This window comes from Lentimicrobium sp. L6, assembly GCF_013166655.1.
Lineage (GTDB): Bacteria > Bacteroidota > Bacteroidia > Bacteroidales > UBA12170 > UBA12170.
The window spans coordinates 1-50,940 of sequence record NZ_JABKCA010000037.1 but is presented as its reverse complement, the minus strand read 5'-3'; the positions used below and the strand labels follow the sequence as shown (position 1 = coordinate 50,940).

Genomic DNA, 50,940 nt, shown 5'->3' with positions numbered 1-50,940 from the left:
CATTTGAGTAATATATTTATTAATAATAGCTTCCTAAATTAACAAGAGAAAAAAAATGACTAGATTGTCCATCCCCCAGAAAAACACGTTGATCCATGTTTTGCCTGTTTAATAAAAAGACGATTGCCCAAAAATGATTAAACTTGTTTTAAGCATATTTTGGACAACAGTTGTAATTACTTCTTTTCTTTTTTCTCTTTCTTAATCACCTCTGGCCTTTTTCGGTCTTTAATGGTGATCTTCCAAGTTTCTTCTATATTCCAACCGGATTTTGCAGAAAGTGGAAGTGGGAAGTAATAAACAGGTTCTGATAAAAGGTTTAGTCCGTAATTTCCTGTATTCCATCTTCCGTTTCCATTAAAGTCTTCCAAGGCTTTCAAGTAATAGTCTCCTTCTACAACATAGGGTAGTACCAAGAGAGAGTCACCATAGATTACATGTTTCTGAATCACTATTTCTTTATCAGCTTCTCCTTTAACCAAGGTGATAACCACAGGAGATACACAGTTTGAATCAACTTGAATACTGACATTAATATTTGAATAATCATCAATTGTTGAAGTGGTCATGCTTAAATTGATACTGTCGTTTTCTAATCCGAAAATATCTACCAAGGCTTCTTGTGGAATACTTATTTTATAATTAGTTTCTTCTTTCCAAGGATATTCAATTCTTAGTTTTCTTTTTAGACTATCTAGGAAATAGGCTTCTACATTTATTTCCATTGTATCTTCTAAAGCTACTAAGTTTTTAAGATTAGCATAGGCCAATGGAGTTTCAAATTCTAATAGCACAGATTTGTAAAAAGGAAAGGGTTTCTTTACATTATTGCTAAACTTTAATACCTTTTTATCTTCCTTTTTCTTTGTACTCTTGTCTTCTTTTTTCTTTCTTCGGCGTTTGGGTTTATCTACTTCCTTTTTAGCTGTTCTTACTACAAAGTCCATAGTGTCGATAGCCAATGTGTCTACCTGCATACTTAAGAAAAGCGTATCGTATTTTAAGTCTGGGAGCCAAAGTGTTAAGGTGTCTCTATACTTAGAGAATTCTTCAATATACCAGTTTTCATCAGTACTGTCATTAAATAGATTAAAGTGAATACTATCTTGTATAGGGAATTTAAAAAAGAAATCAATTTTCTGATTAAGCTCTACTGCTGTTTCGGCTAATCGAGGTATGGAATCATGCTGAGTGAACAAATATAAATCAACTGGATTCTGAACCATAGAATAGGAATGATATTCCCAAATACTGTCCATTAGAGCAGTATCGTTGAGGTTGATAGGAATAGAATCCGGAATAAAATCGAAGACATCCTCAGGAAATATTAAAGAATCTAGAAATGAAATTTCTTCATTGGGCATATCGAAATAATAATTGCTATTCACATCTTTTATGGCAAACATCAAGTAATCATCAAGTCTGAGGTTGTTGAGTTTGTATTCACCCAGTTCATTTGTTCTGGATACATAATAAGGTCTTACAAAATAGGGGAGGCTATCAAATGGAATGGTATCGTTCATTCCTTTTTTATACAAACAAACATAAACAGACTCCTCAGGAGTGAGATATTCTGATTGTAAAATTTTTCCTCTAATGCTTAAGCTATCCAATGATGGACCTGTACTAAAAACATATTCAAAATTTTCAATGGGATTGTCCTCGTGCAAATCGCATATGGCATCACCAAAATAATAGGTATAGGTAGTGTTTTCTCCAAGGATAAGGTCTTTATCATTTTTGATGACCACTTTTTTCCCTTTCAGTTTTATATCAGGATCTTCATTTAAAGGAGGTGAAATAATCAAATTTTGTTGTAGATCCTTTAAAACTAAAAACTCGTCGAACTGCAATTGGATTTTTCGCGGGCGGGTATTGCGACTATATTTTACGGGATCGCTACCTAAAAACACAGGTGGCTCTTCATCTTTTGGCCCTCCTCCAAGGGGGCCTGGAGAAGCACAATATTGCAGGCTCATTGCGAGAAGCAAGAAGACCAGTAGCTGGTATTTTTTTAGAAATCTCAAATCAAATCATTTTTTTCTGAAGCAAAAATAAACATCATTTCTTATGAAGTCCTTATTTTAATCATTTTTTAGTTTTCAAAAGCGGTGTTAGCGAACAAAATTCATATCCTAATTTGGTGAAATGGGCCAAATATTGAGGTAAAACATCTAAAACTTTCTCTCTCGATTTCTCATTATCATGAAAAACGACAATGTCACCAGCTTTGCTTTGTAGTACATTAAATAAGCATTGCTCATTACTCAGTTGCTTGTCGAAATCTCCACTTAGAATATTCCACATGATGATTCGGTAATCATCTTTTAAATGTTTGATTTGTTGATAATTGATTTGTCCATAGGGTGGGCGAAATAAATAGGAATCAATATATTCTGAAGCTTTTTTTACATTGTTAATATAATCCTTCGCTGGGGTTTTCCACCCGCTGAGATGATTATGAGAATGATTACCTATTAAATGGCCATCTTTTTGTATTCTATGTATTAATTCTGGATAATTCTTGGCATTTTCACCCACACAAAAGAAAGTGGCTTTGGCTTGGTAATCCGCGAGAATTGCTAAAATTTCCATGGTGAGATTTGGGATGGGCCCATCATCAAAAGTTAAATAGATTTTTTTTTCATTTGTAGGAATCTTCCATATCAATGATTTACTCATTAATTTGGAGATGAGAATAGGAGTTTTAACTAAATACATAAAAGCAAAAGTAAAGTATTTTTGTATTTTAGCCCGTACAAATTATTGGCATGGAGCAAAAGCGCTGGGTAATACCCGATATACATGGTTATGTAAAGACTTTGAAGTCCTTACTGGCTCAAATTCGTCCTTCTAAAGAAGACCATTTAATCTTTTTAGGTGATTATATTGATCGTGGCCCCGATTCAAAAGGGGTGATTGACGAGATTTTAAACCTTCAGAATAATGGTTACCATGTGACTCCCTTGATGGGAAATCATGAGGAGTATTTTCTTAGAAATTACGATTATGCTTTGGAGAATAGTGGGTTTTTGCAAAAACTAAAGCCTAATAAAATAAAAAAGGAGTGGTACGAGTTTGGCGGTAAGGACACCATGAAATCATTTGCAACCCGTTCTATTATTAATATCCCCCAGAAATATATTGAATGGATGCGTAATTTGAAATATTATTTGGAAATGAATGATTGTGTTATTGTTCATGCTGGATTGAATTTTAATCTTCAAAATGTATTTCAAGATAAACATGCCATGTTATGGCTTAAAGAATTCAATATTGATTCTTCAAAAATTGGAAATAGACAGTTGATTCATGGACATACTCCGGTGGATTTGGAATACATTCATCATTGTATCAATCAAGAAAAACAAGAATTTATAGATTTGGATAATGGAGTTTTTTTGAGTCAAAAACCCGGATTTGGTAATTTGGTGGCTTTTGAAATAAATAAAAGACTTCTCATCACTCAGCACAACGAAGACGAATAATGAGGCTAAAATATTATTTCAGTTTACTGCTGATATTTTATACAATATCACTTATTGCACAGCAAGATACCAGCTTTTTACCTATGCCTTCTGGACCTTATCAAGTAGGAACAACAGAATGGTTTATAACCGATAGTTCAAGGCAAGATCCCTTTAAAAAGCGTGACAAGAGGAGACTGTATATAAAAATATGGTATCCAGCTCAAATTAAGAGTACAGAAAAGCCAGAATTGTATTTAGAAAGTTATCCCACAGACCTTATCTATAATGCCTTTAAAATCAAGAAATTCTCAAAGGAATGGATAGCCTCAATTCAAGAATATCCTACGCATTCTTATCCAGAGGCAGAATTGATTGCTCAGAAAAATGGTTTTCCAGTGATATTGTTTAATCCTGGCTTCTATTTTGGAATGGCCGATTTGTATACAGGAATGATGGAAGCGCTGGCTAGTCAAGGATATATAGTATGTAGTATAAACCATCCTTATGAGCAGCCTTACATAAAATTCCCCGATGGTGAAGAAATCTATTTAAAAAAGAAAAGGGCCCAATGGTCCTATATGCAATTGGTTTTTGCCAACTGGTTTCAATGGAAGAAAAAAGACAGCCCAGAGAAAAATATTGAAATCACTCGATATTATCATAAGATGTTGAGGAGGTTTAAAAAGATTGTGAATTTTTGGGTAGAAGACACTCGTTTCTTTATAGATTATCTGGAGGAAGAACAAGATAGACAAGTTGAACATGCCTTATTGCAAGCCATGGATTTAAACGCCATTGGCGCTTTTGGACAGTCGGTTGGTGGTTCAGTAATCGGAGAATTATGTGTTCAGGATGATAGAGTAAAGGCCGGAATTAATCTAGATTGTTTTCAATTTGGGAATGCTATAGACCAGCCCCTTAAACAGCCATTTATGCTGATTGAAAGTGATTATAACGCCGATTGGAACCTTGGGAACACCGTTAACTTTAGTCATACAGATGGTGATTTTGCCTTTTTACGCTTTCCAAAGTCCAGCCATTTTGTTTTTAGTGATGGGGCAGTATTACCCTATCCCGACAGAGATAATGAAGTGAGAATGATAGGTGATATTGATGGGGCTTTGGTTTTTAATAGTTTAAATCTATACATATCCGAGTTTTTTAATCAATATCTAAAATTTCAGCATTCCTCTGTTATTCAGAGTAATATGTCTAATTTGTATTTGGATTATTTCCTTAGAAAAGCTCCTCTGAAAATTGAAAAGGAATAGGCTTTAGAATTTAATTCAAGTATTAAGCTTTAAGTCAAATACCTTAGTCAAAAAAAATACAATGGTTTAAGAATTGTATTTTTTCATTGGAAATGATTAAGAGAAAATAAATGTTGATTTTATTGGTTTTTATTCATTTTAAAATTTCCTATATTTGCTCTCTAACATTAATAAAATCACATACTATGAAAAAAATTCTACTTTTTGCAATGCTTTTCAGTTTTTCATTGGCTTCTATGGCGCAATATGAAACTGTAAACATTAAAAATTTAAAAAAATCAAAAGACATTGAGGTTTCTCAAAAGAATAACCTTCCTGCCCCAGTAATTAATGCAGATAAAGCAGTAGCAGAAGATATCAACCGTATTTATGTCGGAAAGGCTAAAGATTTTCGTACGGTTCGTAAAGAAGATACACGAGCTATATCTTATAACCCTGAATTAGACATTATTTCTATTGTTTATGTTTTAGATCCTGCTACCTACGGAACCAATGGAACAGATATGGGTATGGTTTATTCTACTGATAGAGGAGCAACTTGGTCTGAGCCATTAGTAATATTTGACAATGGTAATTCTTATACAAATGATTATCCTTCTGGAATCGTTTTTAATCCCGATGGTAATACCGCTGTTGAGGATGCTTATGGAGTTATGCAAAACATTTCTCATGTTGGAGGTGACTGGGGTTATAAAATGTGGGGAAGTATGACTTTAGGTGGTGAAAACCATGCTATTGAAATTAGTCATAACCCAGATAATATTGAAGATGGATATTGGAACCAATACGGTTTAACACAAATTGAAGATCAAGTTCGTTGTTTAAATATGTTACCTCAAGGTGATTGGGGAAATTATCAATCTGCTGAATTACAGCCTATATTTGGTGATTTTGAAGGAACTGATTTTTTGTGGGATGAATCTATGTTAATTGAAATGGATTTATCTCAAAGTTCTGAAGATGGTCAAATGGCTTGGATTGGTTCTTATCAAGCTCACGATGGTGGTATTGATATGGCATGGTCCGAAGATGGACAAATTGGTTATATGTATATGGTAGGAGCTACTAATGATTTTCCTTCAGGATATCAACCTATCGTTTATAGAACAGAAGATGCTGGTGATAACTGGGACCTTATTGAATTAGATTTCACTACTGACGAGATGCAAGCTTTATTGGAGCCATTTATTATTGAAAACTGGAAAGGTGATATGATTCCTTCTGTTTTTGAATCTGCTAGTGTTGTTGATATGCATGGAGATCTTCAAATATTTGCTGCAACAGGTTCGCATTCTGCTGATATTTATAATTATCCGGATTCTTTAGGTTGGGGTTGGACTTATCCTGGTGATTTAATGAATTTGGTGGTTAATGATAATGGTTTAACAGATATCATTTGGATTGATTCTTTATTTACTTCAAATTTAGGTGATGACGACGAAGGAAACTATGCTGGTAATGGATGGAACCACAGATTAAGTGCTGCAAGAAATGAAAATGGAAGTCAAATTTTCTTGACATGGACTGATACAAGAGACGTTGCAAATGAATTAAATGTAGAGCCAGATGTTTTTGGCTGGACTAGAGATTTAGTATATTACGAATCTATTGACCCAATATGTTTAACAGAAGGAACATTATATGAAAAATTCTATTATTTTACTTATGGTTCTGAGATAGCCTATTTAAATGAAGAAGGTAGCTATACCATTCCTTATATGCAATGTGTAACACCTGGTGAATTTGCATCTAATGGTGGTACAGATCCTATAACTGTTAATTATATTACAGGAATTAATTTGGTAAATTTAATTGTTGATGGTGTTAGTGATATGCAAAATCAAGCAAGCTTCAAAATTTCTCAAAACCAACCTAATCCATTCACAGGTTCTACTATAATAGAAATTACTACTCAAACTGTTAGTCCAGCTTCTATTGAAGTAACTAGCCTTTTAGGACAAACTGTTTATAGCATGAATGCTGGTATCATTAATGGTAGTCAGAATGTTGAAATTAATGCTGAGAACTTAGAGTCTGGTGTTTATTTTTACACGGTTACTATTGGTAACGAAAGCATAACAAAGAAAATGATTATCGAATAGTCAATTTCTTTACTCTTATAAAATCGGATTTCATATTTATGGAATCCGATTTTTTTTGTGCTTTTTAAATATTTGTATTTTTTCTCCATCCATTGCTTTGCCAATAAGGATAAAGTTCAATTCATAGCGCATCATATGGGTCACATTGAAAATTATTGGGAGTATACAAAGGCTTACTCAGAAAACTGCTCAGCAAGTCTAATCCACAAAGGACTTTCCACTTTTCTAAATGATTATGATATACCAAAGGATTTGTGCACGAAGGAGGAATAAGAGTTCCATTAATAGTTTCTTGGCCTGATGAATTGGATTCTGCTTCTGTTTCTGAATATATTTCTTCATTTAGTGATATGATGCCCACCTTCTGTGATATTGCACAAATAGATATTCCTGAGGAGTCTGATGGAATAAGTTTTTTGCCGACTATTTTAAATCTGCAGCATCAAGTAAATCATGAGTATTTGTATTGGGAGTTTCCTGAGTATAATGGTCAACAAGCCATTCGGTTTGGAGATTGGAAGGCGATTCGAAAAAATATTCAGAATGGAAACTTAGAGCTTGAGTTATATCATTTACTCAGCGATCCACAAGAACAGAATAATGTAGCTGAGCTTCACCCTGAAATCATAAAAACAATAAACATATTCATGAAAGAATCTCATGTGAAATCAAGTATTACACCATTTCAGTTATATAATATAGACTAGTTTGCTTTTGAAAATAAAAGCACGTTAGCTGCTTTGTTTGTTGATATTTAGTATTTTATGGGAATGTTAATTTTGTGGTTTAATCCGGAATTATCATTACATTTGGGATTATATAGCATCGCATCAGTCATTTCTCTTTCTCTGCATTCTGTTTTCGGATTTAATTATTAGATAGAACCAAATAAACGAATATTCTATATGGGCAAGGGAAGACATACCGAAGATGAGCTTTATCATTTTTTATTCAATACGTCTTCAGATATTTTAGCGATTCAAAATTTCCATCATGAAATTTTGGATGTAAACGAGGAAGGTTTAAAAAAGATAGGATATCAAGCCAGTGAGGTATTGGGACAACCTATTTCAAAAATTCAAAAAAAGTATTCCTTAGAAGAATTAGAAGGCATCACCCAAAAACTGATGGAAAAAGGTGAAGCAAAATTCGAAAGCCTATTTCTTTGTAAAGATGGAAGTGAATTGCCAGTAGAGGTTATTGCAAAAGTGATAGCTTATAAAGGGGCTAAAGCTGTTTATACTCAATCTAGGGATGTTAGTGAACTTAAAGAATCCCAGCAGAAATTAGCTTTACAACAACAGGCCTCATTAAAAATATTCAGTGCTTTAGATGGAATAGTCTATGTAAGCGACCCATTCAGTTTCGAAATACTATTTGCCAATCAAGAGCTTATAGATTCTTTGGGTGTTGAACAAAGTATTATCGGAAAGAAGTGTTATCAAGTTATGCAAGGTTTAGATAGTCCTTGTTCATTTTGTACTAATCCTATTATATTCAATAATAAAAAAAATGATTCTTATGTTTGGGAATTTCAAAACAAGCAGAATAATCATTGGTATCGTTGTTATGACAGAGTAATAGAGTGGTTCAATGGCAAAAATGTAAGGTTAGAATTAGCTGTTGATATTACTGAGGAAAAGGAGAGACGTTTGCAAATTGAAGATCTAAACCTTCATTTAAAATCCATTGTAGACAGTCCAAAAGATTATGCACTTTTTAGATTAAAGATAGACCTTCAGACTAATAATGCTGAGGTTCTAATGATTAGTGATTCTATTATTCATTTATTTGGAATTTCACCTCAGGAGAAAAATACTTTTGCCAGCTGGTTTGAAAATGTTCATCCTAAAGATATTAAAACAGTATTTAGAGAAATATATAGGAATTTAAAGCCTCCTTTTAAACATCAAATGAAGTTTAGAATAGTACATCCTGAAAGAGGAATACGATATTTTAAACTAGAAGCCACAGGAATCGCATATCGGCAAGAAGCTGAATTGTTAGAGTATTCAAATGGATTTATTATTGATATTACAGATTCGGTTTTAGCTACCCAGGCATTAAAAGAAAGTGAGGAAAGATATCAATTGGCAACTGCTGCTTCCGAAAGTGGTATTTGGGATTGGAAATTAAAAGACAACTCTGTTTTTTATAGTGATCAATGGAAAGGACTTTTAGGTTATCAAGCTCACGAATTGGGCAATGAGTTTTCTACTTGGGAGGATTTACTTCATCCTGATGATAAGGAAAGAATGATAAATACAGTGCAAGCCTTTTTAGAGAAGCCTAAAAACTTCTTTATTGAGGAATTTAGAATGAAGCATAAGGATGAGACTTATAGATGGATTCATAATAAAGCAGCAGCTGTTTTAGATAAAAATGCTAATGTCATTAGGATGTTTGGTGCACATACGGATATCACCAAAGAAAAGAAGACCATAGATCACCTCATCAAATCAAAAGAGGATTATAAACAATTATTTGAACAAGCCCATGATGCTATCCTTATTTTTAATCCTGAAGATGGAGTGATACTGGAGGCCAATAAAGCGGCTTGTGAAGTTTATGGATATTCTTATCAAGAATTTGTAGGAAGTTCTATCACTAATTTTTCAAAGAATCCAAAAAAAGGGAAATTAAGGATAGAGCAAACCCTAAAAGATGGAGTTTATACCAATTTCGAAACCACACAATATAATAAAGAGGGCAGGGAATTGCATTTTGAGATTAATGCTTCCTTAATAAACTATCAGGGAAATAAGGCCATTTTAAGTATCAATAGAAACATCACTGAAAGAAAAAAAGTAGAGTTGGCTCTAATTGATAGTGAAGCCAATTTAATGTCTGTTTTAGAGAGTTCTCAAGATGCCATTTGGTCGGTTGATAGGGAATACAAACTACTGACGATCAATTCAAAGTTTAGAAATGAATTTCATTATAATTATGGTGTTAAACTCAATAAAGGGAATTGTATTTTGGATTTTGTATCCAAAGAGACTGCAGATTTATGGAAATCTCGATATTTAAGGGTTTTTTCAGGCGAGTCTGTTGTAGAAATTGATCAATTCGAGATAGATCATAAACCCTATTATTTTGAAATTACCATTAATCCTATTGTTTATGGGCAGCATATCTCTGGAGCATCTGTGGTTTCTAAAGATGTTTCAGAACGAGAAAGAACACAGCAATTATTATTGATAGCGAAAAATCAGGCAGAAGAGAATAATAGAATGAAATCTTATTTTTTAGCAAACATGAGTCACGAGATTCGAACTCCTATGAATGGAATTATGGGTTTTGCAGATTTATTAAAAGAAGAAGATTTATCAGAAAAAGAAAAGGGTTTGTATATTAGTGTTATTGAACGAAGTGGTGGTAAGATGTTACGTTTAATTAATAATATCATTGATATTTCCAGAATAGAATCGGGGCAAATGAATGTAGATTATAGCGAAGTAAACGTGAATGAATTATTGTATTTTCAATATGCTTTTTTTTCACCCGAGGCAGAAAGAAATGGTTTAGAATTAAAGCTTGAAACACCCAATATTGGCGAATTAAATATTTGGTCTGATTCCACAAAAATTGCTGATATTTTTACCAACCTAATCAAGAATTCTATTAAATACACCAAAGAAGGACAAATATCTTTTGGATATTCAATTCTTGGTAAAACCATCAAGTTCTTTGTGAAAGATACGGGAATTGGAATTTCTGAGCCTAAGCAAAAACTCATCTTTGAACGTTTTGTACAGGCAGAGAAGGTGGATAATAAAGTTACCGAAGGCGCTGGTTTGGGTTTGTCTATTACCAAAGCTTATGTAGAACTTTTAGGAGGAAGTATAGAACTTAAATCGTGCAAGCATAAAGGTACAGAGTTTATTTTTACACTTCCTATAAAAGGAAAACTAAAAAACTAAAGCTTTCCCCCTTAAATATTTACAAAAAAAAGTACAGATTGATTCTGTGTTCTATACCATTGTATTATTTTTATTCTGTATTTTTGAGCAAACGAAATGAGCTGGTATTTCTATAGATGCTAGCGATTTTCTTCTTTATTCATTTCCTAACCTAAAACTCATTTATGAAAGCATTAAAATTTACTTCCTTTGTTTCAGTCTTTTTAATCCTATTGATTCTTGGAATCTCTAATGAAAGCAAATCCCAAACTGTTGTGCAATGGTATACCTCTATGGGCGATTTTAGAGCCGAATTGCGCGAGGATCTTGTGCCTGAAACAGGTCAGAACTTTATCAACCTTTGTAACGATCATTTTTATACTGATTTAATTTTCCATAGAGTCATTAGTGGATTTATGATTCAAGATGGTTGTCCTTATGGTACTGGTACCGGTGGACCAGGGTATTCTTTTGATGATGAGTTTCATCCTGATTTACGTCATGATGAGCCTGGTATACTTTCTATGGCTAATTCAGGACCAAATACCAATGGTTCACAGTATTTTATAACTGTGGCTCCAACAGAATGGCTCGATGATGCTCATGCTGTATTTGGAAAAATTATAGATGGAATGGATGTGGTTTATGCCATAAGTGAAGTGGAAACCAATGCCAATGACAAGCCATTAATTGATGTAGTGATTGATAGCATTAGAGTGGTTACTGGAGACAGAACAATAGAACTAACAGCACCCGTTTCTAATGGAAAATGGAATGCCGCTGGAACAAGCATCATTACTTGGAATAGTGCTTTTATTGCAGATGTGAAATTGGAGTTTTCATCGGATAATGGAACTACTTGGGAAACCATAGAGGAGTCTATTTCTGCCAATACTCGTGCTTACGAGTGGGACGCCCCAAATGTAACATCAGATGCCTGTTTTGTAAGAATTTCTGATGTAGCTTATCCAGATATCATGAGTATGAATGAGGAGGCTTTCACCTTTGCATCTCTCGAGTTATTAGAACCTAATGGCTTCGTTACTTACCAAGTGGGAAGAGAATATGAGGTGACATGGTCAGGTGAGTTGATAGGTGATTTGAGTTTATACTATCAAGCTTCCGATGGAGGTGATTGGGTATTTGTAGCCGATGGTATTGATGCAGCAAGCGGTTCCTATATGTGGACTCCAGAAACAGCCACAGATTGGTGTAAAGTAAAACTAGAAGAAACTGCTTTCCCAGATTTGAATGATGAGTCTGATTTTAGGTTCTTTGTTTATTTATTGGATGTTTTAACGCCTATGGATGGTGAGTTATTGATGCCAGAATATGAGTATGATATTACATGGAATAGTGAGGTGATTTCAAATGTTAAAATAGAGTTTTCATCGGATAATGGTGATAATTGGTCAGTGTTGGAAACTAGCTTACCAGCAGATAATCAGGTGTATAGCTGGTTGGTCCCTGATGCTAATTCACAAGACTGCTATCTTAGATTATCATATCCTAGTAATTCTGATATTTACTCAATTAGTGAGAAATTTGGAATAGATATATTATGGACTGTTGATGAACTAAATGAACAAGCATTTACAATATCTCCAAATCCAGTAAACGATTATATCCATATTGATTTGAAAAATGTGATTTCTGGAAAAGAGAAAGCCACCATCAAAATCTATAATTCTAATGGTCAGGTTGTATTAGAACAAGAAATGAAAACTGAGGAAATACAAAATAATCAAACAATTTTAGATGCTCAAAAACTTCCTCAGGGCATTTATTTCATCAATGTAAAAACTGATAAAAAGGAGAGTAGTTTGAAGTTTATAAAGATGTAAATTGACATAGAACAGAAAGATTTAGAAAACCATGAGCAGTTTTATTGTTCATGGTTTTTCTTTGAAAGACTTTGCAATATAGCTGATAAAATTGAGGCACAAAGTGAATAACAGGCTCTGGCTTCTGTTACTTTTATCTCTATTTATATTTGAAGTTGAGTTTCGTTATCATTTATTAGTTGTTGTGCTAAACATACTACCTTAGGACGTCAATATGTTTGTCCAGTTCAAACTATATAATTCATTCGTAGAGAAGAATAGTAAATACTATTTTAAAGCAGTGAATATTTATTGTTTCCAAAATATTTTGATAGCTATAAACTTTGAGTATTTTTGCTAGATATGAGCAAAACTGCCAATATATTAAATCCTGAGAAATGGGTGCAAAACCATTCCGACTACCTTTATAATTACGCTGTATATAAAGTTAGTGATGATGTGATTGCTCAAGATTTGGTTCAAGACACTTTTATTGCTGGCCTTAAGGGTAAAGATTCTTTTAAGGGAAATAGCACGGAGCGCACCTGGTTGGTATCTATTTTGAAGCGAAAAGTTATCGATCATTATCGCAAATCTTCAGTTAGGAAAAACACAACAAATACAGATTTCAGTCTTCCTTTTAATGCCGATGGAGCTTTTAAGAACCATTGGAGTGATGATGGTGAACCTGGACAATGGAATATTGATCAATCAAATGATCTGGAAAAAGATGAATTTCAAAAAGCTTTAGACTTATGCTTGAGTCTTCTACCTCCTCAATGGCGTGAGGTTTTTCATATGAAGATGATGGAGGAGTGTAGTGGAGAAGAAATTTGTAAGGACTTAAATATTACTTCGTCTAATTTGTGGGTGATTATGCATCGAGCAAAGTTGAAGATGAGAGCTTGTATTGAAAAAAATTGGTTAGAAGTATGATGAAGAAAATGATGATAAGAGGGATGGATGCCATCATGTTGAGTTGCGAAGAAGCTACATACTTAATTACCAAGTCGGAGATGACTAAGGTGGGCTGCATCAAGCGAGTGCAATTAAAAATGCATTTGGCAGGATGTGAATTATGTCGTCGTTTTAAAATTCAGAGCGATTTTATTGATAAAAATTTAGTCAATCTTGAAAAATTAAAGCTTAATAATACCTCTCCAAACATAGAGCTCCCACAAGAGAAGAAAGAAGAGTTACAAAAATTATGTGAGCAGACTTAATGATTCTCATTTGAGCTTTTTCTTTAGATTTCTATGGTTAAGTTGAATCTCCTATTTATCCTATTGCCTTAATTAAATCTCCTATATTAGATTTATATTACCTTTGGTATAAACATTTAAATAAGTCTATTTTTTCATATGAAAGCACTAAGGAACTATAACCATCAAATCGAACTATTTCCCCAAAGTCCAAAGATTTTAGTTTTTTCAAAGTTGATTATTCTATTGAGTTTTTTACTTTTTATAAATTCCTGTACTCAAAGAAAAGTCAAGCAAGGCTTTATTAAAATAGACTATTCCTTAAACCAAAATTGGGCTTGTTATCCGGTTTCTAATCAGGATGATATGGATATATTCTTTATTGCTCCAACTGTATATAGTGGCGACAGTGTGAGTTTTAATCTTTCGCTTGAGAATGAGGATCTAAAAGGGAACTTTATAGGTGCCATAAATATGGAAAAAGGTATTTATGATGCTGAAGCTAATTTTTATGCGCCTTATTATCGTCAAGCTAGTTTAACAGCTTATATGAGCAGAGGATATGCAGAGGAATCTGAAAATCCTTCAGTAAATATGGCTTTTAAATTGGCATATTCTGATGTGGAGGAGGCTTTTGATTATTATCTTTCTCAAAGTGATAAGCCTTTTATTTTAGCAGGGTTTAGTCAAGGGAGTGAGATGATAATGAAGCTGTTAAAGCATCGTTTTCAAAATGAGGGATTGCAAAACCGATTAATCGCCGCCTATGCTATTGGTTGGCGTTTAGAGGAAGAGGAGGTCATGGAATATCCTCATTTAAAACCTGCTCAAAACGATAGGGATTTAGGAGTGATTATCTGTTATAGCAGTGAATCAGAGGGTATAGCTTCCTCTATTATTGTTCCCAAATTTAGTCTGTCTATCAATCCATTAAATTGGAGAATTGATTCAGTGCTTGCTGATAAAAGCTTAAATTTAGGGGCTTGTTTCACCGATTATGCTGGAGGTATAAATAGGGAAATAAAAGAGTTTTCTGGAGCCTATATTTCTCCTTCTAGGGGAACCCTTAAAGTCATCGATATTCTTCCTGAGGATTATCCTCCAATACTGCCTATTTTTAAAGAAGGCGAATATCATATCTATGATTATCTATTCTTCTATAGAAATTTGCAGGCAAATATCGCGCTAAGAAAGGCTATTTATTTTCAAGAAAAGAGATAAATAGGAGATCCAAAAAGCCTTTAGTTCGATAAAATCAAATCTAATGGCTATTTATTTTATTAACTAGGATTTATGACCCTACTGTCCCAATTTGAATATCAAACCAGCAGTTAAATCACCTTGGAAAATAACCACTGTACTGCTTACACTAGCACCACAATTACTTCCTCCACTTCCAATACCACAGTAAATCCCTCCTCCATTAAAGTACATAGGCATATACATATTTCCTTGGAATTTGATTCCAACTTTATCTGTAAAATAGTATTTTATTCCTGCACCCAAATTGATCATAAAACGCCACACATCAGTAATATCGCCATTCGTAGCATTATAATATACTGCTCCAGCTTTAAAAGTACCAAAACCAATAAGCTGAGGATTAGATAATTCTACCCCTTTTGTTCCTCCAATAAGAAACATATGAGTTTGTATATCAAATTCTCTAGAAGGTAATAAGTCTATGTAACTAAAGTTTGGTCGCCATTGTGCATCTGAAGAACTAACTGCATAGGAAAGTTCCAGCATACTATGCCCACCAGCGTCGAAACCTAAGTGAAGGCCATAGTTTATATTGTCTTTTATCTTTAGGCTTCCTTCGTAGAAATTACTTTTTCCACCAAAGAAATATCCAACCATTGGAGAGAGTTCTACTTGTGAATAGGTGGATAAACCTGTAAATAGAAGGGCAATGAGTATTAGTTTTTTCATTTGAGTTTAGTTTTGATCCAGAACCTTCAGAAATAAAATGAAGATTTCTTAGCGTTATTTATAGCAAATATAAGGGTTTGAGGAATTAAAAATAATTTTAACAAAAAATAAAAACTTTAAGAACCATTGCTTCAAATTAGATTTCATGGGAATGCTACCTTTGCACAAATTTAATTTATGCATTACGCAGATAAACATAGCTTAGGTGAAATAGAATTATTCAAAGCAAAAGTGACCAGAATAGATGATTTAGGTGAGAATGCTTTTGTCTATTATTTCAAACGGTTTTTCGATTTTAAACCAGGGCAGGTGGTGGCTATTTCATTACAAAAAGATGAGCCTCCTAGGCTTTATAGTATTGCGAGTGAACCTAAAAATGAAGAGGTAGCTATTTTGTTTAAGGTAAAACCTGATGGTTTTTTAACACCTCGTTTGGCTGAAGTTAAAATAGGCGGCACCATATTAGTTAGCCAGCCTTTTGGGGCCTTTTATGGTAGTAAAGGAGCTGATTATTGGATAGCTGTAGGAACAGGAATTGCTCCATTTGTATCTATGCAAAAAAGTGGTTTAGCTCCTCAGAAGACTCTGATACATGGTGGGAGAGCTGAAAAATCCTTTTACTTTGATTCATTGTTTATTAAGGATGATTCATTGAAATATATTCCTTGTAGTTCTACCATGGAGAAGGAAGGCTTTTATAGTGGAAGACTTACAGAATACTTAAAAACTGAAGAGCTGGAATTAGATAGAACATTCTTCATTTGTGGTAGCTCTGAAATGGTGGTGCAAGTTCGAGATATATTGATAGATAGGGGAGTAGATTACGATAAAATCATAGCAGAAATATACTTTTAATGGTAAAAGAAAATATATTCGGTAAAACGAAAAAAGAATTACAAGAACTGGTTGTAGGCTTAGGTTTGGCAAAGTTTATTGGAACTCAATTAGCAGAGTGGATGTATAAAAATAATGCTCGAACATTTGAGGATATGCATAATATCTCTAAAAAGGCCAAGGCTTTATTAGATGAGAAATATCAATTGGAAAGAGTGGAGCATGGAACTGTACAAAAATCAGTTGACGGAACTAAGAAATATCTTTTTCATGTAAGAGGTAGCCATTTTATTGAGGCTGCTTTTATTCCAGATAGAGACCGTGCAACACTTTGTGTTTCTTCTCAAGTAGGCTGTAAAATGGGCTGTTTATTCTGTATGACGGGAAAACAAGGTTTCCAAGCTAACTTATCAACTGGCGAAATCTTGAATCAAATTTATAGTCTTCCAGAATTCGACCAATTGACCAATGTGGTATATATGGGAATGGGAGAGCCTTTTGATAATCTAGATAATGTTTTGAGAAGTATTGAGATTCTTACTGCTGATTATGGAATGGCTTGGAGTCCAAGGAGAATTACCGTTTCTACCATTGGTATCATTCCTGCAATGAAAACTTTCTTGGAGAAATCAGAAGCGCATTTGGCTATTAGTCTGCATTCTCCTTTTGAAGAGGAACGTAAAAAGATTATGCCCATAGAAAATGTATATAATCTACCGAAATTATTGGAAGTGATTAGTAATTTTGAGTTTGGTGGGCAAAGACGAGTGAGTTTTGAGTATATCATGTTCAAAGATTTCAACGATGGAAAAACTCAAGTTGACCAATTGGCCAGAATTCTAAATGGTATTAAATCTCGAATCAATCTAATAAGATTTCATCCCATTCCAGGAACTCCTCTATTGGGTTCCGATGATGAAACCATCCTCAAATTCCAAGCAGACCTTAAGAAAAAAGGCATCATGACTACCATTAGAGCTTCTCGTGGACAAGACATTTTTGCGGCTTGTGGACTTCTTTCTACCAAAGAATTGGTGAAACGAAAGGAAGAGGAGGATTTTTAACCTTTTATGGAATATCATTCTATATATTGCTCCTAATTGATCACTTTATTTGGCTTAACTCTTATTATTTCAGTAGTTTTTGCTGTATTTAGGTAATTCTATTTTCTAGTTTTTTTGACGAAGCGAAACATTGCGTTTATGATCATATTCGTAATCAGAGTCTTGCTATATGAATGAAATTTCTTTTGAGAAGTGTGTTTATTCGTTCAAAGAAAATATGGATAATAAGGAGTGAGAGCTATATTTTTCCTTAACTTTACTATGCAACACATTAAACTTTTAAATAATGAAAAAGAATATTTTACTATTGAGCATTCTCCTTATCGGCTTTGCTTTATTAACTAACTCTTGCAAAAAAGACGATGACCCAGAAACAAAAACATGCAACCTTATAAAGAGTGATACCCTCGATACGGATATGGGACTGGTCTTCACTGTTGTTAAAACTGGGGATGCTAATTGTACTAAAATCACTTATTCTATTGCAGGATCAGAACAAATACTCACTAATCCTACACTTCCATGGACCCTAAGTGCTTCAGGAGAAGCTGGAAGTACTATAGCGCTTACAGCAGATGCTACTACCACAAATGGAAGTATTTCTATTAGTATAACTGGGAATTCAGCTAGCTCCTCACTTTCTTTAAGTGAATCTTGTTCGCAGTATAACGATTGATGATATCATTTAGGGGTAAGAAGTCGAAATTTGATATTGGGTTTTGGCTTTTGGCCTCCATCAATTTGGGGTGTTACTTTATAAGTTCATCAAGTAAATCCCTTACTTTTTGGCTGTCCCATTTTTTATTTCCAGTTTCTTTCACAACGATGATACCTTCTTTATTTATAATATAGGTGGTTGGAAGACTTGTGCTAGAAAGTTGACTAGGTTCTTGATCTAGTGGGCGGTAAGATTTTAAATCCCAATTCTTGTCTTTTAAAAAATTTCTTGTAATACTTTGGTTTTCATTACTGATAAATAGAAAATATACTTTGTCGCCATAATCATTTTGCAATCTCTCAAAAGAAGGCATTTCAGCAATACAAGGTGGACACCAAGTTGCCCAGAAATTAATAAGAATGGGTTTGTCTGATAATTCTTTTAGTTGGATTTTTTGATTATCACCATTTAATAAGGTCCATTGATAATCAATAGGTGATAATTCACCATACTGATCGTCAGCTGAAACTGAAGGTGCAAAATTGGTTAATTCTTTAATGAATACCATGATGGGAGTTCGAGTAGCAGGAATTAAAAGGCCTGCGAATAAAAGAATAAAGAATATATCAGACACCCAAGCCCACCAAGATTTCTTCTTTTGTTTGACCCAGTATTTTTGCAAAAAATTCATGATTAGGTTTTTTTGCAAAAGTAGTATTATTCTTCTCTATTCCGTTTTGAAAATTTTTTAGAGGAAAATGAAATTATAAACAATAGAATGAGAATTGGTTCGTTAATTCTATGCCATTTTGTTTGTTTCTATTCAATTTCATTATGGTTATGCATTTATGTGTATGGCACTTAGTGAGTTGTGAAATATTTGAAAATAGCCAACTTTTTATTTATCAACATGTCTTGTGCATAACTCAGAAAATTTAAAACGATTTAGTTTTCTGAAAGATATCTTTTTTAATAAATTTGACACACACAAATTGAATACACATTACACCAAAACACAAAGAATATGAGTAAATTATTTGGCAAACTTTTCCAAGGGAAGGATTATACAGAACGTGGTAAGAAAATCATGACTATCCATAAGGGGAAATATACCACTTATCAAAAATACTTAGAAGTTAATCCAGCAATTGCAGAACAATATTTACAGTTTATTGGTAAACATCCAGACGCTGTATATATTCGTTGGGATAAAACAAAAAGTAAGTTTACGATGTAGTATTGTATATGTTTTTATAATAATAAGTATATTATAAGGGGCATAATAGAATGACCCTTAGGGTCTTTACTTAAAACAAGAAATTAACTGAAGCAAAATTCACAAAAACCTTTGATGGCGGTTGTAGTTTTGCTTTTTTCTTCTAGCCATCCCATATGTCCAGAGTTCCCTAAAATAGTAATTTGTGCTAAAGGAGCTATTGAAGCTTGAGCCAATGCATGATCAATAGCAATTCTACTGTCTTTCTTACCTAGAATAAACAATACAGGAACTTTTGAAAATGCTATTACATCCAAACGCATTGTTCTCTCTTTCATACCTGCTAAAGCAGCTATTATTCCTTTGGGATTCATGGCATTAGCCATTTCAATTTGATTCTCAATCTCCTTTTTAAACATTAACTGATTATTTTCCGCAAAAAGAGAAGGAATAAATTGATTGATGAAGCTCATTTTTTCTTGCTTTACTATTTCTATAGTCCGCTCTCTATTTTTTTTAGCTTCATCAGAATCCGCCATACTGTGGCTATGGAATAATCCAAAACCATTCAAGCGCTGTGGATACTTTTCAGCGAAAGCTAGTGTGGTATATCCACCCATGCTGTGTCCCACCATGATACATTTTTCAATGGTTTCGGCAAGTAAAACTTGTTCTACTATTTCGGCCATAAAGTCCATTCCATGACTTTTGCTCCATATTCCTGTTTCACCATGCCCTGGTAAGTCGATGCAAAGAACTTGATAATTCTTCGAAAGTTCCTCGGAGTGGTAATTCCACATGCCAAGGTCTTCCATAAATCCGTGTAATAATACGATGCATTCTCCCTGACCTTCAATTTGATAATTGATATTTTTATTTTGAAATATAATTTGTTTTTGCATGCAATAAATTTTGTGTAAAAATAAGGTTTTTCATTGTCATTGTAGGATAGCAATTTGAAGTTTTCAATCCTATCTTCGAATATTTGAACATTCTTAAATTAAAAAAAAACGCAAACCGAAGCTTGCGTTTTATAGCGTTGACTAGATAAAACTTCTTTAAATGTTTATATTTCATTCAATAAGTTAACCATCTCAATGGCTCCCATAGCTGCTTCAAAGCCTTTATTCCCAGCCTTTGTTCCTGCTCTTTCAATAGCTTGTTCAATACTATCTGTAGTAAGAACACCAAAGATAACTGGTAATCCTTCTGCCATAGAAACAGAAGCTATTCCTTTAGAAACTTCAGAAGAAACAAAATCAAAGTGAGGGGTTGAACCACGGATGACAGCACCCAAGCAGATAATGGCATCGAATCGACCAGTTTGAGCCATTTTTTGTGCTACCAATGGAATCTCAAAAGCACCAGGAGCCCATGCAATTTCAACATTCTCCTCATTGACATCGTGTCTTTTTAGCGCATCAATCGCTCCTTCTAATAATTTGCCACCTATAAACTCATTGAAACGACCTACAATAATACCAAATCGGTTATTTCCAGCTGTTAATTTACCTTCTATTATTTTCATTTTGTATATGTATTTATTTTTTTTTAATTAGCTTTTGCAAATGGCTGGTAGCTAGAAACTAATAACTTTTAGTTTTTCACTATTAACTTTTCACTTTCACATCCAAATTTCTAAGAACATGTCCCATCTTACTAGCCTTTGTTGCCATGTAAAAAGCATTTCTTTCATGGTGATTAGCTTCAATATGAACGCGTTCTACTACTTCGATTCCATAGTTTTCCAGAGAATGAACTTTATCTGGGTTATTGGTAAGTAAACGAACCTTTTTTACCCTTAATTCTCTAAGCATGTCTGCAGCGGCTTTATAATCTCTTAAATCTGGAGCAAAACCTAAAGCTTCATTGGCTTCTACGGTATCCATTCCCGCTTCTTGAAGTTTATAAGCTTTTAATTTATTATTGAGCCCAATTCCTCGTCCTTCTTGTCTTAAATAAATGAGAACACCATTGGAGTCAGCAGCAATACGTTTCATAGACTCGTCTCTTTGTTCACCACAATCACATCGATGACTTCCGAAAACATCACCTGTTAAACATTCAGAATGCACTCGCACTAACACAGCCTTTTCAGGATTAAAATCTTTTGAACTAACTGCAATATGTTCTTCACCATTATTCTTACTTAGAAATCCGTGAGCGATAAAATCACCCCATTTATTGGGGAGCTCTACGCTTGTGATTTTCTCCACAGAGCTTTCGTGCCGACGACGATATTCAATGAGGGCAGCAATGGTGATTAATTTTAAGTCATGTTTCTTCTTGTAAATTTCCAAATCAGGAACTCGAGCCATACTACCATCTTCGTTCATGATTTCGCAAATGACACCAGCAGGATAAAGACCAGCTAGTCTTGCTAAGTCAACAGCTGCTTCGGTATGGCCTGCTCTTTGTATGACTCCACCAGATTTTGCTTCCAGAGGAAAAATATGACCAGGTCTTTTGAAATCCTCGGCAAAAGCCTCAGAATTAATTAATTGCTGAATGGTATGAGCTCTTTCGTGGGCACTGATACCTGTGGTAGTTTCCATGGCATCAACACTTACTGTAAAAGCTGTCTGATGGGAATCAGTATTGTTTTCCACCATCTTACCAAGTTTCAAGGCTTGTAGCCTTTCTCCGGTCATAGGTGTACAAATTAATCCGCCAGCTTCTTTGGCCATAAAATTGATAGCTTCGGGGCTGACCATTTCTGCGGCCATAATTAAATCACCTTCGTTCTCTCGCTGCTCGTCATCGACTACAATGACCATTTTGCCCATTTTTATGTCGGCAATAGCTTCCTCTATGGTGTTGAATATCTTGTTCATGATAAAAATCCATTTTTAGCTAAGAAATCCATATCGAATGATTTCTTTGGTTGGTTTTTGGTTTGTGCTGTGCTTGGAGATAAAAACCTCTGCACATATTTTCCTATCATATCTGTTTCCAGGTTGACAGTATCGTTTATGTTTTTTCCTAAAAGGGTAGTTTCTTGTGCGGTGTGTGGAATAATGGAAACTTCAAAAGAATCGTCTTCAACTTTTATAATAGTTAGAGAGATTCCATCGATAGCAATGGAGCCTTTATCTAGAATTTGATGAAGAATAAAGGCTGTAGTACTAATATGAATCCGCCAAGCAATATCATCTTTATGAATGGCTTTTACTTTTCCAATGCCATCTATATGTCCTGAAACCAAGTGACCTCCTAACCTATCGGATAGCCTTAAGGCTCTTTCTAGATTTACTTTTGAACCGATTTTTAATTCCGAGAAATTGGTTTTTTCAACCGTTTCAGACATTATGTCGACGGTAAATCTTTGAGATGTGATGGCTGTAACTGTAAGACATGCTCCATTGGTACAGACACTATCTCCAATTTTTACATCCTCTAAAACTTTATTGGCTTTAATGGTAAATTGATAAGAATTTTGGCCAGCTCTGATGCTACTTATTTCTCCTACTTCTTCTATTAATCCTGTAAACATTAAAAATAGCCCTCCATTAATAAATCGTTTCCAATAGTTTTATAATGAACCTCTTTTAATTCTGGAACATCGCCTAAATGTTTGATTCCTTTACCTGTAAAAGATGATTTCGAATTCATTCCTCCTATAATTTTGGGAGCGATAAATGCATATATTTTTTGAGGAAGGTGATGTTGTAAAACACTGAAGTTGATAGAGCCACCACCTTCAACTATCAAACTATCAATACCTTCTTCTCCTAGTTTTTCGAGTAAGTACTCCAAGTTTACTACTCCATCTTTTAATGGACAAACCCAAACTTGAACGTTTTTGTATTCTTCAAATTCAGCTATACGAGCTTGGCTTGCCATACGAGTAGTTGCAATAATCAAAGGAGCTTTGTCATCGAGTATTTTAAATCCATGAGGGGTTTTTAAAGTGGTGTCCACCACTACTTTAATAGGGTTTTTTACTTCTTTGTCTAATCTTACTGTAAGGGCGGGATCGTCTTTTAATACGGTATTTATTCCTACTAAAATGGCTGTATAATCTTGTCTCAATTGATGAACTACTTTTCTGCTTTCAGCACTGGTAATCCATTGACTCTCCCCACTATAAGTGGCAATTTTACCGTCTAAACTAGTAGCCGTTTTAAGGGCGATGAATGGAGTTTTATATTGGATAAAATGGAAGAATTTTTCATTCAGTTTTAATCCCTCTTTTTCCAATAAGCCAGTTACCACTTCAATGCCAGCTTTCTTTAATATTTTAATTCCTTTTCCAGACACTAAAGGGTTGGGGTCGATATTGGCAATAAATACTTTAGAAAATCCTTGTTTGACAAGTGCAAGGGAGCAAGGAGGGGTTTTGCCTTGATGGGAGCAGGGTTCTAGGTTCACATATAAATGTGCTCCTTTTAAGTCTTGGCTAGCATTTTCAATAGCTCTAATTTCGGCGTGAGGCCCACCATAATACTCATGAAAACCTTCTGAGATGATTTCATCATCTTTTGTGATAACTGCACCTACCATAGGATTAGGAGCTGTAAAACCACTTCCTTGTGCAGCGAGCTCAAGGCAGCGTTTCATCATTTTTTGGTCAAACTTGCTAAAGTTTGCTGATTTCTTTGACATAAAAAAAGCCCTCGTATTTTTGGTCGACAGGGCAGTGCAAAGAAAAGCCAAAATAGGCTATTCATCTGTAAATCTTCTTCTATCATCCAGACTTTACTGTCGGTATTGGAATTTCACCAAATCAATCGTGACGATTATCGTCATGAGTCGCGGACTATCACCGCCGGTCGGGAATTACACCCTGCCCTGAAGAATTTTTTTATTACGTTGCAAAAGTATCTCATTTTTATGGATATGGATGTTAACAAATGCAAAATAGCTATTTAATGTTGGTATTTTGGAATGGGTTTAAATAGCCAATCGATTTATAGCAATAGCAAAAAGGTTATATCTTTGGTTATCATTAACCAAAATCAGATTCGAATGATATCAATCTATAGAAACACAATCAAACTAATTCTATTTATTCTTTGTATCTCTTCTTTGTTTTTTAGCTGTGGTAAATGTAATACTAAATCACTTGGCCAACCTTTCTGTGATAATGGTTATAATGAATGGACAGTTGCTGAAATAATTGAAGGATCTATTACTGGTTTTGACTTTAATAATTCTCCAATAGTCATAAGGAGACAAACTCAATATGATTCTTTAATGTCAGAGCATAAGCCAATAGAGGTAGATTTTGAAAAACACACTCTTTTAGGCATGGGAGGGGGAGGTTCTGGCCAAGGCATTAATACAATGGCATGGGTATGTAGGAATACACAAAAAGATGAAGTTAAAATGTATGTGAAATACTCTATGGAAAATCAGTGTGCAGGCTCTGGTATCATTTCAATACCTTTTGTTTATTGGGCTAAGGTTCCAAAGCTTTCAACAGAAACAAAGGTATATTTTGAGGCTATTGATGTAAATCCATTTGATGATTAATTTCTGATATTATTGCTGTTCTATTGCTATGTTACATAGGTATATCTGGTGATTTTGAAATATTCACGATGTTCTTATTTCTATAGATGTTTCGGTGCTCTGCACCTTTTGTTTGTAATTGAAAGATAATGAGCTAATTTAGAACAATCATTAACAAGGGGCAGAGACCCGTCTACCTCTATAAAAGAAATAAGAAAATTTGGTATCAAGCTACAGAGTAGCGAAACAATTTAGGTATTTTAGGGATTTCTGTTGTCGTCGCTGCTCTGTTAGCAAATTGCTGAGACTTATCTGGTGACTTTGAAATTATCATTGCATTCAAATTTCTATAGATGTTTCGGTGCTCTGCACCTTTTGTTTGTAATTAAAAGACAATAGCTAAAAAAGGTAATCATTAGAATGGACAGAGCCTCGATGACCTCTATAAAAGTATCACAAAAAAAATATGCCAAGCTACAGAATCAGATTCAGATAATTAAATCGTTTGATTACTTCTATTGTCAATAAACGCAATCAATTCAATGGAGTTTTTATGAACTCTATAAATTAAAGAAGTCTGACTGCTTATTACGCATTTTCTTAAGCCATTGAAACTTATTGATTCAGGACAAAGTTTTTGATGAACCATCAATTTATTTAATAGATGGTTAACTTTAGATTCAAATTTTTCAGCTTCCCTAAGAGACCATTTTGCTAGAATATATTCAATAGTTTTTAAATATGAATCTTCTGCAACTGGAGACCATATGATATGAGGTGGTCTCATTTTCTGCCCAATAAATGGTCAACTTTTGATTGAATAATTTCATGAGAATGACCTTCATTATTCTCCAATTGAGATAATCCTAATTCAATTGTTGATTTATCATTTTCACTTAAATAGTCCCACCAATCGATTGGCTTTTTTTGCAAAGCTGAAAAATAGGCTTGAACCTGACTCAAAATACCTTCATCATTAGTATTAGTAACTAGTTGATGTAATATTTCTTTTAATTCAGAAGTCTTTGAGTTCATATTTCAGATTTTTATAATCATAATTAAAGAGCAAAGATACTGAATATTTATTTTGTCATTAAGTCTACCTCTTCTCAGCAATCCTCAACAAATCACCAAATACACCACGGGCAGTTACTGCCGCACCAGCACCGGCTCCTTGGATCACAATTGGGTTCTCCCCATAGCTTTCGGTATAGATTTCGAAGATGGAATTACTTCCGCTCAATTGGCCTAAAGCGCTGTTTTTTGGGACACTTACCAAACTCACATCCAACTCACCTTTGCTTTGTTGAAGGTCGCCATGTAAATCGCCCACATACCTGAGAACATGGTCTTTTTCTTGTGCTTCTTTTAGTAATTCAAAAGGATGGTCTAATTCTTCAATTCTTTGGAGGAAGTTATCCACTTGGCCTCCTCTTAAGTTTTCAGGAATGAGGTTTCTAATTTGAACTTCGTCTAGTTCATTTTCCAAATCGAGTTCACGAGCCAAAATGAGTAATTTACGAGCCACATCGTTTCCACATAAATCTTCTCTTGGGTCAGGTTCTGTAAATCCTTTTTCCATGGCTTGTTTCACAATGCTTGAGAAGCTTTCTTCAGATTCAGAAAAAGCATTAAAAATATAACTCAGTGAGCCTGAAAATACGCCTTTAATTCTGGTGATATTCTCTCCGGAATCGTGTAATAGTTTGATGGTATCGATGAGCGGTAAACCTGCGCCCACATTGGTTTCGTATAAATATTGTTTGTTATGAGTCTTCAATTCTTTCCTTAATGATTTATAGAAATCAAAACCTACAGTATTGGCTATTTTATTGGAGGAAACCAAATCGAATCCATTCTCAATCAAGAGGGGATAGCTTTTGATAAATTCGCTAGAAGCAGTATTATCAATGGCTATTAAATTCTCTAAATGATGTTGTTCAGCAAAGGCAATAACTTCTTTGATAGAATCTTTTGTTTGCTTAGCATTCTTAAATTCAGATTTCCAATTATTTCCAATGCCCTCTTTTTGGAGAAGAAGGTTTTTACTTCCGGCAACCGCGAAAATATTTAGACGAGTTTCTTTTCTCCTTAAGATTTGTTCTTGGCTTTTTAAAATCTGTTCAATTAAACTTCCGCCCACTGTTCCTTTTCCAAAAATAGCGATATTTATATTCTTAGCTACCCCAAATATCTGAGAATGAATAATGTTGATGGCTTTGTGAACCTGCTGGTTATCGATTAATAAGCTGATATTATTCCCCGAAATATTATTATTAATCAATAGAATTTCAATATTATTTTTCACCAAAGATTGATAGGGTTTTGAAAAGCCTTGTAAATTTTGACCCACAATACTAACCACCGATACATCATTAATGGTAGTGATATTGCTCACATCTTTATTGGAAAAATCATTTGAAAATTCTTTACGGAGAGATTTTACTGCTCTGTCGTCATCTTTACTATTTACCACAAATCCAATTCCTCTTTCTGAACTTCCTTGGGAAATGACACCTATATTAATATTTTCTCTTCCTAAAGTGTTGAATATTCTTGCATCTACACCTATTTTCCCCAATAAGCCTTTTCCTTCCAAATTAATCAGACTCACTCCTGATTTTACAGAAATGGATTTTACACCTTTTTTCTGACCATTCCTACAGATGAGTGTTCCTTTGCTTTCAGAATTAAAAGTGTTGAGGATTCTAAGGGGAATGTTTTTCTCAATAAGTGGAATAATGGTTTTGGCATGTAAAATGGAAGCTCCAAAACTGGCCAATTCATTGGCTTCTTGAAAGCTGATTTGATCAATAATTCTTGCCTCTTCTACTAAATCAGGATTGGCAGTGTATATTCCATCTACATGTGTATAGTTTTGTAATTCTTCTGCATTTAGGAAATTGGCAAATAATGCAGCTGAATAATTGCTGCCATTTCTCCCCAAAGTGGTGGTAGAACCTTGTTCATTATTGGCAATGAAACCAGTAAGAATAGCCAAGGTGTTTTCTTCTAATTCATCGATGAAAGTTTGACATCTTTTTTTTGATTCTTCTTCTAAGACAACTGCATTTCCATATTGCTCATCAGTGACAATAATTTTTCTGCTATCAATGTTTTTTGCCTTAATTCCTTTGTCATTTAGAAGCTTCGATATCATTTTGGCAGCGAGTAATTCACCTTGGGCTAATACGAGGTCTTTTATTTTTAAACTCACTTCCTCTAATAATTGAACGCCTTCGAATATTTTTTCTAATAGCTGGAATTCTTTGCTGAAATCTATAGCAGGAGCAGGTGAAATTTGGTAACTTTTAAATTCTTGCCATTGCGTTTTATATTCCTTTCCTTGTTTGGCTAGTTCTAAGATGTTTTCTAGTTCATCTGTGGCGTTTCCTCTAGCAGAAACTATAACGACAAACTTCTCATTATTATTAATTTTATTTTGTATGATGCTGATTACAGCATTTATTCCGGTTCCGTTGGAGAGGGATTTCCCTCCGAATTTTATTATTTTCATATTTTTATTTTATTTACCACAGAGGCACTAAGACACAGAGTTGCACAAAGTTTGTTGTGAATTATTGACTTGTAAAATTCTAGTGAAGGATGATTCTATTTGAATATGGGTTTCAAGAAACTTTCAAGTTGCTCAAATTCAATTAAGAAAGCATCGTGGCCATGTATGGATTTTATTTCATGGTATTCGTTTTTAATCTCCAACTTGTCCAACTTGTTTTTGGTCTCGATGGTCTCATCCTTCACAAATATCCAATCTGTATCTACAGCTACTTGAATAATATTGGACTCGATTTCTTTAACAGCCTCCTCAAAATTCTCAAAATGGCTGGTGATATCAAGTGTGGTTAATAAATGAGTCATCAAGCGATAGGCAGAAACCTCAAAGCGGCCATTTAATTTATTTCCATGATGCCGAAGCCAAGATTCAATATTGAATAATTTTCCATCTGCAGTTTGGCTTCTGTTGAATTTAGACTCTAAACTGGCCGGTGTTCTATAAAATAACATGGCCATCATTCTAGCAATTTCTAAAGGCTTATCAGTGAATTCTAAAATTTGCATTTGCACTTCATTAAAACCAATAATCCAATCGGAGCTTTGCCAATGACAAGCCACGGGGATTAAGTTTTCAATGAGTTTTGGTTTTAACACTGCCATTTCCCAAGCGATTCCACCTCCTAAAGAGCCTCCGATGACTGCAAAAAGCTTCTCTATCTTTAAACCATCAATGGCTTCTAAAAACAAGCTTGCAATATCTCGAGTTGTGAAATCTTTATAGTTTTCTATAATTAAATCATCGTAGGCATTTCCAGGGATATTAAAAGCTAGAATGGTGTATTTGTTTGTATCAATGAGTTTATTTTCTCCAATGATGGTTTTCCACCAGCCTTTTTCTTCACTTAAAACATCAGAGTTTCCAGTCAATGCGTGATTAATTACTACTATTGGTGCAGTATGTAAAGGTTTTCCAAAAACCTCATAAGTGAGGTTCAACTCATTGAGAAGAACCCCGCTTGAGGTGGTGAAATCTTTAATTTTATAGCTGATTAATTCGGGTCTCATTAGATTTTCTTTATGGCTTGTTCAATATCTGCTTTCAAATCTACAATATCTTCTAAACCAACTGACAATCGAATTAAATCTTTTGTGACACCAGTTGATTCTTGTTGCTCTTCGGTTAACTGTTGATGCGTGGTGCTGGCAGGGTGAATGATTAATGATTTAGTATCGCCAATATTGGCTAGAAGTGAGAAAAGTTGAGTGCTGTCGGTGAATTTTCTAGCGGCTTCAAATCCTCCTTTTAATCCGAAAGTGACAATTCCGCTTTGACCTTTGGGAAGATATTTTTGGGCTAAGGGATAGTATTTATTATTCTTTAATCCAGGATAATTCACCCAAGCTACTTCCTCTAAGCTTTCTAACCACTCAGCCAATTCTAATGCATTTTTAGAATGTTGTTTAATTCTGACTTCTAAGGTTTCCAATCCTTGAATGATTTGGAAAGCACTCAATGGACTTAAAGCTCCACCATAATCTCTCAATCCTTCTATTCTTAATTTGGTGATAAATGCGGCCTCGCCAAGTACTTCAGCATAAATTAAACCATGATATCCTTTGGAAGGCTCCGTAAACTCTGGGAATTTCCCACTGGCCCAATCGAAAGTTCCGGCATCAATCACAATGCCGCCTAGTGAATTTCCTTGTCCAGCTATATATTTGGTGAGGGAGTGAATCACTAAGTTTGCTCCATGTTTTATGGGGTTTAATAGGCTAGGAGAAGCTACTGTATTGTCTACAATTAATGGAATCTGATGTGCTTGTGCCACTTTCGCTATGGCTTCAATATCTAAAACATCGAGTTTCGGATTGCCGATAGATTCAATAAATATAGCTTTGGTGTTTTCTTGAATAGCCTCCTCAAAATTTTCTATTTGATCTGGATTTACAAATTGGGTAGTAATACCAAAACGGGGGAGGGTCACATTGAGAAGATTATAGGTTCCACCATAAAGACTGCTTGAAGAAACAATATGGTCGCCAGTTTGTAGTAAGGTGAGCAGACAAGTAGAGATGGCGGCTGTTCCAGAAGCAAAAACCGCAGCTCCAATGCCACCTTCTATTTGTGCCAGTCTTTGTTCTAGTACATCGTTGGTTGGGTTGTTAAGTCGGGTATAAATATATCCTGGCTCTTTTAGTTCAAACAGATTGGAAGCATGTTCTGTATCTCTAAATACATAAGAAGTGGTTTGATAAATAGGAACAGCTCTGGTTCCTTGAGTTAAATTGGTATCGTGTCCTGCATGTAAAGCTTTGCTTGCTATTTTTAAATTTCCCATTATTATTTATTTTTTTATATTTCTTGTTTGTTGGCCACTAGGCACTATGTCACAAAGGATATTGTTTGTTTTATATATTTTGTTTTTGGGCCACTACGGCACTATGACAAGGTTTATTAATCTATTTTCTGTAATGATTTTTTGAGCAAAGAAGCTTTAGGTTGAGGCGGATAAAGAATGAAATTTCAGGAGTTTACTGTGGTAAATGACTGATATTTCATTCGAATCCAACGAAAAGATAAAGTTTCTTTTGCCATAAAATAAAAAAGTCCCTTTGGTTTCGATATTACCAAAGGGACTTAAAAGAGATTCTTTTTATTTGTCATTTTAGGCAATACCGGAGCATGTGTTGCATCATCATATACATCATCATAAACATGTTCATCATCATTGTATTTGCCATTATTATTTTCATCTCTTGTAAATTTAAATCATAAAAAAAGCCCCTGCTGTTTGGCAAGGGCGTCTTTGTATATCTGTTTTATGTTTTTTATACAATTCGTCCCTTTACGTTGCTTTGCATACGCATCATCATGGACATATTTGTATTTTGATTATTCATTTCTGGGGGCAAATATAGGAGGTTTTTTTATTCGAGCAAGATATTTTTTACTGTTAACAGGATTTTATACTTCAGAAGTAAAGAAATATTGACAAAAGAATAAGTTTATATTTTTGATAGAGTGTATTTTGTAATTTTACTCATTCAAAAATGACTTATGAAAAAAACAATAATTATTTTTTTACTATTGACTGGAATAATAGTGTCAAATGCACAAACAAATCTTCCTCAAGTTAGCTCAGGGAAAATTGAAAGGATTGAGAATTTTAAATCTCAATATGTAAATGACAGAAATATAGATGTTTGGCTTCCAGAAGGATATTCTGAGGAGTCTAAATATAATGTTCTATATATGCATGATGGGCAAATGCTTTTTGATGCCAATACCACTTGGAATAAGCAGGAGTGGGGAGTTGATGAGTGCATGTCAGAATTAATTTCTGAAGGAAAAATTAAGCCATGTATCGTTGTTGGGATATTTAATGATGCCAATGATAGACATAGCGATTTCTTTCCACAAAAGCCATTTGAGTCACTTCCGGAAAATTTTAGAGACTCATTAATGGGAGTTGAAAGATATGAAGGACATCCCTTGTTTTCAAAAGCTGTGCAGTCCGATAATTATTTGAAATTTCTCGTGGAAGAAGTTAAACCTTATATAGATGCTCATTATTCTGTCAACATAGAAAAAGAAAACACTTTTGTTGCTGGTTCTAGTATGGGAGGTTTAATATCGATGTATGCCATTTGTGAGTATCCTGATGTATTTGCTGGAGCGGCTTGCTTGTCGACTCATTGGCCTGGGATTTTCCAAATGGAGAATAATCCAGTACCCAATGCATTCCAAAATTATATGCAAGAAAACCTTCCGGAAGCCTCCTCTCACCTTATTTATTTTGACTATGGAACGGAGACTTTAGATGCTCTTTATGAACTTCCGCAAAAAGGAATGGATGAGGTGATGAAAGCAAAAGGATATACTAAAGAGAATTGGATAACACTCAAGTTTGAAGGGGAAGAGCATTCGGAAAACTCCTGGAAAAAACGATTGACAACACCTCTTGAATTTATCATGGGAACAAAGAATAAATAGTACATTTGCTGAAAATTACTGAGATGGAAATAGAAAGAATAGACGGAAAAAATAGAAAAAATATAGCAATCGGTGCAGATGTAGAAATCGTACAAAAGCAAGATCAGAGGAGCGGAGAACTCACCGAAGGTGTTGTGAAAAAGATTTTGACCAATTCACCAAATCATCCCCATGGCATAAAAGTGATGTTGGAGACAGGAGAGGTGGGACGAGTGAAATACATCTTATTAGAAGATTAGATATCTTTTTAATTATAAACTCAATAATATATGCACAATATTAATTCTCTAGTTATATGAACCAAAATGAAGTTAGTGTTCTATTGAGTACTCTTAATAGAAGATTTCGACTTATTAATGGATGATTACCCTATATTAGTAAATACTTTCCTGTTTCCATATCTCGCTCAAATGAATTCCAATGAGCTAAATACCCATGAATGGCAATATATAATCCAGGTTCTAAACTTTGAACGCCAGCCACGGCCATTCCTAAATTGAATGCAGCATCGGAATCCTTAAATTTTTCTGGCAGCATGGCAGCCGTAAGGATGATAGTTTTGTTTGATATAGAACTTAAAACTTGGGCGGTTTCAATTAAAGTATCAGAACCATGGGTAATGATGATGGCTTTTTCTTGAAGAGCTATGCATTTTTCCTTAAGAGCAGATCTGTCTTCAAGAGTCAATTCCATGCTGTCTTTTTTGCAAAATTCATAAAAGCTAATCTCATGCTGATGTTGTGCATTTTTAAGAATCTCGATAAATGCAGGGCTTCCAATTTCAAAAGCCCATCCTTTTATGGAATGAGGATAATCTTTGTCAATGGTACCACCGGTTTGTATAAAAGCAATATTCATAATTTCTTTTCGATTATTCATCAAAGATAGAAGAAATCACAGAAGTATATATTCCCCATAGGCATTAATAAATAAAACTATCTTTCCTTATATTTGTGAAAAATCATAATCATGTCTGAATTCACACATCACAAACAAAATAGGGTGAAAATGCTCGTCCAACTTACTAAAGCCATCCTGAAGAAGGAGAACGTAGGGGACTTATACAAGCAATATTTGGAGGGAATTCAAAAGCTGATGCCTTCTGATATCATTGCTGCTGTTGATGCTTTAATGCAAGAGAAAATAGAGCTAGAAGCTTTGAAGACAGCGATTAACAAGCTGCTTAATTTAGTTTATCAGCCAATTAACGATTTTCCATCTACTCCCGTTAAAAAAGGAGATATCCTTTGGTATTTGGAGCAAAATAATATCAAGGCCATTAGTTTATTGGAGGATACTTCGCAGCTCATCAAGAAACTTAATTCGAAAAACTGGGAGGAGTCTGTTCAAGAATTATTATCCATTTATAAAGAGTTATTAGCTTTCACTAAAATATATACCATTAAAGAAAATGTAGTTTTTCCAGTTTTGGAGAAAGAGTGGCCAGACTTCAGATGTTCTCAACTGATGTGGGCTTTTCATGATGATATAAAAAGAGACATTAAAGAAGTCATTTCTATTCTTGAAGCTAAGGGGGTAATTGATTTATCAAGAATTAATCGCTTGATTGGAGATGTTAGTTTTAGAATAACGGCTATTAAATTTAGAGACGAGAAGATATTATTCCCTCATATATTGGATACTATTTCTACGGAAAAAGTAGATGGATTATTGAGTCAGTCTAAAGATTTGGAATTTCCCTTCGTGAAACCAGATTTTAACAGTAAACAAGAAGAATCGGAGGCATCAGATATGATAAGTGGATTGGTACAATTGGGAAGTGGTGCCATGAGACCAGACCAAATTAAAATGGTATTTAATCATTTACCAGTGGACATTACCTATGTGGACGAGCATAATAAGGTACAATACTATTCGACTCCGAAACATCGTATTTTTCCTAGAACCAATGCTATACTTGGGCGTGATGTGAGTAATTGCCATCCTCCAGATTCAGTTCATGTGGTAGAGAAAATTGTGGAGGCTTTTAGAATAGGAGAGAAAGACCAAGCCAGCTTTTGGATACACATGGGGCCTCATTTTGTGCTCATCCAATATTTTGCAGTTCGTGATGAAGACAGTGTTTTTAGAGGGGTAGTAGAGGTTTCTCAAGAAATAAGTGAGATTGTAAAACTCGAAGGTGACAAGCGATTATTGGATTGGGAGTAGGAATGAATGAATTTAAAAATAAAAAAATGCGCTCACAAATGAATATGGAAGCGCATTTTTTTATATCAAAGGATATCCTATTTCTTATTTGCAGCTTTTACAAAACTCAGGAAAACAGGATGTGGTTTAGCAACAGTACTTTTATATTCTGGATGAAACTGAACGCCCATAAAATAAGGATGGTCTTTTATTTCAACAATTTCTACTAAATCATCTTTGGTATTTACTCCAGTTGCTGACATGCCAGCCGTTTCGAATCTTTCAAGATAGGCATTGTTAAATTCAAAACGATGTCTATGACGTTCCTTTATGTTTTTACTACCATAAGTAGTTTCAGCAATGGTTTCAGCTTTAATTTCGCAAGGATAAGAACCTAATCTCATGGTTCCACCAAGTCCTGAAATCTTTTTTTGGTTTTCCATCATGTCAATAACAGGGTAACTTGTTCTAGAATTGAATTCAGTGGAATGAGCATCAGGATAATTGAGCACGTTTCTCGCAAATTCAATAACCGCACATTGCATCCCCAAACAAATACCTAAGAAAGGAATTTTATTTTCTCTGGCAAATTTCACAGCTTCAATTTTCCCTGCTATTCCTCTCTCTCCAAATCCTGGAGCTACTAAAATACCATTTAAACCTTTTAAAACTTCATTGGCATTATCGCGATTCACATTTTCGCTATGAATCATCTTTACCTTTACTTTAATTTCACTATGAGCTCCAGCGTGTACTATTGATTCAAGAATAGATTTATAGGCATCTTGCAATTCAACATACTTACCAACTAAGCCAATGGTGATTTTAGATTTAGGATTTTTTAGTTTTGAAAGGAATTCTTCCCAGTCTTGGATGTCGAGATCGTTTTCTACAGGGGTATGAGTAAGCTTTAGAACCTCTGTATCTAGTTTTTCTTGTCTCATCAATATCGGAACATCATAAATGCTATCAGCATCAATAGATTCAATAACACTAGAAGACCTTACATTACAAAAGCGAGCTATTTTATCTCTAATATTATCATTTAAGGGATGTTCAGTTCTACAGACAATGACATCCGGTTGAACTCCTTGTTCTAAAAGCATTTTTACAGAGTGCTGAGTGGGTTTGGTTTTCAATTCTCCCGCAGCTGCTAAATAAGGAACCAAAGTTAAATGAACCACAAGGCAATCCTTACCTAATTCCCATTTCATCTGTCTCACAGATTCAATATAAGGTAAAGATTCTATGTCACCAACAGTACCACCAATTTCAGTAATTACAAAATCATAGTTGTTTTTCTTTCCAAGTAACTTTACACGATATTTGATCTCATCGGTAATATGAGGAATCACCTGCACAGTACTTCCCAAATAATCACCTTTGCGTTCTTTGTTAATAACTGTTTGATATATTCTTCCAGTAGTTACATTATTTGCCTGACTGGTGGGTTCATTAAGAAAACGTTCATAATGACCTAGGTCAAGATCTGTTTCTGCACCATCATCCGTTACAAAACATTCGCCATGTTCGTATGGGTTTAAAGTTCCTGGATCTATATTGATATAGGGGTCGAATTTTTGAATTCCTACTTTATAACCTCTGGCTTGTAGTAGTTTAGCTAAGGAAGCAGAAATGATTCCTTTTCCTAATGAAGACGTAACACCTCCTGTTACGAAGATAAATTTTGTTTTTGTTGACATCCTTACCTATTTGTAATAAATAAGTGTGCAAAGAAACGAATAAAATGATTGAAGATCCATAAAAATTCAGGATTTCTTTATTATTTATTCACAGTGGTAATTAATTATGTGATATTCTTGCAGGCTTCCTTATATTTGTAGCAATTAAAAACCTTTTTCCATGATTAGAATATATACAAGCCTTCTATTAATCTGTTTTTTATATACGGGTTTGCTAGCTCAAGTTACTTCAGAAACTTTAGATGATGAATACAGTGGATTTGAAGCTGGTTTAAACATAGGAGCTTATTTTGGAAATAATAATACAGCCAATTTTTATAATGGGGCTGGTAACGAAGATGGAATGAATAGTGCAGATAAAATCATTAATAATATTAACTACTTGAATATGATTAATGATGTTCTCGAACAGAATGGTTATCGCTATCCTTTGGAAGAAGGATTATATCATACTGAATATCCTCAGAACATGACATATCAGCCAGCGATTTATGCTGGTTTAACTGGTCGATATTGGCTGAATAGGAAAATGGCTATTTCAGCTTCTATGAATTATTCAAGGTTAGTAACCAAAGACCAATTTGTGATTTATAATGATGGTGATATTCCACCAAGTAACAAAGAAGATCAATATGTACTTGGAAATATAGCAGGACAAGAAGAAAGAGTGAATATAGATATTGGATTAGTCAATAGCTTTCCAATACATGAACGTATGAATTTTATATTTGAAGTGGGTTTCAATTTGAATAATACCACTGTGGTTATGAATAAAATTGAGATTTATAGCTTAGTCTTAGATATTAAATATAAAGGACCTGGTGATTATGTGCCAGGAGGAAATGTGCAGCAGTATAATTTTAGACAAGGTGGAATAGGTTATGGGGCTTATGCTACCCCTGGCTTACAAATAAAATTTGCTGATGGTATTTCTGCTGATATACTTTCTCAGTTTTATTATAGTTATATCAGTTTAGAGCACTATAGTGATTGGGGCTTGCATTGGGCGCCATATATTAGGTTTAACTTCACTGGATTCTTTATGTAATGATTTTAATGCTTTGAATTTCGTTTTAAGGATGATTGTGCATTGCTGATTTTTTATTATATTTAGATAAAATTGCTTAAAAATGTATAGAATAGGATTTATCATAGTTATTATTTTTAGTCATTTGACTCTTTTTGGGCAAAGTGTTCAAAGGAGTCAATCCAATTTGCCTATACTTAGCGAAACGAAAGGTGAGCTAAAAAATGCTTTAGGCTGGGTATTACAAGACAATGGATTATGGAATTCTACTCAAGGAAAGATATTACTAGGAAATAGTGAAAGAAATAGGAATCCTAGTCCGATGGACAAGTTGGGAAAGAGTAATTTTCAAGAGTTATTGATTAAAGAGGTTTTGGTTGGAGATGAGCAGTTTGTTGTTCTCATTCGCTATTATACAGGAGGGTATTATACTTTTCCAGATCTGGAACAGGGGTTTAAAAAGACAAAAAATGCAGAATACTTTGTGTTTAATGCCAAAAAACTTGATAAAATCCTTCCTCTTAAAGCAAACTTTAATGACCCTTATGCTGTGAACCTTGAAGTATTTGCTTACGATAACTTAGTCAATTTTGATAAAAAAGAAATAGATACTAAAATATCATATAATATATTAAGAACTAGGGAATTAAATAGTAAGGCTCAGTTTACAGCTATTCTTAATCTCATGCCTGTGATTACGAATGGGAAGAAGTATTATCGTTTTAGACTCATTAAGTTGTTGAATAAGAAGAGTCTATATCAAAAGTATTTATTAGAAGAAAATAAAGACAAGCTATTTGATAAATCATATTATGAAGTTCCTTATCAGGATTTCGTAGAGTTTTTTAGTTCTGTTGAAGTAATTATTCCAGATTTTAATATTGATAAACCTGAAAATTTTGTGGATTTTTATAAGAGAGGAGTTCTTCGATATAATAGAGGAAATTTTGAAGGTGCTTTGAGCGATTTCAATGGAGCTGTTCAATTGGAGCCCGAAAATAGATTTATGATGCTGTATGCTTATTTAGGAAATACTCAACATGAGTTGGAGAATTACCCAATGGCAGTGCGGGCTTTTGATAAAGCCATTTTATTTGAACCAACCGATCCTACCCAAAAACCTGCTTGGGTTAGGATTTACTATAATAGAGGAGTTTCGAAATATTTTATGGAGGACAAGGAAAATGCTTGTCGTGATATGAATAAATCGAAAAAGTTAGGTTTGTCTGATGAGGAAGCTATTAAGCATATCAAGAAGCTTTGTAAGGGAAAGCTAAAAGATATATAAGCTATTTAGCTTTTGTTATTGAGAAATAAATATAAAAAATACAACTTTATACTCATGTTCTACGTATAAAATTGGTTATTAAAAGAAGAAAACTGGGGAAGGTGTACCTGTAAAATTCCGTATCCCAGAATTATATGAAGCTGAATCGGCACCATATGGCTATGATATTGGTCATCCTTATTGGGATGACTAACTATGTTTATGCCCAAAAAAAACGAAAAGCAGAACTCAATGAGAATGCTTGGTTTATTGGAGCTAAAGGTGGTGTTAATATCTTTTTTGGGGATATTAAATATACAGAATACCTTCCAAACTTTAAATATAACGAACTTACTTTTGGCTATGGTTTTAACTTAGGAAAACAGTTTTCTCCTAAAACCTCATTAAAATTAGATGTTAACCTATCTAAACTGTCTGGAACAAAGAAAACCAATGCTCTAATTAGAACTTTTGATGCCAAGACTCAAGTTGCTACACTGAACTTGCAAGTGAATATTTTTGAGCTCTTTAATAGAAGGGCAAGGCTCAATAAACTCTCTGTTTGGGCTGAATTAGGAGTTGGAGGAATCCGATGGCAAAGCATTCTCTATAATTACGCAACTCAAGATACCATCAATCTCCTCCAATGGGGAACCAAGAAATATGAAACTTCAGTGGTGATACCAGTAGGCTTATATATGCGGTATTATCTCAATAAGAATTTTTCTGTTGATGCTCATTCCTCTTTATCTATTTCAGGCTCCGATTTCTTAGATGCCAAACCAGGAGGAATCGAATTTGATTATTATTGGTATACAGGCATTGGAATTAATTACCATTTTATGCTACAATCGGCTATTCGAAATGTACCATTAATGAATAAGAAGAAATCTAATGAAATTGAGTTATTGGATTATATGAGTCTTGATCCGTTTCAGGATCCAGAAGTAGATAGGATAACTAAAAAGGAAATGTTTCAAAAGGAAGCTGCGGAGTCTGAGAAAATAGTAATGTCAACTAATCCATATCGGGTAGAATTTTGGGTTCCAAGTCAAGCCAATCATAAAAAACTTCAAGTTTTAGTGAGCATTAAGAAACGTGGAATTACAGGGAATGGATATTTTAGAATGTCATTACCTTCTGGTTTCTATCCTGTTGCACCCAAGGTGAAAGAGGTGACCTATACAAGAATCGGATATAATTATGACTTCGATTTCTATCTTCCTATGAATAAAGATACCTTAAACATTCCTATAGAAATCAACATATCTGAAAGAGAAGATGGCACTTATCCTTTCTTTATTGAAGGAGAAGTGATGAATCAGGCCGGAAAGATGTTTTCCATTAAAAATGCGCAATATGTTCAAATTTCTTCAGGAGTCGATTATAATGATTTACCCATAGACCAGAGATCAGTTGAACCTAAAGCTGAAAGCGCAGACCCTGATTATATTGCACCGATTAATGTTACAGATAAATTGGAGGAGTCTACTGGAGATAAAACCTATAGAATTCAGATATTGGCTTGTAGGAAACCCAGTAATAGAGTAAACGAGTTTTTGAAAAAGCATCAGATAGAAAGAAAAGTGTATACCTATGAATCTGCTGGCTGGTGGCGTTATAGTATATATAATTTGGGCAGTATTAAAGAAGCTGAGAAGGCTTTATTGCTGGTAAGAAACAAGCACCTTATTAGAGAGGCTTTTATTGTTGAATTTGAAAATGGTGAACGTTCTGTTCCTGCCGAACAACCATCAAGAAGTATAACTACTTACCAAGATGAGACTGGTGAAACCAAGATGGCTAAATTATCACCTTACCAGAAAAAAAGCATAAGGCCACTAAATACCAAAAAGAAAAAAGATTCTGAAAAAGATATAAAAGAACCCAAGAAGCCTAGCTTCGAAGTGGTTTCTAATTATGATAATATTTCTGTTTACCGCATTGAAATTGCAGTATCTCCAGGCTATCCAATACCCTTACGACAGCTTCAAAATTGGGTAGCTAAAGAGAAAATTACAGAGTGGACGTATCGGGATGATTACAGGTACACCATTGGGAGGTTTGAAAACGAGCAGGTTGCAAGAGCCTTCCTAAAATACGTCCGCATGCAATTCGCACTACCCGATGCCCATCTGGTGGAAACTAAAGCTGGAAATTGGCTAAAGGTAGTGCGGTAACAGAAATTCTGTTTCCTAAGATATTCTTTTGGAATGTCTGTCCCTTTTTATGAATAATGAAATGAATTGAAGATGCTTGGGATTTCTATTTAGGCAAGCATTTTTAGTTTGTGACCGTATTAAAGTTTGTAATAAAAGGGCGTAATGCAACCACAAGACCTTGTAATCAAGGTAGTTATTAAGTGTTTTTTTTTTTTATGTTAAGTAGGATGCTTTCTAAATGAAATAGCCAAAATAATCTTGGGATAACAATTATTTGCTAGGTAAAATTGTAATGGCTTGAGAACGACGCTGGTACCTGTCACTCACTAAATCTCGTACTTCCAATGTTACCAACATAACTTTAGCATTATTAGTGGCATTATAAAAGGTCTCAATAGGATTTTTCTCAGTGGAGGTTTGACCATTTTCACCAAATGTCCAAATGTATTCTGCGCTATCTGCAATAATGGTTTCAGAGGAGTTGGTGAAAACAATCGTGACGGGGGCGGGTCCATCATTACCCGAATAGGAAAATGATGCAATGGGGTCGTTTAAACCAGCAGGAACTTCGATTTCTTTATCTGTATTAGAACAGGCATAGAAAATAAAAAGTGACATTATTGTAAGAAGAGCTGAGCCTATGGATTTTTTTAACATAGTAAAAGTTTTTAGCTGCCAAATATAAGTCGTTTTTTTTTCTTTTGAAATGTATATTAATTTATGATTTATTTTAAGGTTTTTATATTTTTGCTCGACTTTAAATAAGAATATTATAAATAAACGGAGAATGGAAAGCAAAAGGGACAATTACGAATCAAGAGAAGAATTGTATTCTAAGGCAGTAAGAGCTGGAAAGAGGACCTATTTTTTCGATGTGAAAGCCACTAAATCTGATGATAAGTACATAACAATCACAGAAAGTAAGAGACGCTTCGATAACGAAAGTGGTAAATTCTCCTATGAAAAGCATAAGCTTTTTCTTTTTAAAGAAGATTTTGAGAAGTTCCTAGATGGGTTTCAAAACGCGGTGAATTATATTAACGGTGAATTAATTACAGAAATTGAAGAGGATCATACCCTTGAAAAACTTAAAGAGGTAGATTTCGATAGTTTAGATAGCTGATAATAGTTTGCCTACAAATCTTTACCATAATCCTTTTATATGATTGTTGATATGCTTCTTTAGATCATTGTTGGGTCATGATAAAGCGTAAAATCTCCTAATTTTCATTGTTTGGTATAATAATATCGAAACATCACTGTTAACAAAAAAATAAAGTGGTTTCGGTTTAATATTGTAATTTTGTAGAAACATAAATCTATTCAATTTAATGGCTAAAATAATTTCTGTTGCCAATCAAAAAGGCGGGGTAGGTAAAACAACTACAGCTATCAATTTAGGTGCTGGTTTTGCTGTTTTAGAAAGAAAGACACTTATTATAGATGCAGATCCTCAGGCAAATGCCACTAGTGGATTAGGTATTGATCCTAAATCTGTGGAAACAAGTGTTTATGAGTGTATTATGGATAATATTGACCCTAAGACCATCATTACTTCAACAAGTACTCCTAATTTAGATATCATTCCTGCTCATATCGATTTGGTTGGAGCCGAAATAGAGATGATAAATATGCCCAATAGGGAGCAAATGCTTGCTAAAACATTAGAAAGCGTTAGAGAAGATTATGAATTTATCATTATCGATTGTTCTCCAAGTTTAGGCTTAGTGACCGTAAATGCACTTGTAGCCAGCGATTCGGTGATAATCCCGGTACAATGTGAGTATTTTGCACTCGAAGGACTTGGAAAACTTTTGAATACTATAAAAATTGTTCAGACTCGTTTAAACAATAATTTAGATATCGAAGGCATCCTCTTAACTATGTATGATAGCCGTTTGAGGTTATCAAAACAAGTGGTGAAAGAAGTTAAAACTCATTTTCAGAAAATGGTTTTTAAAACTTTGATTAATAGAAATATTAAATTAGGTGAAGCACCAAGTTTTGGTGAAACTGCTATTATGCATGATGCAACGAGTACTGGCGCTATAAATTATTTAAATTTAGCCCGTGAAATTTTACAGAAGAATAATATGACAGCAATGTCAAATCAAGATAAAAAATTATAGCGAATGAGTAAGAAGAGAGCATTAGGGAGAGGCTTAGATGCCATTTTATCTAGCCCTGATACGGATATCACATCGTCCGATATATCAGGTAATTATGTGGTTGGAGCTGTAGCAGAACTTGAACTAAGTAAAATAGAAACCAACCCTTTTCAACCTCGTTCCGAATTTGAAGAATTAGCTTTAGAAGAATTAGCTACCTCTATCAAAAAACAAGGAATCATTCAACCGATTACTGTCCGTAAATTAGGTTTTGATAAATACCAATTAATCTCTGGAGAGCGTAGATTTAGAGCTAGTAAAAAAGCTGGATTAACAACTATTGCAGCCTATATTCGAGTAGCTAATGACGAGCAAATGCTAGAAATGGCTTTGGTTGAAAATATTCAAAGAGAGAACCTTAACTCCATTGAAATCGGTATCAGTTATCAAAGGTTGATAGATGAATGTCAGATTACGCAAGAGGAACTAAGTAGACGAGTAGGTAAAAATCGCTCAACCATCACCAATTATATCCGTTTGTTAAAACTTCCTGCAGAAGTACAATTGGCTTTGAGATCTAACCAGATTTCTATGGGACATGCGCGAGCCCTAATAAATATTGACAATATTGGCTCGCAACTCAAGATTTTAGAGAAAGTTATTGAACAAGGGCTATCTGTTAGAGAAGTTGAGAAATTAGTGAAAGAACTAATAAATCCTTTAGCCAAACTCACTGAAAAAGTTCCTGTGGAATCTACTCCGGCTATGATTGAATATTCCAATAGAATTAGTCAGGTACTGGGAAGAGATATCCAGCTTAAACCCGGTAAAGAGGGAAAAGGTAAAATCTTAATCGATTTTGATTCAGAGGAAGAGTTGAGAAATTTAATGCTTATAATCTCAGGAGAAGATGCCTAATCGTTTTTCCAAAAGACTAATAAGAATAATGGGAGTAACAATAATGTTACTTCTTTTTCTATTTGGGGAAAGTTCATCAGTGATGGCACAAGAAACGGCTGACCTTCATCTTCATCAAGATACGGTATATCGCTATTTTCCTGCTCATTCTCCTGTGAAAGCTACTTGGATGTCGGCGGCTTTACCAGGTTTAGGGCAGTATTATAATGGGAAATATTGGAAGATTCCTATTATTTATGCTGGCTTTAGTACGATGGCATTTTTTGTTATTCAGAATAGATATGAGTATAATAGGTATAAAGAGGCTTATGCTATAAAAGTCGAATTGCCTGAAGGGCAGTCTTCTGATAATATTTTAGTAGAGAATTATTCACAGGCTGATTTATTGTCTCAAAGAGAGTATTACCAAAGTAGTTTGGAATTGAGTTATATCTTAACTGGAGTATTTTATATTTTACAAATCGTTGATGCTACCGTAGATGCTCACTTATATGATTATGATATTGATGATGATTTAAGCATACACTTTGAACCACAATTAGTACCAACTGAGTTTGGCCCTCGAGTGACTCCAGGAATAGGAATACGTTATAAACTAGCTGTAGATTAGAGATGAATAATTTAAAAATAGCATTGATTGGTTATGGTAGAATGGGTAAAGAAATCGAGAAGGTGGCTTTATCTAAAGAACATGTCATTCAAGCCAGAATTGATACCCTTGAAGATTGGGTGACACAAAAATCATTACTATTGAATTCTAATGTCGCCATAGATTTTAGTATTCCTGAAATTGCTATTTCTAACATGAAAAGGTGCCTGAAACTGAATATTCCTTTAGTTATTGGCACCACAGGATGGTATGAGCAAATGAATGAAATAGAGGATGAGGTTAACCTGAAAAATGGGAGTTTGCTCTGGGCTAGTAATTTTAGTCTTGGAGTTAATATCACCTTTCATTTCAATAAGTTATTGGCTAAAACTATGGCTCGATTCCCTGAGTATAAAGTCCATATTCACGAAATTCATCATACCCAAAAATTAGATGCCCCTTCAGGCACAGCTATCAGTTTAGCCAATGGGATAATTGACTCTAATGAACTTCTAGATACTTGGAAATTAGAGGAGGGTCACGAAATAGAATCTTCCTATTTACCTATTAGCCATGCACGAGAAGGACAAGTTCCGGGGACTCACGAGATTCGATACACCAGTGATATTGATGAAATTATGCTCCGACATGAAGCCAAAAATAGAAAAGGATTCGCCAGTGGAGCCGTTTTAGCAGCCGAGTGGTTGGTTGGAAAAAAAGGCTTCTATAATATGAGTGATGTCTTGGGTTTTGAGAGTTTATAGGTAACAGCTAAATGTGAATAGTTTGTTTCTCACATCTGTCATCCAATATCCGTCTTCTTATTATTTATAAACCATCTCCAAAACACTTGGTCTTTCCTGATAAACCTTAATTATTAATTCCCCAAATAGAGTATTGGCCCAGGCGAACCATGCTCTATTATAATCAGCGGGATCGTCTTTATGGAAGGCTTCGTGCATAAACCCAGTATCGGCATGGCTGTCTTTAAGCATTTGTAGGCAATGTATTATTTCTTGCTCATCTGTACTTGTCATCGCCCTTAGAATGATACCCATGGGCCAGATTTTTTCCTTCCAAGTATGAGGACTGCCTTGTCCTTCGGCTACTGTTCCTTTTAAAAAATAAGGGTTATTATCGCTCAACAAAAATTGACGGGTTCTTTTATATAAAGCATCTTCAGGTTGATGGGCACCCAAATAGGCTAAAGACATGAGAGAAGGCACATTGGCATCATCCATAAATAATGCATTACCAAAACCATCCACTTCGTAAGCATATATTTTGCCAAAATCGAGATGTTCCAAAATGGCATATTTTCTTACAGCCGTTTCTACTTCTTCGGCAAAGTCAGCGCATTCTTTGGCAAATTCGGGCTCATTAAAAATATTAGAATAGATATCATTTAACTGATTTAGAGAAAGGATAGCAAAAATATTAGATGGGATGAGGAAAGGAAATAGCGTGGCATCATCCGATGGGCGAAATTGAGAGGCAATGAGTCCGACGGGCTTAACGGGTCTTCCTGTTCCATTAAAAATAGGTGCATCAATCATTTGATTGGTGGTTCTAGAAAAACGATAAGGAGAGGGCTCATCAATTAATTGCTCTGTTCTAAAAGTTTTTACAATCAACTTCATGGCTTCATCCCAAGAGTCATCAAAAATACTAGCATCCCCCGAAATTCTATGGTACTCATGTGAGAGTCTAATCACATAGCAAAGACTATCAATTTCCCATTTACGTTCATGAACTCCTGGTATAGGGTTTGGGTTATCGCTTTTCCAATGTGATTCTTTCTTTAAATCTTTATAAAAAGCATTGGCATAAGGGTCTTTTAATATACATTTTACTTGTCTGTTGATTAATCCTTTGATGAGTAGTCTGATTTTTTCATCTTTAGGAATTAATGGCATATAGGGCCAAACTTGAGCCGTAGAATCTCGAAGCCACATGGCATCAATATCTCCGGTGATGATGAAAGTATCTTCTTTTCCATCAATCATTTCAAAATCAACGGTAGTATCTAAGGTATTAGGATAGCAGTTTTCAAACATCCAGCCCAATTCTTCATCAGCTATTTTCGATTTTACCTCTGATAAAAGATCCTCCACAGCATCACTATGATATGTTCTATCTGATATCATGGGCCTTTTGCTTGTGAAGCCTTTTGAGGAGCTCATAATGGAGGAATAACCGATATTTGGTAAGAAACTTAATGCGCCTAAGCTTAAACTCGTTTTGATGATGAAATTTCTTCTGTTCATAGTGATGGTTTTGAAAGCTTAAAAATATGCATTAAAATTGATTTATAGACTTATCTTTGTGTTATGGAAAACAAAAAAACAGCCATTGTTATTGGAGCTACAGGATTGGTAGGTGGACATCTTGTTAATCAGTTATTAGAGGAAGAAAAAATAGACAAAGTAATACTTTTTTTACGACGAAATACAGGTAAATCTCACCCCAAATTGGAAGAGCATGTAGTTGATTTTGATCACATATCTTCGTTTAAAGAAATGATTAAGGCTGACGTGGTATTTTCTTGTATGGGCACAACATTGAAAGCTGCCGGTAGTAAAGATGTGCAGTGGAAAATTGATTATACTTATCAATATGGAGTTGCCAAAGCAGCTAAAGAGAATGGTATCGATTCTTTTTTTTTAGTGTCCTCCTCAGGAGCCAATGCCAAATCAAAGATTTTTTATTCCCGAATGAAAGGCGAATTAGAAGAGGCTATAAAAGTATTGGACTTCTCTAACTTATATGTTTTTCAGCCTAGTGTATTGGTGGGTGAGCGATCTGAGAAAAGGAGTGGGGAGGAGTCAAGTGCGAAGGTAATTCGGGTTTTGTCAAAAATCATTCCTCCCATGAGAAAGTGGCGTCCCATAAAAGGTGAAGAAGTAGCTAGAGGAATGCTCAATGCTTATCTTAAGGAAGAAGATAAAGGTTTGAAAGTATTTGTGTTGGATGAAATATTTAAAGTGTAATTAAGCAGGAAGCAGGAAGACTATCCAAGGCCAGGGCCAAGGGCAAAAAGCTAATAGCCCTATTTAGAGTCTGTCCATAAAGTCAGGTGTTTGAACTATAAAGTTCAAGTCAAATAGTACATTTATTTTGTGTTCGTGAGCTCCTTTCAGTCGGTTCTAGGCTGTGAAGAATTCAAACCGCAGAATACTAGTGTATTTGAGGATTTGGATTTTGAGCAATAACGACGAAATTGGACTTTATAGACGAACGCTATTTATTCTTCTAAAGGAGCTTCAAAGGCTCGTACAGCTAATATTCTCCATTGCTGCGCTCTTTTTTCCATAAGAAAACTTCCTCTGTCGCAGTATATTCCTAATGCTTCGCCCTCCTCGTTTTTTCCTCCTTTATCACATGAGTTTACATTAATCCATGCTGCAGAATCTCCAATGAAACGGATAGATACCAACTCGAAGTAAATACTTCTTCCTTCCGGGAAATCTTTTAAATAACTAAAGCGGTCGCTAACGGCATCTTGTCCTTTTAACCATGGGGAACTTAGAACCACCAAATCAGCTTCTTCCCAAAATAAATCAGCTATCTTTTGAGAGGAATAGTCTCCTTTCTGATAAGCTTCGGGGAAATCCTTAAACACAATATCCATTACAGCGTTAGTGTCTGAAGCCATCGCTATTCTTTCTATTTTGAGCTCTGTGGTTTTAGGGCTTAAGTAGCTGTGTACTAAGATTCCGGCGAGGAATGATATGGTTATAATTAAGTATAGTGTTTTCTTTTGCATAATGACGCATTTAGTTTGGTCAAAGATAAAGAAAAAGCCCACATCCTTAGGTAAGATGTAGGCTCAAATTGTTATAGAATAGTTCTTTAAAAACTAGGTGTACCTAGAATTATAAGTTTTTATTGGCGAAATCCCAATTTACGATATCCCAATATCCTTCTACAAATTTAGGACGTGCATTTCTATGATCGATATAGTAGGCATGTTCCCAAACATCTAGGGTTAAAATAGGTTTGAAATCTGAGGTGACAGGAGTATCGGCATTTGCAAATGGTTTAATTTCTAATTTACCATCTTTATTAGCCACTAACCAAACCCAACCAGATCCAAATAATTTAACAGCAGAAGTTGAAAATTGTTCTTTGAAATTTTCAAAGCTGCCAAAATCACGGGTGATTAATCCAGCCACTTCTCCAGTTGGCTGTCCACCACTATTTGGTGAAAGACAATTCCAAAAGAAATCGTGGTTGAAATGCTGAGCAGCATTGTTGAAAATTCCAACTTGTCCATCTGCAGCACTCTTTTTGATCACTTCCTCTAAAGAAAGTTCAGCTAGAGCAGAATCTTTTACTAAGTTGTTTAAATTGGTAACGTAAGCGTTATGGTGTTTGCCATGATGATAATCGAAGCCTTCCTCACTAATATAGGAGCCAAACGCTTTTTTATCAAATGGTAATTCAGGTAATATATGCATGATTGTTTGTTTTAAGTTTACTAGGATACAAAAATAGCAAAGATTATTTAGAATTGTTCAAAATAAGAATTTTTTAACTATACAAATGAATAAGTGCTTTGTTGAAAGCGGGAGCACATTTGATTAGAATTCTAAGCTAATATAAGCTATCCACAAAATCATATATACTACTAAATAAAATCTATAGAACTTTTGAAATCTAACAAATTCAACTTCTTCTGAACTTGCTTTTTGAAATAGCGCTTTTAGTTCTTTTACAAATATGGGTTTAATATTAATGGTCCAGCTATCGGTTTGATAAACCCATTTTCTGAATTTACTTCTATAAATCCCAAGTGGAAATCCCCAAATTAGAAAGAGTAGAAACCATATGTTATCTAATATCCAATCCATAATTAACTTTTTGGGAGCCAAGGTATATAAGCGGGAGTTCTATTTATATAATTTTGATATTGTGGTTTTGTTTTACTTAAAGTTTTTTCTAATAAGGCTACACCAGATATCTTTACTAAAAGAAAATTCATTAAAACGGCACTGAGGATGGGCAGGTAACAAGCATTAGCTATTGAAAATAATGCAAATGCTATCCATTGAAAACCATCCCCAAAGTAGTTGGGATGACGAGTATACTTCCAAAAACCAGAACTAAGTACTTTCCCCTTATTATTGGGTTCTTTTTCAAATTTTGCTAATTGATAATCTCCACCTGCTTCAAAAGCGAAACCAATGAGCCAAATAACAGCCGCTGCATAATCAATAAAGTTTAATTCTTGGTTTATTCCAGATTGAGCTCCTAGAAGAGGAGCAGAAATGAGCCATAATAAAACACCTTGTAAAATAAAGGTTTGAAAGAAACTCACCCACCAGTATCTATGTGCCCCATAGTCCTGTCTGAATTTTTGATAGCGAAAATCTTCAGGTTTCCCCCAGTTCCTTTTGCCAATAAATAGCGATAAGCGCAGCCCCCAAATACTCACTAAAGTGGTGATTAAAATTTTGCGTTCTCCTAAACCTTCTGTTTGGAAAAAGTAAAACCAGACCAGTAGAACAAAACCAGCGCCCCAGAAAGCATCAACAATGCTGGCATTTTTCTTAATCACACTTATTACCCAAAGTATGGTCATAAATGCTTTAATAAGAGCTAAGCCTTGAAAATATATTGATTGAAAATCCATTATTTATTTGTTTAATGTATATTTATAATACTTAAACAAAAGTAATAAAGTTTCTGTAATGGTGAGATTTAGGTTTATTAAAAAGCTGTTAAAGGAAAGAGCTCTTTAACTAAGGGATGGTCGATATTTAATCTACATTCTTTTCATATTAAGCATGAAAAAGGAATCCATATATAGACAAAAGCTTCTTAACATTTGTGTTAAGAAGCTTTTGTTAGGCTGTTAACGCCCTAGAATAATTGAATAGACTAATTAAAACTCAATAGTTATCCCACCCATAACATTAATGGGTGCCATTGGGAAATATCCATCAATTACATCTCTTTCTCCACCATATTGGTAATTATAAACCCAGGCATAAGACTCATACTTTTCGCTAAGTACATTCTGAACATCTAAATGTAAACGAATAGTTTTGAAGAAACTTGTTGAAAACCCATAGCTAAACTTCAAATCATTTACAAAATAGGGGTCTATGCTATTATACTCATAGCTGGTATTGTCGATATATTGACGACTTACATATTTTGCCACCCACTGCATATCGAAATTCTTAAAAGGAGAATAGGTGATTATACTGTTGGCAATGGTATTTGGAGATAAGATAAGGTTGGTTTCTCCAAGAGCAACTTCTTCTTGTCCCCAAGTATCCCAATTGTCAATGAACATAGTGAAATCTTTAATCTTATTCTTGCTTAAAGCAAGGTTGAAATCCCAACGCAGTGGATCAATGATTTGAGCTCCCCCGCTTATTTCAATACCCATTCTATAACTCTTAGGAACATTGGTCATAATAGCTTCGCCAACACCATTGATTTTACCTGTAGCTACCAATTGATCTTTATAATTCATATAGAAGAAGTTTACATTGAAAGCAAAGGCTTGACTATTCACTCTCATTCCGGCTTCAATATCTTGTAATTGCTCTGGCTTAGGGTTATATCC

At 34.5% G+C, this 50,940-nt stretch carries 48 protein-coding genes, 1 pseudogene and 1 riboswitch; of the genes and pseudogenes, 26 read left to right on the top strand and 23 right to left on the bottom strand.

What is annotated here, in order from left to right:
• Nucleotides 1–176 precede the first annotated feature (176 nt).
• Both HNS38_RS10745 and HNS38_RS10740 read right to left on the bottom strand, forming a co-directional pair.
• The gene (locus HNS38_RS10745) at nucleotides 177–2,027 is read right to left on the bottom strand and encodes an Ig-like domain-containing protein (RefSeq protein ID WP_172346439.1); all 1,851 of its coding nucleotides are present in this window, start codon (nucleotides 2,025–2,027) and stop codon (nucleotides 177–179) included.
• 61 nt (nucleotides 2,028–2,088) lie between these two features.
• On the bottom strand, nucleotides 2,089–2,721 hold the full coding sequence (locus HNS38_RS10740) for a polysaccharide deacetylase family protein (RefSeq protein WP_172346438.1): 633 nt from the start codon (nucleotides 2,719–2,721) through the stop codon (nucleotides 2,089–2,091).
• A 50-nt stretch (nucleotides 2,722–2,771) separates the two neighbouring features.
• On the opposite strand from HNS38_RS10740, the gene HNS38_RS10735 reads away from it, so the two are divergent.
• From HNS38_RS10735 to HNS38_RS10695, 9 genes and pseudogenes are all read left to right on the top strand, one after another.
• Nucleotides 2,772–3,488: a metallophosphoesterase family protein gene (locus HNS38_RS10735; RefSeq protein ID WP_172280601.1), complete on the top strand. Its 717-nt coding sequence runs from the start codon at nucleotides 2,772–2,774 to the stop codon at nucleotides 3,486–3,488.
• Nucleotides 3,488–4,741: a hypothetical protein gene (locus HNS38_RS10730; RefSeq protein ID WP_172280599.1), complete on the top strand. Its 1,254-nt coding sequence runs from the start codon at nucleotides 3,488–3,490 to the stop codon at nucleotides 4,739–4,741. The genes HNS38_RS10735 and HNS38_RS10730 overlap by 1 nt, the downstream gene beginning before the upstream one ends.
• A 185-nt stretch (nucleotides 4,742–4,926) precedes the next feature.
• Nucleotides 4,927–6,843 (top strand): T9SS type A sorting domain-containing protein, encoded by a 1,917-nt coding sequence (locus HNS38_RS10725; protein ID WP_172280597.1) that lies wholly within the window; start codon nucleotides 4,927–4,929, stop codon nucleotides 6,841–6,843.
• 251 nt (nucleotides 6,844–7,094) lie between these two features.
• Nucleotides 7,095–7,550, top strand: a pseudogene (locus HNS38_RS10720) (sulfatase/phosphatase domain-containing protein); the annotation flags it as partial.
• A gap of 198 nt (nucleotides 7,551–7,748) precedes the next feature.
• Entirely contained in the window at nucleotides 7,749–10,766 is a 3,018-nt protein-coding gene (locus tag HNS38_RS10715) for a PAS domain S-box protein (RefSeq protein ID WP_172346437.1), read from the top strand.
• 164 nt (nucleotides 10,767–10,930) lie between these two features.
• Nucleotides 10,931–12,589: a peptidylprolyl isomerase gene (locus tag HNS38_RS10710; protein WP_172346436.1), complete on the top strand. Its 1,659-nt coding sequence runs from the start codon at nucleotides 10,931–10,933 to the stop codon at nucleotides 12,587–12,589.
• A 342-nt stretch (nucleotides 12,590–12,931) separates the two neighbouring features.
• Nucleotides 12,932–13,504 carry a sigma-70 family RNA polymerase sigma factor gene (locus tag HNS38_RS10705; protein ID WP_172280589.1) on the top strand — a complete coding sequence of 191 codons (573 nt, stop codon included), beginning with the start codon at nucleotides 12,932–12,934 and terminating at the stop codon, nucleotides 13,502–13,504.
• Nucleotides 13,501–13,791: a hypothetical protein gene (locus HNS38_RS10700; RefSeq protein WP_172280586.1), complete on the top strand. Its 291-nt coding sequence runs from the start codon at nucleotides 13,501–13,503 to the stop codon at nucleotides 13,789–13,791. Before HNS38_RS10705 ends, HNS38_RS10700 begins: the two co-directional genes overlap by 4 nt.
• A gap of 138 nt (nucleotides 13,792–13,929) precedes the next feature.
• A complete protein-coding gene (locus tag HNS38_RS10695) occupies nucleotides 13,930–14,991 on the top strand; it encodes a DUF3089 domain-containing protein (RefSeq protein ID WP_172280584.1) in 1,062 nt (353 codons plus the stop codon).
• 78 nt (nucleotides 14,992–15,069) lie between these two features.
• On the opposite strand, the gene HNS38_RS10690 is transcribed toward HNS38_RS10695, so the two are convergent.
• Nucleotides 15,070–15,702, bottom strand: a complete 633-nt coding sequence (locus HNS38_RS10690; protein WP_172280582.1) for a hypothetical protein — start codon at nucleotides 15,700–15,702, stop codon at nucleotides 15,070–15,072.
• Nucleotides 15,703–15,879: 177 nt separating this feature from the next.
• On the opposite strand from HNS38_RS10690, the gene HNS38_RS10685 reads away from it, so the two are divergent.
• The 3 genes from HNS38_RS10685 to HNS38_RS10675 all read left to right on the top strand — a co-directional run bounded on the left by HNS38_RS10685 (nucleotide 15,880) and on the right by HNS38_RS10675 (nucleotide 18,276).
• Nucleotides 15,880–16,557 (top strand): ferredoxin--NADP reductase, encoded by a 678-nt coding sequence (locus HNS38_RS10685; RefSeq protein WP_172280580.1) that lies wholly within the window; start codon nucleotides 15,880–15,882, stop codon nucleotides 16,555–16,557.
• Nucleotides 16,557–17,600 carry a 23S rRNA (adenine(2503)-C(2))-methyltransferase RlmN gene (rlmN, locus tag HNS38_RS10680; RefSeq protein WP_172280578.1) on the top strand — a complete coding sequence of 348 codons (1,044 nt, stop codon included), beginning with the start codon at nucleotides 16,557–16,559 and terminating at the stop codon, nucleotides 17,598–17,600. Before HNS38_RS10685 ends, rlmN begins: the two co-directional genes overlap by 1 nt.
• A gap of 286 nt (nucleotides 17,601–17,886) precedes the next feature.
• On the top strand, nucleotides 17,887–18,276 hold the full coding sequence (locus HNS38_RS10675; RefSeq protein ID WP_172346435.1) for a hypothetical protein: 390 nt from the start codon (nucleotides 17,887–17,889) through the stop codon (nucleotides 18,274–18,276).
• A 73-nt stretch (nucleotides 18,277–18,349) separates the two neighbouring features.
• On the opposite strand, the gene HNS38_RS10670 is transcribed toward HNS38_RS10675, so the two are convergent.
• Nucleotides 18,350–18,949 (bottom strand): TlpA family protein disulfide reductase, encoded by a 600-nt coding sequence (locus HNS38_RS10670; protein WP_172280574.1) that lies wholly within the window; start codon nucleotides 18,947–18,949, stop codon nucleotides 18,350–18,352.
• Between the two features lie 333 nt (nucleotides 18,950–19,282).
• On the opposite strand from HNS38_RS10670, the gene HNS38_RS10665 reads away from it, so the two are divergent.
• Nucleotides 19,283–19,495: a hypothetical protein gene (locus HNS38_RS10665; protein ID WP_172280572.1), complete on the top strand. Its 213-nt coding sequence runs from the start codon at nucleotides 19,283–19,285 to the stop codon at nucleotides 19,493–19,495.
• 83 nt (nucleotides 19,496–19,578) lie between these two features.
• Here the strand turns inward: HNS38_RS10665 and HNS38_RS10660 are convergent, their stop codons facing one another.
• The 5 genes from HNS38_RS10660 to ribD form a co-directional block, all read right to left on the bottom strand.
• On the bottom strand, nucleotides 19,579–20,376 hold the full coding sequence (locus tag HNS38_RS10660) for an alpha/beta fold hydrolase (protein WP_172280570.1): 798 nt from the start codon (nucleotides 20,374–20,376) through the stop codon (nucleotides 19,579–19,581).
• Between the two features lie 164 nt (nucleotides 20,377–20,540).
• Nucleotides 20,541–21,002: a 6,7-dimethyl-8-ribityllumazine synthase gene (gene ribE / locus HNS38_RS10655; protein WP_172280568.1), complete on the bottom strand. Its 462-nt coding sequence runs from the start codon at nucleotides 21,000–21,002 to the stop codon at nucleotides 20,541–20,543.
• An 82-nt stretch (nucleotides 21,003–21,084) separates the two neighbouring features.
• A complete protein-coding gene (locus HNS38_RS10650; protein ID WP_216663692.1) occupies nucleotides 21,085–22,308 on the bottom strand; it encodes a bifunctional 3,4-dihydroxy-2-butanone-4-phosphate synthase/GTP cyclohydrolase II in 1,224 nt (407 codons plus the stop codon).
• Nucleotides 22,305–22,967 (bottom strand): riboflavin synthase, encoded by a 663-nt coding sequence (locus HNS38_RS10645; protein WP_172346434.1) that lies wholly within the window; start codon nucleotides 22,965–22,967, stop codon nucleotides 22,305–22,307. Before HNS38_RS10645 ends, HNS38_RS10650 begins: the two co-directional genes overlap by 4 nt.
• A complete protein-coding gene (gene ribD / locus HNS38_RS10640; RefSeq protein WP_172280564.1) occupies nucleotides 22,967–24,079 on the bottom strand; it encodes a bifunctional diaminohydroxyphosphoribosylaminopyrimidine deaminase/5-amino-6-(5-phosphoribosylamino)uracil reductase RibD in 1,113 nt (370 codons plus the stop codon). The genes HNS38_RS10645 and ribD overlap by 1 nt, the downstream gene beginning before the upstream one ends.
• A 70-nt stretch (nucleotides 24,080–24,149) precedes the next feature.
• A riboswitch (FMN riboswitch) is annotated at nucleotides 24,150–24,277 on the bottom strand.
• Between the two features lie 165 nt (nucleotides 24,278–24,442).
• Between ribD and HNS38_RS10635 the strand changes: the two genes are divergently transcribed.
• Nucleotides 24,443–24,949 carry a hypothetical protein gene (locus tag HNS38_RS10635; protein ID WP_172280562.1) on the top strand — a complete coding sequence of 169 codons (507 nt, stop codon included), beginning with the start codon at nucleotides 24,443–24,445 and terminating at the stop codon, nucleotides 24,947–24,949.
• 475 nt (nucleotides 24,950–25,424) lie between these two features.
• On the opposite strand, the gene HNS38_RS10630 is transcribed toward HNS38_RS10635, so the two are convergent.
• The 5 genes from HNS38_RS10630 to HNS38_RS10610 all read right to left on the bottom strand — a co-directional run bounded on the left by HNS38_RS10630 (nucleotide 25,425) and on the right by HNS38_RS10610 (nucleotide 30,783).
• A complete protein-coding gene (locus tag HNS38_RS10630) occupies nucleotides 25,425–25,715 on the bottom strand; it encodes a type II toxin-antitoxin system RelE/ParE family toxin (RefSeq protein ID WP_172280560.1) in 291 nt (96 codons plus the stop codon).
• Nucleotides 25,712–25,963, bottom strand: a complete 252-nt coding sequence (locus HNS38_RS10625) for a hypothetical protein (protein WP_172280558.1) — start codon at nucleotides 25,961–25,963, stop codon at nucleotides 25,712–25,714. The genes HNS38_RS10630 and HNS38_RS10625 overlap by 4 nt, the downstream gene beginning before the upstream one ends.
• Before the next feature lie 64 nt (nucleotides 25,964–26,027).
• Nucleotides 26,028–28,445, bottom strand: coding sequence for a bifunctional aspartate kinase/homoserine dehydrogenase I (thrA, locus tag HNS38_RS10620; protein ID WP_172346433.1), 2,418 nt, complete (start codon nucleotides 28,443–28,445; stop codon nucleotides 26,028–26,030).
• A gap of 95 nt (nucleotides 28,446–28,540) precedes the next feature.
• The gene (locus HNS38_RS10615; RefSeq protein ID WP_172346432.1) at nucleotides 28,541–29,509 is read right to left on the bottom strand and encodes an alpha/beta fold hydrolase; all 969 of its coding nucleotides are present in this window, start codon (nucleotides 29,507–29,509) and stop codon (nucleotides 28,541–28,543) included.
• Entirely contained in the window at nucleotides 29,509–30,783 is a 1,275-nt protein-coding gene (locus tag HNS38_RS10610; RefSeq protein WP_172346431.1) for an O-acetylhomoserine aminocarboxypropyltransferase/cysteine synthase family protein, read from the bottom strand. Before HNS38_RS10610 ends, HNS38_RS10615 begins: the two co-directional genes overlap by 1 nt.
• 719 nt (nucleotides 30,784–31,502) lie before the next feature.
• On the opposite strand from HNS38_RS10610, the gene HNS38_RS10605 reads away from it, so the two are divergent.
• Nucleotides 31,503–32,438 (top strand): alpha/beta hydrolase, encoded by a 936-nt coding sequence (locus HNS38_RS10605; RefSeq protein WP_172346430.1) that lies wholly within the window; start codon nucleotides 31,503–31,505, stop codon nucleotides 32,436–32,438.
• 23 nt (nucleotides 32,439–32,461) lie between these two features.
• Nucleotides 32,462–32,677, top strand: a complete 216-nt coding sequence (locus tag HNS38_RS10600; RefSeq protein WP_216663691.1) for a YwbE family protein — start codon at nucleotides 32,462–32,464, stop codon at nucleotides 32,675–32,677.
• Between the two features lie 130 nt (nucleotides 32,678–32,807).
• Here the strand turns inward: HNS38_RS10600 and HNS38_RS10595 are convergent, their stop codons facing one another.
• The gene (locus HNS38_RS10595) at nucleotides 32,808–33,296 is read right to left on the bottom strand and encodes an asparaginase domain-containing protein (RefSeq protein ID WP_172280548.1); all 489 of its coding nucleotides are present in this window, start codon (nucleotides 33,294–33,296) and stop codon (nucleotides 32,808–32,810) included.
• Between the two features lie 111 nt (nucleotides 33,297–33,407).
• Here HNS38_RS10595 and HNS38_RS10590 point away from each other — a divergent pair, with 111 nt between their 5' ends.
• Nucleotides 33,408–34,607: a PAS domain-containing protein gene (locus tag HNS38_RS10590; RefSeq protein WP_172280546.1), complete on the top strand. Its 1,200-nt coding sequence runs from the start codon at nucleotides 33,408–33,410 to the stop codon at nucleotides 34,605–34,607.
• A gap of 77 nt (nucleotides 34,608–34,684) precedes the next feature.
• Here the strand turns inward: HNS38_RS10590 and HNS38_RS10585 are convergent, their stop codons facing one another.
• Nucleotides 34,685–36,289: a CTP synthase gene (locus HNS38_RS10585; protein WP_172280543.1), complete on the bottom strand. Its 1,605-nt coding sequence runs from the start codon at nucleotides 36,287–36,289 to the stop codon at nucleotides 34,685–34,687.
• Nucleotides 36,290–36,449: 160 nt separating this feature from the next.
• Between HNS38_RS10585 and HNS38_RS10580 the strand changes: the two genes are divergently transcribed.
• The 3 genes from HNS38_RS10580 to HNS38_RS10570 all read left to right on the top strand — a co-directional run bounded on the left by HNS38_RS10580 (nucleotide 36,450) and on the right by HNS38_RS10570 (nucleotide 40,763).
• Nucleotides 36,450–37,337, top strand: coding sequence for a hypothetical protein (locus HNS38_RS10580; protein ID WP_172280541.1), 888 nt, complete (start codon nucleotides 36,450–36,452; stop codon nucleotides 37,335–37,337).
• Nucleotides 37,338–37,419: 82 nt separating this feature from the next.
• The gene (locus tag HNS38_RS10575; protein WP_172346429.1) at nucleotides 37,420–38,604 is read left to right on the top strand and encodes a hypothetical protein; all 1,185 of its coding nucleotides are present in this window, start codon (nucleotides 37,420–37,422) and stop codon (nucleotides 38,602–38,604) included.
• A 155-nt stretch (nucleotides 38,605–38,759) separates the two neighbouring features.
• Nucleotides 38,760–40,763 (top strand): hypothetical protein, encoded by a 2,004-nt coding sequence (locus HNS38_RS10570; RefSeq protein ID WP_172280537.1) that lies wholly within the window; start codon nucleotides 38,760–38,762, stop codon nucleotides 40,761–40,763.
• 252 nt (nucleotides 40,764–41,015) lie between these two features.
• Here the strand turns inward: HNS38_RS10570 and HNS38_RS10565 are convergent, their stop codons facing one another.
• Nucleotides 41,016–41,402 (bottom strand): PKD domain-containing protein, encoded by a 387-nt coding sequence (locus HNS38_RS10565; RefSeq protein WP_172280535.1) that lies wholly within the window; start codon nucleotides 41,400–41,402, stop codon nucleotides 41,016–41,018.
• A gap of 130 nt (nucleotides 41,403–41,532) precedes the next feature.
• Here HNS38_RS10565 and HNS38_RS10560 point away from each other — a divergent pair, with 130 nt between their 5' ends.
• The 5 genes from HNS38_RS10560 (at nucleotide 41,533) to dapB (ending at nucleotide 45,124) form a co-directional block, all read left to right on the top strand.
• A complete protein-coding gene (locus tag HNS38_RS10560; protein WP_172280533.1) occupies nucleotides 41,533–41,868 on the top strand; it encodes a DUF3276 family protein in 336 nt (111 codons plus the stop codon).
• A gap of 208 nt (nucleotides 41,869–42,076) precedes the next feature.
• Nucleotides 42,077–42,874, top strand: coding sequence for a ParA family protein (locus HNS38_RS10555; RefSeq protein WP_172280531.1), 798 nt, complete (start codon nucleotides 42,077–42,079; stop codon nucleotides 42,872–42,874).
• Nucleotides 42,875–42,877: 3 nt separating this feature from the next.
• The gene (locus HNS38_RS10550; RefSeq protein WP_172280529.1) at nucleotides 42,878–43,771 is read left to right on the top strand and encodes a ParB/RepB/Spo0J family partition protein; all 894 of its coding nucleotides are present in this window, start codon (nucleotides 42,878–42,880) and stop codon (nucleotides 43,769–43,771) included.
• 28 nt (nucleotides 43,772–43,799) lie between these two features.
• Nucleotides 43,800–44,381, top strand: a complete 582-nt coding sequence (locus HNS38_RS10545; protein ID WP_172346428.1) for a DUF5683 domain-containing protein — start codon at nucleotides 43,800–43,802, stop codon at nucleotides 44,379–44,381.
• Nucleotides 44,382–44,383: 2 nt separating this feature from the next.
• On the top strand, nucleotides 44,384–45,124 hold the full coding sequence (dapB, locus tag HNS38_RS10540) for a 4-hydroxy-tetrahydrodipicolinate reductase (RefSeq protein ID WP_172346427.1): 741 nt from the start codon (nucleotides 44,384–44,386) through the stop codon (nucleotides 45,122–45,124).
• 60 nt (nucleotides 45,125–45,184) lie between these two features.
• Here the strand turns inward: dapB and HNS38_RS10535 are convergent, their stop codons facing one another.
• Nucleotides 45,185–46,627 (bottom strand): glycoside hydrolase family 125 protein, encoded by a 1,443-nt coding sequence (locus HNS38_RS10535; protein ID WP_172346426.1) that lies wholly within the window; start codon nucleotides 46,625–46,627, stop codon nucleotides 45,185–45,187.
• 63 nt (nucleotides 46,628–46,690) lie between these two features.
• On the opposite strand from HNS38_RS10535, the gene HNS38_RS10530 reads away from it, so the two are divergent.
• Nucleotides 46,691–47,350: an NAD(P)H-binding protein gene (locus HNS38_RS10530; protein WP_172280523.1), complete on the top strand. Its 660-nt coding sequence runs from the start codon at nucleotides 46,691–46,693 to the stop codon at nucleotides 47,348–47,350.
• A 254-nt stretch (nucleotides 47,351–47,604) separates the two neighbouring features.
• On the opposite strand, the gene HNS38_RS10525 is transcribed toward HNS38_RS10530, so the two are convergent.
• From HNS38_RS10525 to HNS38_RS10505, 5 genes are all read right to left on the bottom strand, one after another.
• Nucleotides 47,605–48,126, bottom strand: coding sequence for a hypothetical protein (locus tag HNS38_RS10525; protein ID WP_172280520.1), 522 nt, complete (start codon nucleotides 48,124–48,126; stop codon nucleotides 47,605–47,607).
• A gap of 109 nt (nucleotides 48,127–48,235) precedes the next feature.
• The gene (locus tag HNS38_RS10520; RefSeq protein WP_216663690.1) at nucleotides 48,236–48,820 is read right to left on the bottom strand and encodes a superoxide dismutase; all 585 of its coding nucleotides are present in this window, start codon (nucleotides 48,818–48,820) and stop codon (nucleotides 48,236–48,238) included.
• A 123-nt stretch (nucleotides 48,821–48,943) separates the two neighbouring features.
• Nucleotides 48,944–49,213, bottom strand: coding sequence for a hypothetical protein (locus HNS38_RS10515; protein WP_172280518.1), 270 nt, complete (start codon nucleotides 49,211–49,213; stop codon nucleotides 48,944–48,946).
• Between the two features lie 2 nt (nucleotides 49,214–49,215).
• Nucleotides 49,216–49,995, bottom strand: coding sequence for a DUF1295 domain-containing protein (locus HNS38_RS10510; RefSeq protein WP_172280516.1), 780 nt, complete (start codon nucleotides 49,993–49,995; stop codon nucleotides 49,216–49,218).
• Nucleotides 49,996–50,247: 252 nt separating this feature from the next.
• A partial coding sequence (locus HNS38_RS10505; RefSeq protein WP_172346425.1) for a TonB-dependent receptor domain-containing protein occupies nucleotides 50,248–50,940 on the bottom strand: 693 nt, incomplete at its 5' end.

Bases quoted from the DNA above. Each gene is read 5' to 3' on its own strand.
- HNS38_RS10685 (WP_172280580.1), top strand. From the start codon at position 15,880: ATGCATTACGCAGATAAACATAGCTTAGGTGAAATAGAATTATTCAAA.
- HNS38_RS10690 (WP_172280582.1), bottom strand. From the start codon at position 15,702: ATGAAAAAACTAATACTCATTGCCCTTCTATTTACAGGTTTATCCACC.
- HNS38_RS10510 (WP_172280516.1), bottom strand. From the start codon at position 49,995: ATGGATTTTCAATCAATATATTTTCAAGGCTTAGCTCTTATTAAAGCA.
- HNS38_RS10705 (WP_172280589.1), top strand. From the start codon at position 12,932: ATGAGCAAAACTGCCAATATATTAAATCCTGAGAAATGGGTGCAAAAC.
- HNS38_RS10670 (WP_172280574.1), bottom strand. From the start codon at position 18,949: ATGAATTTTTTGCAAAAATACTGGGTCAAACAAAAGAAGAAATCTTGG.
- HNS38_RS10645 (WP_172346434.1), bottom strand. From the start codon at position 22,967: ATGTTTACAGGATTAATAGAAGAAGTAGGAGAAATAAGTAGCATCAGA.
- HNS38_RS10550 (WP_172280529.1), top strand. From the start codon at position 42,878: ATGAGTAAGAAGAGAGCATTAGGGAGAGGCTTAGATGCCATTTTATCT.
- HNS38_RS10725 (WP_172280597.1), top strand. From the start codon at position 4,927: ATGAAAAAAATTCTACTTTTTGCAATGCTTTTCAGTTTTTCATTGGCT.
- HNS38_RS10515 (WP_172280518.1), bottom strand. From the start codon at position 49,213: ATGGATTGGATATTAGATAACATATGGTTTCTACTCTTTCTAATTTGG.
- HNS38_RS10555 (WP_172280531.1), top strand. From the start codon at position 42,077: ATGGCTAAAATAATTTCTGTTGCCAATCAAAAAGGCGGGGTAGGTAAA.
- dapB (WP_172346427.1), top strand. From the start codon at position 44,384: ATGAATAATTTAAAAATAGCATTGATTGGTTATGGTAGAATGGGTAAA.
- HNS38_RS10615 (WP_172346432.1), bottom strand. From the start codon at position 29,509: ATGAGACCCGAATTAATCAGCTATAAAATTAAAGATTTCACCACCTCA.
- HNS38_RS10610 (WP_172346431.1), bottom strand. From the start codon at position 30,783: ATGGGAAATTTAAAAATAGCAAGCAAAGCTTTACATGCAGGACACGAT.
- HNS38_RS10650 (WP_216663692.1), bottom strand. From the start codon at position 22,308: ATGAACAAGATATTCAACACCATAGAGGAAGCTATTGCCGACATAAAA.
- HNS38_RS10535 (WP_172346426.1), bottom strand. From the start codon at position 46,627: ATGAACAGAAGAAATTTCATCATCAAAACGAGTTTAAGCTTAGGCGCA.
- HNS38_RS10565 (WP_172280535.1), bottom strand. From the start codon at position 41,402: ATGTTAAAAAAATCCATAGGCTCAGCTCTTCTTACAATAATGTCACTT.
- HNS38_RS10660 (WP_172280570.1), bottom strand. From the start codon at position 20,376: ATGCAAAAACAAATTATATTTCAAAATAAAAATATCAATTATCAAATT.
- HNS38_RS10740 (WP_172346438.1), bottom strand. From the start codon at position 2,721: ATGTATTTAGTTAAAACTCCTATTCTCATCTCCAAATTAATGAGTAAA.
- HNS38_RS10570 (WP_172280537.1), top strand. From the start codon at position 38,760: ATGGCTATGATATTGGTCATCCTTATTGGGATGACTAACTATGTTTAT.
- HNS38_RS10595 (WP_172280548.1), bottom strand. From the start codon at position 33,296: ATGAATATTGCTTTTATACAAACCGGTGGTACCATTGACAAAGATTAT.
- thrA (WP_172346433.1), bottom strand. From the start codon at position 28,445: ATGAAAATAATAAAATTCGGAGGGAAATCCCTCTCCAACGGAACCGGA.
- HNS38_RS10710 (WP_172346436.1), top strand. From the start codon at position 10,931: ATGAAAGCATTAAAATTTACTTCCTTTGTTTCAGTCTTTTTAATCCTA.
- HNS38_RS10545 (WP_172346428.1), top strand. From the start codon at position 43,800: ATGGGAGTAACAATAATGTTACTTCTTTTTCTATTTGGGGAAAGTTCA.
- HNS38_RS10625 (WP_172280558.1), bottom strand. From the start codon at position 25,963: ATGAACTCAAAGACTTCTGAATTAAAAGAAATATTACATCAACTAGTT.
- HNS38_RS10590 (WP_172280546.1), top strand. From the start codon at position 33,408: ATGTCTGAATTCACACATCACAAACAAAATAGGGTGAAAATGCTCGTC.
- HNS38_RS10520 (WP_216663690.1), bottom strand. From the start codon at position 48,820: ATGCATATATTACCTGAATTACCATTTGATAAAAAAGCGTTTGGCTCC.
- HNS38_RS10580 (WP_172280541.1), top strand. From the start codon at position 36,450: ATGATTAGAATATATACAAGCCTTCTATTAATCTGTTTTTTATATACG.
- HNS38_RS10715 (WP_172346437.1), top strand. From the start codon at position 7,749: ATGGGCAAGGGAAGACATACCGAAGATGAGCTTTATCATTTTTTATTC.
- HNS38_RS10730 (WP_172280599.1), top strand. From the start codon at position 3,488: ATGAGGCTAAAATATTATTTCAGTTTACTGCTGATATTTTATACAATA.
- HNS38_RS10735 (WP_172280601.1), top strand. From the start codon at position 2,772: ATGGAGCAAAAGCGCTGGGTAATACCCGATATACATGGTTATGTAAAG.
- ribD (WP_172280564.1), bottom strand. From the start codon at position 24,079: ATGTCAAAGAAATCAGCAAACTTTAGCAAGTTTGACCAAAAAATGATG.
- rlmN (WP_172280578.1), top strand. From the start codon at position 16,557: ATGGTAAAAGAAAATATATTCGGTAAAACGAAAAAAGAATTACAAGAA.
- ribE (WP_172280568.1), bottom strand. From the start codon at position 21,002: ATGAAAATAATAGAAGGTAAATTAACAGCTGGAAATAACCGATTTGGT.
- HNS38_RS10675 (WP_172346435.1), top strand. From the start codon at position 17,887: ATGAAAAAGAATATTTTACTATTGAGCATTCTCCTTATCGGCTTTGCT.
- HNS38_RS10630 (WP_172280560.1), bottom strand. From the start codon at position 25,715: ATGAGACCACCTCATATCATATGGTCTCCAGTTGCAGAAGATTCATAT.
- HNS38_RS10530 (WP_172280523.1), top strand. From the start codon at position 46,691: ATGGAAAACAAAAAAACAGCCATTGTTATTGGAGCTACAGGATTGGTA.
- HNS38_RS10700 (WP_172280586.1), top strand. From the start codon at position 13,501: ATGATGAAGAAAATGATGATAAGAGGGATGGATGCCATCATGTTGAGT.
- HNS38_RS10560 (WP_172280533.1), top strand. From the start codon at position 41,533: ATGGAAAGCAAAAGGGACAATTACGAATCAAGAGAAGAATTGTATTCT.
- HNS38_RS10600 (WP_216663691.1), top strand. From the start codon at position 32,462: ATGGAAATAGAAAGAATAGACGGAAAAAATAGAAAAAATATAGCAATC.
- HNS38_RS10695 (WP_172280584.1), top strand. From the start codon at position 13,930: ATGAAAGCACTAAGGAACTATAACCATCAAATCGAACTATTTCCCCAA.
- HNS38_RS10605 (WP_172346430.1), top strand. From the start codon at position 31,503: ATGAAAAAAACAATAATTATTTTTTTACTATTGACTGGAATAATAGTG.
- HNS38_RS10575 (WP_172346429.1), top strand. From the start codon at position 37,420: ATGTATAGAATAGGATTTATCATAGTTATTATTTTTAGTCATTTGACT.
- HNS38_RS10585 (WP_172280543.1), bottom strand. From the start codon at position 36,289: ATGTCAACAAAAACAAAATTTATCTTCGTAACAGGAGGTGTTACGTCT.
- HNS38_RS10525 (WP_172280520.1), bottom strand. From the start codon at position 48,126: ATGCAAAAGAAAACACTATACTTAATTATAACCATATCATTCCTCGCC.
- HNS38_RS10635 (WP_172280562.1), top strand. From the start codon at position 24,443: ATGATATCAATCTATAGAAACACAATCAAACTAATTCTATTTATTCTT.
- HNS38_RS10665 (WP_172280572.1), top strand. From the start codon at position 19,283: ATGAGTAAATTATTTGGCAAACTTTTCCAAGGGAAGGATTATACAGAA.